This window comes from Pontibacter chitinilyticus (assembly GCF_039748935.1).
Lineage (GTDB): Bacteria > Bacteroidota > Bacteroidia > Cytophagales > Hymenobacteraceae > Pontibacter > Pontibacter chitinilyticus.
Genome location: NZ_JBDIZJ010000001.1, coordinates 749729 through 807399 on the forward strand (window position 1 = coordinate 749729; position 57671 = coordinate 807399).

At 49.1% G+C, this 57671-nt stretch carries 46 protein-coding genes and 1 tRNA gene (1 of these 47 cut by a window edge); 34 read left to right on the forward strand and 13 right to left on the reverse strand.

Annotation, left to right across the window (positions count from 1 at the left end; translation table 11 throughout):
- Positions 1 to 154: 154 nt before the first annotated feature.
- Both ABDW72_RS03225 and ABDW72_RS03230 read right to left on the reverse strand, forming a co-directional pair.
- A complete protein-coding gene (locus tag ABDW72_RS03225) occupies positions 155 to 3553 on the reverse strand; it encodes a UvrD-helicase domain-containing protein (RefSeq protein ID WP_347157018.1) in 3399 nt (1132 codons plus the stop codon).
- A 169-nt stretch (positions 3554 to 3722) separates the two neighbouring features.
- A complete protein-coding gene (locus ABDW72_RS03230; RefSeq protein ID WP_347157019.1) occupies positions 3723 to 4265 on the reverse strand; it encodes a hypothetical protein in 543 nt (180 codons plus the stop codon).
- A gap of 644 nt (positions 4266 to 4909) precedes the next feature.
- On the opposite strand from ABDW72_RS03230, the gene ABDW72_RS03235 reads away from it, so the two are divergent.
- Positions 4910 to 6733 (forward strand): DEAD/DEAH box helicase, encoded by a 1824-nt coding sequence (locus tag ABDW72_RS03235; protein WP_347157020.1) that lies wholly within the window; start codon positions 4910 to 4912, stop codon positions 6731 to 6733.
- A gap of 312 nt (positions 6734 to 7045) precedes the next feature.
- On the opposite strand, the gene ABDW72_RS03240 is transcribed toward ABDW72_RS03235, so the two are convergent.
- Complete coding sequence (locus ABDW72_RS03240; RefSeq protein WP_347157021.1) at positions 7046 to 7501, reverse strand: ferritin-like domain-containing protein; 456 nt, start codon at positions 7499 to 7501, stop codon at positions 7046 to 7048.
- Between the two features lie 81 nt (positions 7502 to 7582).
- Positions 7583 to 8818, reverse strand: coding sequence for a BaiN/RdsA family NAD(P)/FAD-dependent oxidoreductase (locus tag ABDW72_RS03245; protein WP_347157022.1), 1236 nt, complete (start codon positions 8816 to 8818; stop codon positions 7583 to 7585).
- Positions 8819 to 9175: 357 nt separating this feature from the next.
- Here ABDW72_RS03245 and ABDW72_RS03250 point away from each other — a divergent pair, with 357 nt between their 5' ends.
- Positions 9176 to 10942: an APC family permease gene (locus tag ABDW72_RS03250; protein WP_347157023.1), complete on the forward strand. Its 1767-nt coding sequence runs from the start codon at positions 9176 to 9178 to the stop codon at positions 10940 to 10942.
- Between the two features lie 141 nt (positions 10943 to 11083).
- On the opposite strand, the gene ABDW72_RS03255 is transcribed toward ABDW72_RS03250, so the two are convergent.
- Complete coding sequence (locus tag ABDW72_RS03255) at positions 11084 to 11914, reverse strand: SDR family oxidoreductase (protein WP_347157024.1); 831 nt, start codon at positions 11912 to 11914, stop codon at positions 11084 to 11086.
- Between the two features lie 70 nt (positions 11915 to 11984).
- Between ABDW72_RS03255 and ABDW72_RS03260 the strand changes: the two genes are divergently transcribed.
- Positions 11985 to 13478 carry a phytoene desaturase family protein gene (locus tag ABDW72_RS03260; protein WP_347157025.1) on the forward strand — a complete coding sequence of 498 codons (1494 nt, stop codon included), beginning with the start codon at positions 11985 to 11987 and terminating at the stop codon, positions 13476 to 13478.
- Here ABDW72_RS03260 and ABDW72_RS03265 read toward each other — a convergent pair.
- Positions 13475 to 13897 (reverse strand): nuclease A inhibitor family protein, encoded by a 423-nt coding sequence (locus ABDW72_RS03265; RefSeq protein ID WP_347157026.1) that lies wholly within the window; start codon positions 13895 to 13897, stop codon positions 13475 to 13477. The genes ABDW72_RS03260 and ABDW72_RS03265 overlap by 4 nt on opposite strands.
- Before the next feature lie 99 nt (positions 13898 to 13996).
- On the opposite strand from ABDW72_RS03265, the gene ABDW72_RS03270 reads away from it, so the two are divergent.
- The 4 genes from ABDW72_RS03270 to ABDW72_RS03285 all read left to right on the forward strand — a co-directional run bounded on the left by ABDW72_RS03270 (position 13997) and on the right by ABDW72_RS03285 (position 18587).
- The gene (locus ABDW72_RS03270) at positions 13997 to 14869 is read left to right on the forward strand and encodes an SDR family oxidoreductase (protein WP_347157027.1); all 873 of its coding nucleotides are present in this window, start codon (positions 13997 to 13999) and stop codon (positions 14867 to 14869) included.
- Between the two features lie 240 nt (positions 14870 to 15109).
- Entirely contained in the window at positions 15110 to 17137 is a 2028-nt protein-coding gene (locus ABDW72_RS03275) for a retaining alpha-galactosidase (protein WP_347157028.1), read from the forward strand.
- 327 nt (positions 17138 to 17464) lie between these two features.
- Positions 17465 to 17668: a hypothetical protein gene (locus ABDW72_RS03280; protein ID WP_347157029.1), complete on the forward strand. Its 204-nt coding sequence runs from the start codon at positions 17465 to 17467 to the stop codon at positions 17666 to 17668.
- 199 nt (positions 17669 to 17867) lie between these two features.
- On the forward strand, positions 17868 to 18587 hold the full coding sequence (locus tag ABDW72_RS03285) for a dienelactone hydrolase family protein (protein WP_347157030.1): 720 nt from the start codon (positions 17868 to 17870) through the stop codon (positions 18585 to 18587).
- A gap of 77 nt (positions 18588 to 18664) precedes the next feature.
- Here the strand turns inward: ABDW72_RS03285 and ABDW72_RS03290 are convergent, their stop codons facing one another.
- A complete protein-coding gene (locus tag ABDW72_RS03290) occupies positions 18665 to 19534 on the reverse strand; it encodes an ROK family protein (RefSeq protein ID WP_347157031.1) in 870 nt (289 codons plus the stop codon).
- 341 nt (positions 19535 to 19875) lie between these two features.
- Here ABDW72_RS03290 and glgP point away from each other — a divergent pair, with 341 nt between their 5' ends.
- Complete coding sequence (glgP, locus tag ABDW72_RS03295; RefSeq protein WP_347157032.1) at positions 19876 to 21528, forward strand: alpha-glucan family phosphorylase; 1653 nt, start codon at positions 19876 to 19878, stop codon at positions 21526 to 21528.
- Positions 21529 to 21819: 291 nt separating this feature from the next.
- Here the strand turns inward: glgP and ABDW72_RS03300 are convergent, their stop codons facing one another.
- Positions 21820 to 23103, reverse strand: coding sequence for a metal-dependent hydrolase family protein (locus ABDW72_RS03300; RefSeq protein WP_430438139.1), 1284 nt, complete (start codon positions 23101 to 23103; stop codon positions 21820 to 21822).
- Between the two features lie 246 nt (positions 23104 to 23349).
- Positions 23350 to 23423 (reverse strand) — tRNA-Met (locus ABDW72_RS03305).
- Between the two features lie 136 nt (positions 23424 to 23559).
- Between ABDW72_RS03305 and ABDW72_RS03310 the strand changes: the two genes are divergently transcribed.
- From ABDW72_RS03310 to bshB1, 8 genes are all read left to right on the forward strand, one after another.
- Positions 23560 to 23964, forward strand: coding sequence for an START-like domain-containing protein (locus ABDW72_RS03310; RefSeq protein ID WP_347157033.1), 405 nt, complete (start codon positions 23560 to 23562; stop codon positions 23962 to 23964).
- A gap of 105 nt (positions 23965 to 24069) precedes the next feature.
- Positions 24070 to 25485 (forward strand): LptF/LptG family permease, encoded by a 1416-nt coding sequence (locus ABDW72_RS03315; protein WP_347157034.1) that lies wholly within the window; start codon positions 24070 to 24072, stop codon positions 25483 to 25485.
- A 118-nt stretch (positions 25486 to 25603) separates the two neighbouring features.
- Positions 25604 to 25879, forward strand: coding sequence for a 30S ribosomal protein S15 (rpsO, locus tag ABDW72_RS03320; RefSeq protein ID WP_347157035.1), 276 nt, complete (start codon positions 25604 to 25606; stop codon positions 25877 to 25879).
- A 136-nt stretch (positions 25880 to 26015) separates the two neighbouring features.
- A complete protein-coding gene (gene pnp, locus ABDW72_RS03325) occupies positions 26016 to 28154 on the forward strand; it encodes a polyribonucleotide nucleotidyltransferase (RefSeq protein ID WP_347157036.1) in 2139 nt (712 codons plus the stop codon).
- Between the two features lie 183 nt (positions 28155 to 28337).
- Positions 28338 to 29201 carry a sigma-70 family RNA polymerase sigma factor gene (locus ABDW72_RS03330; protein ID WP_007656436.1) on the forward strand — a complete coding sequence of 288 codons (864 nt, stop codon included), beginning with the start codon at positions 28338 to 28340 and terminating at the stop codon, positions 29199 to 29201.
- Positions 29202 to 29351: 150 nt separating this feature from the next.
- A complete protein-coding gene (trxB, locus tag ABDW72_RS03335) occupies positions 29352 to 30290 on the forward strand; it encodes a thioredoxin-disulfide reductase (protein WP_347157037.1) in 939 nt (312 codons plus the stop codon).
- Positions 30291 to 30426: 136 nt separating this feature from the next.
- A complete protein-coding gene (locus tag ABDW72_RS03340) occupies positions 30427 to 31491 on the forward strand; it encodes a peptidoglycan DD-metalloendopeptidase family protein (protein WP_347157038.1) in 1065 nt (354 codons plus the stop codon).
- 14 nt (positions 31492 to 31505) lie between these two features.
- Positions 31506 to 32225, forward strand: coding sequence for a bacillithiol biosynthesis deacetylase BshB1 (gene bshB1 / locus ABDW72_RS03345; protein ID WP_347157039.1), 720 nt, complete (start codon positions 31506 to 31508; stop codon positions 32223 to 32225).
- 79 nt (positions 32226 to 32304) lie between these two features.
- Here the strand turns inward: bshB1 and accC are convergent, their stop codons facing one another.
- Positions 32305 to 33801, reverse strand: coding sequence for an acetyl-CoA carboxylase biotin carboxylase subunit (gene accC / locus ABDW72_RS03350; protein WP_347157040.1), 1497 nt, complete (start codon positions 33799 to 33801; stop codon positions 32305 to 32307).
- A gap of 211 nt (positions 33802 to 34012) precedes the next feature.
- On the opposite strand from accC, the gene ABDW72_RS03355 reads away from it, so the two are divergent.
- The gene (locus ABDW72_RS03355) at positions 34013 to 35251 is read left to right on the forward strand and encodes an aminotransferase class I/II-fold pyridoxal phosphate-dependent enzyme (RefSeq protein ID WP_347157041.1); all 1239 of its coding nucleotides are present in this window, start codon (positions 34013 to 34015) and stop codon (positions 35249 to 35251) included.
- 106 nt (positions 35252 to 35357) lie between these two features.
- Positions 35358 to 35549, forward strand: coding sequence for a histone H1 (locus tag ABDW72_RS03360; RefSeq protein ID WP_347157042.1), 192 nt, complete (start codon positions 35358 to 35360; stop codon positions 35547 to 35549).
- 76 nt (positions 35550 to 35625) lie between these two features.
- Here the strand turns inward: ABDW72_RS03360 and tyrS are convergent, their stop codons facing one another.
- The gene (gene tyrS, locus ABDW72_RS03365) at positions 35626 to 36930 is read right to left on the reverse strand and encodes a tyrosine--tRNA ligase (protein WP_347157076.1); all 1305 of its coding nucleotides are present in this window, start codon (positions 36928 to 36930) and stop codon (positions 35626 to 35628) included.
- A 162-nt stretch (positions 36931 to 37092) separates the two neighbouring features.
- Between tyrS and ABDW72_RS03370 the strand changes: the two genes are divergently transcribed.
- The 11 genes from ABDW72_RS03370 (at position 37093) to ABDW72_RS03420 (ending at position 50015) form a co-directional block, all read left to right on the forward strand.
- On the forward strand, positions 37093 to 37785 hold the full coding sequence (locus ABDW72_RS03370; protein ID WP_347157043.1) for a thioredoxin domain-containing protein: 693 nt from the start codon (positions 37093 to 37095) through the stop codon (positions 37783 to 37785).
- A gap of 278 nt (positions 37786 to 38063) precedes the next feature.
- Positions 38064 to 39110 (forward strand): DNA polymerase III subunit delta, encoded by a 1047-nt coding sequence (gene holA / locus ABDW72_RS03375; RefSeq protein ID WP_347157044.1) that lies wholly within the window; start codon positions 38064 to 38066, stop codon positions 39108 to 39110.
- A gap of 241 nt (positions 39111 to 39351) precedes the next feature.
- A complete protein-coding gene (locus tag ABDW72_RS03380; RefSeq protein ID WP_347157045.1) occupies positions 39352 to 42549 on the forward strand; it encodes a tetratricopeptide repeat protein in 3198 nt (1065 codons plus the stop codon).
- Between the two features lie 35 nt (positions 42550 to 42584).
- The gene (locus ABDW72_RS03385) at positions 42585 to 44273 is read left to right on the forward strand and encodes a TonB-dependent receptor (RefSeq protein WP_347157046.1); all 1689 of its coding nucleotides are present in this window, start codon (positions 42585 to 42587) and stop codon (positions 44271 to 44273) included.
- Positions 44274 to 44278: 5 nt separating this feature from the next.
- Positions 44279 to 45424: an HU domain-containing protein gene (locus ABDW72_RS03390; protein WP_347157047.1), complete on the forward strand. Its 1146-nt coding sequence runs from the start codon at positions 44279 to 44281 to the stop codon at positions 45422 to 45424.
- Position 45425: 1 nt separating this feature from the next.
- Positions 45426 to 46136: a MotA/TolQ/ExbB proton channel family protein gene (locus tag ABDW72_RS03395; protein WP_347157048.1), complete on the forward strand. Its 711-nt coding sequence runs from the start codon at positions 45426 to 45428 to the stop codon at positions 46134 to 46136.
- 2 nt (positions 46137 to 46138) lie between these two features.
- Positions 46139 to 46534: an ExbD/TolR family protein gene (locus tag ABDW72_RS03400; protein WP_347157049.1), complete on the forward strand. Its 396-nt coding sequence runs from the start codon at positions 46139 to 46141 to the stop codon at positions 46532 to 46534.
- Positions 46535 to 46543: 9 nt separating this feature from the next.
- On the forward strand, positions 46544 to 47467 hold the full coding sequence (locus ABDW72_RS03405) for a hypothetical protein (protein ID WP_347157050.1): 924 nt from the start codon (positions 46544 to 46546) through the stop codon (positions 47465 to 47467).
- A gap of 17 nt (positions 47468 to 47484) precedes the next feature.
- Positions 47485 to 48780, forward strand: coding sequence for a bifunctional folylpolyglutamate synthase/dihydrofolate synthase (locus ABDW72_RS03410; RefSeq protein WP_347157051.1), 1296 nt, complete (start codon positions 47485 to 47487; stop codon positions 48778 to 48780).
- Between the two features lies 1 nt (position 48781).
- On the forward strand, positions 48782 to 49435 hold the full coding sequence (gene trmB, locus ABDW72_RS03415) for a tRNA (guanosine(46)-N7)-methyltransferase TrmB (protein ID WP_347157052.1): 654 nt from the start codon (positions 48782 to 48784) through the stop codon (positions 49433 to 49435).
- Positions 49436 to 49541: 106 nt separating this feature from the next.
- The gene (locus ABDW72_RS03420; RefSeq protein WP_347157053.1) at positions 49542 to 50015 is read left to right on the forward strand and encodes a rhodanese-like domain-containing protein; all 474 of its coding nucleotides are present in this window, start codon (positions 49542 to 49544) and stop codon (positions 50013 to 50015) included.
- 173 nt (positions 50016 to 50188) lie between these two features.
- On the opposite strand, the gene ABDW72_RS03425 is transcribed toward ABDW72_RS03420, so the two are convergent.
- A complete protein-coding gene (locus ABDW72_RS03425) occupies positions 50189 to 51094 on the reverse strand; it encodes an alpha/beta hydrolase (RefSeq protein WP_347157054.1) in 906 nt (301 codons plus the stop codon).
- A gap of 140 nt (positions 51095 to 51234) precedes the next feature.
- Positions 51235 to 51858 carry a phosphoribosylanthranilate isomerase gene (gene trpF / locus ABDW72_RS03430; protein ID WP_347157055.1) on the reverse strand — a complete coding sequence of 208 codons (624 nt, stop codon included), beginning with the start codon at positions 51856 to 51858 and terminating at the stop codon, positions 51235 to 51237.
- A gap of 232 nt (positions 51859 to 52090) precedes the next feature.
- Between trpF and mnmA the strand changes: the two genes are divergently transcribed.
- From mnmA to ABDW72_RS03455, 5 genes are all read left to right on the forward strand, one after another.
- Positions 52091 to 53221, forward strand: coding sequence for a tRNA 2-thiouridine(34) synthase MnmA (gene mnmA, locus ABDW72_RS03435; RefSeq protein WP_347157056.1), 1131 nt, complete (start codon positions 52091 to 52093; stop codon positions 53219 to 53221).
- Complete coding sequence (locus tag ABDW72_RS03440) at positions 53218 to 53988, forward strand: hypothetical protein (protein ID WP_347157057.1); 771 nt, start codon at positions 53218 to 53220, stop codon at positions 53986 to 53988. The genes mnmA and ABDW72_RS03440 overlap by 4 nt, the downstream gene beginning before the upstream one ends.
- A gap of 5 nt (positions 53989 to 53993) precedes the next feature.
- Positions 53994 to 55643, forward strand: a complete 1650-nt coding sequence (locus ABDW72_RS03445; protein ID WP_347157058.1) for a S8 family serine peptidase — start codon at positions 53994 to 53996, stop codon at positions 55641 to 55643.
- 215 nt (positions 55644 to 55858) lie between these two features.
- Entirely contained in the window at positions 55859 to 56518 is a 660-nt protein-coding gene (gene rpe / locus ABDW72_RS03450; protein WP_347157059.1) for a ribulose-phosphate 3-epimerase, read from the forward strand.
- Positions 56519 to 56534: 16 nt separating this feature from the next.
- On the forward strand, positions 56535 to 57671 hold the start of the coding sequence (locus tag ABDW72_RS03455; RefSeq protein ID WP_347157060.1) for a TonB-dependent receptor. The gene runs 1296 nt beyond the window's last position; the window shows 1137 of its 2433 coding nt (coding positions 1-1137); the start codon lies at positions 56535 to 56537; its stop codon lies off the right edge, out of view.

Sequence of the window (57671 nt, forward strand, 5' to 3'; positions counted from 1 at the left end):
ATAAGCTCCAGGTAATACGGAAATATTGCCGTTTTAGAGAGCTTCGGATCGATTTTGTACGGGTGAATTATTCTGTTTTGCCAGCCTGTTTCGGTTTATACTTATACTTGCAGCAGGCTTTGATCTGAAGAAAAAATATTAGTGCTTTCGGAGCTCAAAGGGCTAGCCCCATTTGCATGCTTTTACTGCCATACTGCCATTCCACCACCTTTGCCGTATCGAAATAGTAAAGGATACACTTTACCTTTTCGTAACCGAGCTGTTTGAAGCGCACGGCATAATGATCCAGTTTATTGCGGTGCTCCGGCGCTGGCGGCGGAAGCTTAAATTCGAGCAGCACCACCTGTTCGCCATCAAACACCACCCGATCGGGTTTGTAGAGGTAGGCGCGGGCATCCAGCAGCTCTTTTTCGTGCTCCACCACGACCTTATCTGTAAAGTAATGGCATAGCTTAGGATGGTCGAGCACTTTTTGCAGGCGCAGGTGCAAGGCAGGCTTTTCACGTTCGCTAATGAGGCCTTGGTTTACCATCTGGCGCAATACAGCATCCAACTGCGACGCCACTACCACCCGCGACAAAGCATAGTGCAGCTTTTTATTTTCCTGCCGCTGCTTTGTCTGCGTTTCAAAGTCGAATACGTTGTTGGCATGCTGCTTCAGTTGCAATCGCTGCGCCCAATCGGAGGTTACCAAGTGCTCCAGGAAGTATGTTTTGTCAGTTGCGATACTGGCATGATGTTGCCGTAGCACTCCCTTATGCAACTGGTAACAAAACTGCCCCGGCTGCCACAACTGTTTGTGCACCAGGAAGCGGTAAAGCAGGTGGCTGACATTCTTTGCATTTCCCTCCAGCGCCTTTGCTGCCTTGCGGTCGTCCTGCAGGTCTTTGCTGTTGCCGATCAGGTAAAGCCTGTCGATGGGGCGGGTAACGGCCACATACAGCATGTTGAGGTTTTCTATGAACGTCTTCTCAATTTCAGTGCTGTACTGCTCGCCCAGAACAGTTGTCTCCAGTTTAGAACTTATATTAACGGCCACGCTGCGCAGCTTGCCCGTTACGGTTACCTCATCCGGTAGTTGGCTCCACATCAGCGCCCGCGACATTGGCTCCGTGCTCCAGTCGGCAAACGGAATGATGACGATGGGGTAGGCGAGGCCCTTTGATTTGTGAATGCTGGTGATGGTGATGGCGTTGCGATCTTTGGGCGTGTTGATGCTTAGTTTTTCTTTCTGCACCTCCCAATACCCCAGAAAATTATTCAGGTTGTTGCTGTTCTTCAGGCTATACTCCAGCACCAGGTCCAGGAAGCGGAACAGGTACTCACTCTCATTATTTTTATCCAGTAAATTGAAAATGCGGATCAGCTGCTCAGTGAGTTCATAGAGGGAAAGATTGCCTGTTTCCCGCTCTTTCAGATCAAAGCCAAACACCCGCAACTGATCGAAAAAAGGCTGCGGATCAGTCGTATTAGCGATCTCGGCAATGCGCTGCGTCATACTGGTATCAGGTATGGTTTCCAGCGTTACGGCGCACACCAGGTACAGGGCTTCTGACTTGGCCAAGGTGTCATTGGGCCTGTTAAATACCCTGAACAGCGCAATAATCAGGTTAATGACTTCGGCAAACTGCAGGGAAAGCGAGTCCTGGGAGATGATATCGAATTTACGCTCTTTCAGGAAATTTGCAATGAGCTTGCTTTTGACGTTCGTGCGGCAAAGTATGGCCATATCCTTTAACGTATAACCTTCTGCGAGGCCATGATTAACGAGTTGCAGCACCATGTTCAGCATACTTTCGTCGTAACTCAGGATCTCGGGGTGGGAGTAGCCATCGTATAGTTCTTCCGTAAGGGAGCAGCCCTCCAGGTTATACTTGTAATTGGAGTCCTCGGCATGCGTAAACATGATCTGGATGTGGCCGCCACTTTTATCGCTGCCGGCTGGCACCTGCTGCGCAAACTTGTCATCATAGATAGAAGCGAACATTCCGAACGCCCGGTGTTGCGCGCTGATGAACGTGAACAGCTCATTGTTAAAGCCGATGATCTCTGCGCGGCTGCGGTAATTGGTATTCAGGTCAGCGGGAGACAAGGTATGGTTAACTGATTCATACCGTTCCCGGATGATCTGCCCGTGGCGGCGGTGTTGGTATAGTTTTTCCGTGCTCTTTTTATAGAGGTGCAGTATCTGCTCCATTTCGCCGCCGCGCCACCTGTAAATAGCCTGTTTGGCATCGCCCACCACCATACTAAAATGGCCCGAAGCCAAGGCATTGTCCACCAGCGGCAACAGGTTGTTCCACTGCAGCACCGAGGTATCCTGAAACTCGTCGATTAGGATATGGTTATACTTCTCACCCAGCCGCTCATAAATAAAAGGCACCGGCTCCAGCAGCACAATATCGATGATGCGCTTGTTGAACTCCGAAATATGCACTGTATTCTTGTCGCGCTTGATCTCCTGCAGGCACTTTTCCAGCTCATTCAGCACCGACACTTTATAGAGGTGCGGCACGATGGCGTTAATCAGCGTGGCCGTAGCCGCATACTTCTCCTTAATATCTTCGATGTGAAAGTATAGCTCGGTGAGATGTGCACTGACACTGTCGATCTGGCTTTTGGTTGCAGTGTTGACTTTGCCCGCATACCACTTGTTATCGGCTATGGTTTGGGTTGCATAATTATTGCTGTAGGTCAGGTCAGCCTCCCGCGAGAACTTGGTAAAATAGCCGCAGATGCCGCGGGTACTCTGGTAAAAATCGGCAGGGGAGAGGCCAGCAGTTTCTATACGTACTAATGCCTGTTGAGCAGCCTCCTGCACCGCTTCTTCGATCTGTTTTTTTGTTGCAAGCAGCTGGCCTCGTATCCCTTTAAAGTCCTCCAGTGTAAGTGCCTGCAGGTCGGTAACGGCTTCGTATACCTGCTCGTTCAACAAGTTCCGGGCAAAGTCGGCCAGGTCGTCAGGAAGTGTGTTCCAACTGCGGCCTTCGCGTGCTTTTTCCAGGGCGTACTGCTCCAGCGTTTCAGAAAGCAAGTCGTCTTTGCTGCTGCTTATTTTGTCAAGTAACAGCTGTACAGCAGTGGTCACCAGCGTCTGCGAGTCCAGATCTACCTCGAAATTATGCGGGATGTTCAGTTCGCGCGTAAATGCCTGCACGATCTTGTTCACAAAGCTGTCAATGGTGCTGACCGAAAAATCACTGTAGTTGTAAAGCACCTGGCTAAACAACCTGGCTGCCCGTTGCCGGACTTCCTCCTTTTCCAGCTTCTCTTCGGGGTATTCCTCCTGTAAGTCTGCGGTTATACTATCCAGCAGTTGCTCACTTTTAGCTTTAGAACTTTCTGGCTGGTTCTGGTCGTTAAAGCCGCGCAGAGCACCCAGTATTCGCTCTTTCATTTCTGCGGCGGCATCATTGGTAAACGTAATGGCCAGAATCGAACGGTAATACCCGGCATCAGAGGTGTGCAGCGCCAGCTTCAGGTATTCTTTGGTCAGGTGGTAGGTTTTGCCGGACCCGGCAGAAGAAGAGTATATTTTAAAGGTAGCGGGCATAAGGGCGTATCTATACTTTAAAGATACTGCGAAGGAGGGACTGGAGGCAAATTTAATCTCAAAAGTTTGTTGCAGGCACAAGCTAGCAGCTTCCAAAGGCTACAAAGCACAAGCCCCGGCTACTGATGGTTGCCGGGGCTTGTGCATATGTTTATCGGATAGGCGGAGCTTACGCGTAGGCTGGCTCTGAGATGCGCTGATCCGGTTTGGCCAGGTTAGAAGCAAAATCGTTTACGCAAACATGGTACATGATCCGCGCCATCGATAGGGAATAATCCGTGATAATACACTGCTGCTGTTCGGCGTGGGAGAGGGCTTTGCTGCCGCCCAGATTGAACTTGCTTAATTCCATTACTTCATCAAACGTATGGCGCAGCATCTTTAATGCTTTAAAGGACGGTTCGTTATAGTACATCGGGATAACCTGGCAAACTGCATAACTGCCTTTCGCGCGTTCAGCTGCGATTGATTTGCAAAGCGCCTCCACATTTGTTCTATCCAGGTCCGAGATGATTACGAAGAATACCTTCTTTTGCTCTGAACGATCTTTCGGGAACGCGTTGCTGTTCAGCAGCATGTTCCGGCTGATCTTGGTGCCTTGTACAAAAGACTCGTCTTTCAGAATCTTGTTATGAATTTTGAAAGCTAACGCTCCTGAAGCGATCAGGTTAAAGTCTTTACCTTTTGATGAGATTTTGGAGAAGTGCAACATACATATGGGATTAAGGGGTTACAGTTACATTTAAACAGTTTCAGGCACTACCAAGGTAGTAAGGGTAAGTACGTAGCTGGGGCCAAGTACATTCTGGTCGTCAGAAGCAGGTAAAGGGAGCTGTGCTAATTTGTATTGAATTTCACTTTTAAATAGCCTTAGCGACAGTGCAATTCTGCAATGTGATACTACTATTTTGCGTGTCTACGATGCTGAGTATAAAATGATTGAATTTTACTTATAGAATAATGCTAACGTCTGTATTTCTCTTGTGAATGTATCTTAAATACGGGTAAAAGATTATGTAGTTGCTTTTTGCTAATATTTTTTTTAATTATATGGCTTAAGTTAAACATTCTAACTTATGATGTGTATAAATAATGGTAAAATAGCTGCAATAATTGGTAATAAAACATAAAAGAAAGGTGAAGGAGAACAGTACAATTCAGAAAAGAAATTTTTAGTTAGTTTGAGTATAAATGCCTACCTTTGCGGCTGATTTGGAATCAGTCTGATTTACTGCATAACCGGATACACCTTCTGTTGGCATACCCTGATTGTTTTTAGTTTTTGCGTCGCTCTTTCCCAAGGGGTCAAGCCAGGCTGTCTCCAGATGTGTCATAAATTGTTATCAAGTAAGTTAAATGAACAAAATCAGATTTGAAGAACTTCCGCTTTCGCAGGAAGTACAGCGTGCCATTGCAGACATGGGGTTCGAAGAAGCCTCTCCCATTCAGACTCAAGCTATTCCTGTTGTATTAGAAGGCCGGGATATTATTGGACAGGCACAAACAGGCACTGGCAAAACAGCTGCCTTCGGCATCCCTACCATTGAAACCATAGATGAAAGCAACCGCAGCGTGCAGGCCCTGATCCTGTGCCCTACCCGCGAGCTAGCCATCCAGGTTTCCGGTGAAATTCAGAAATTAGCTAAGTATAAGCCCGGCATCAGCGTGGTGCCTATCTATGGCGGACAGCCCTATGACCGGCAGCTGCGCGCGCTTAAGCAAGGCGTACAGATTGTGATTGGTACACCCGGCCGCGTGATGGACCACATCGAGCGCGGTACCCTCGTGCTGGACCATGTGAAAAAAATCATCTTAGATGAAGCGGACGAAATGCTGGACATGGGCTTCCGGGAAGATATCGAGTACGTGCTCGAGCGTATTCCTGAAGACCGCCAGACCATTTTCTTTTCAGCTACTATGTCGAAGCCGATCATGGAGTTGACTAAGCGTTATCAGACGGATCCGGTTATCGTGAAAGTGGTGCATCAGGAACTGACTGTTACCAATATTGACCAGGTATACTTTGAAGTGCGCAGCGGCGTGAAGCAGGAGGCAGTATCGCGCCTGCTGGACATGTATAACCTGAAGTCTGCCATTATCTTCTGTAATACCAAGCGTATGGTGGATGAACTGGTATCCGGATTGCAGGCCCGCGGCTATTTTGCCGATGCCCTGCATGGTGACCTGAACCAGAACCAGCGCTCCAATGTGATGGGTAAGTTCCGCAATGGTACCCTGGAAATACTGGTAGCGACTGATGTGGCGGCCCGTGGCTTAGACGTAGACAATGTGGAAGCAGTTATCAACTACGACCTGCCACAGGACGAAGAATCTTACGTACACCGCATCGGCCGTACTGGTCGTGCCGGCAAGTCTGGCAAGGCGTTCTCTTTTGTCGGAAACCGTACTGACGGGTATAAGATCAAAGATATCATGCGCTATACCAAGGCGAAGATCGTGCTGCAGCAGATCCCGTCCTTGGAAGATGTGAATGAGATCCGCACCAACCTGTTCTTTGACAAAGTGCGCGAAGTGCTGGAGAAAGGCCACCTGGCCAAGCAGGTGGCGCGTATCGAGCGGTTTGTAAATGAAACCGATGGCTATACGCCGCTTGATGTTGCCTCAGCTTTGCTGAAGATGAGCATGAAAGAGGCTAAAGTGAAAGAGAAAGGCGCGGAAGTGGAGAAGGGCCTGCATCCTACTAAAGATGGCATGGACCGACTCTTTATCACCATCGGTAAGAAAGACCAGGTGCACCCACGCGATATTATCGACTTATTAAGCCAGAACAGCGATATTCCCGCTGCACGAGTGGGTGATATTGACCTCTATGATAAGTTCAGCTTTGTGGAAGTGCCGAGCGAATATACAGCCAACATTCTGCAGCGCGTAGGCCGCGTGGAGGTTGACGGTCGTACTGTGATCATCGAGAAATCAGACAAGAAAGTTGGCGGCGGTGGCGAAAGAGACCGCGGTAGCCGTAGCGGGAATGATGATTTCGGGTTTAACCGCTCTGGCGGTGAGAGCCGTGGCGGTGGCAACCGGGGAGGCTCTTTCAGAGACCGACGTGGTGGTAACGACCGCTTTGGCGGCGATCGTGGTGACCGTGGCGACCGCTTCGGTGGTGGCGATAGGAACCGAGGCGGTGATCGCGGCGGCTTCCGTAAAAAAAGATTTTAGAGTTGCGGAATACCGGTAGCTGTTTGGCTGCTTTTATACGCATACTTATAACGTCCAAAAGGCCTGCCGTGGGGCAGGCCTTTTTGTTTAGCTCACCAGTTCAGATTTTGTCTGGAATATCAAACCTAAGCCTGACTGCACCCGTAAACAGAGCATCATAAAAGGTTGGAAAATTAAACTGGCTGTTTACGCAGTTAAATAGAACGAGGCTCTTATCAGACGGATATCAGCCTCGTTTTTTTATACCTGTTTTATACTTGGTAGGCACAAAAAAAGGGCCGAAGCCCTTTTTAGTAGTGATGTATACAAATGTTATGCATTTTTCTTGGCTGCATCGCGCAAAGAGCGGATGTGGTCATGCGCATTTTTAACATCGTTGTATTGCTGTTGTACAATAGCTTTAAGCTCGCCAGGCAACTCTTTCTTCTGCGCTTCCTGGTACGCTTTCACAGCGTAATCTTCTCCACGTTCGCATTCGTCCAGCACACGCGCTCTGTCTTTAGAGGTCAGTGCAGATTTAATGTCGATCCAAGCGCGGTGTACAGTACCTTCTATAGAGCTACTCTCGTCGTCTGCATGGCCCATCTTTGTCAGTTGGTCCTGCAATTCTGTGATCATGCTATCGCGTTGCACAGCATATTTTCTGAACAACTCTTTCAGATCGCTGTCTTCAATATCTTCTGACGCTGTTTTGTAGCCTTTAGCGCCATCTTTGCATCTTTCAATCAGATGATGTATGGTTGAATATAATTCTTTATTGATCGTCATAGTTTTATTTTTAAATGATCCAATATGCAGTAATACTGCTATGGCGCTACTTTTGTTGCCCAAGGCAGTTTTACCGGCTGCCTATGACAGTGTTTGCGCGATGGCATTTCCAGCCAGGTAACCGGTTGTCCAGGCGGCTTGAAAGTTGAAGCCGCCGGTAATGCCGTCTATATCGAGCACTTCGCCGGCAAAGTATACACCCGGTACAATGCGGCTTTGCAGGGAGCGCATGTTTACCTGCACCAGGTCGATGCCGCCGCAGGTTACAAACTCTTCTTTAAAGGTGGTTTTCCCTTTTACCTCGATGGGCATTCGGAGCAGCGCTTCTACCAATTTGTTAGTGTTTTTGCCAGGCAAAGCTGCCCACCGCGTTTCTACCGGAATTTCGGCCAACTGCGTAAGCCCTTTCCAAAGACGCTGCGGCAGACCGAACATGGGGTTGGTACTCACAACCTTGTTGGGGTGCGCCTGTCGGTATTGCTGCAGGTGCTCGCGCAGCGTTTCTTCCGTGTATTCCGGTATCCAGTTGAGTAGGGCTGTGAACGTATACTGCAAGTCGTGAAAAAGACGGGCGCCCCAGGCAGATAATTTAAGGACAGCCGGTCCACTGTAGCCCCAGTGCGTGATGAGCAGCGGCCCCTCGTACTCCAACTTCTGGCCAGCTACCCGCACGCGAGCTTTCGGCACCGATACTCCCTGCAGGTCCAGCAGCGGAGACCCCGGCACGTTAAACGTAAACAACGATGGCACCGGCACTTGTACAGCATGGCCCAGTGCCCGCAGCCAGTCGTACCCGGCGCTTTTGGGGTTACCGCCGGTGCAAATCAGGACTCTATCTGCAGAAATACTTTCGCCGGAGCTAAGGTGCAGTACAAATTGTGCAACTTCGGCAGAGCCAGTGCTTTCAATTTGGGCCACACCAGCGCCTGTCCTGATCTTTATTCCCAGCCGCTGCGCCTCCTGCAACAGGCAATTGGCAATAGTTTCGGAGTTATCCGTCACGGGGAACATACGGCCATCTGCTTCGGTCTTTAACTGAACTCCCCGCTGCTCAAACCAAGCAATCGTTTCGGTGGCGCCAAAGGTTTTAAAGGCTTCTTTCAGCTGTTTAGCCCCGCGCGGATAATGGCGGGCAAATACGGCAGGTACCGGGCAATTATGCGTTACATTACAGCGGCCACCTCCGGATACCCGCACTTTGGCCAGCAACTTATTTGACTTTTCCAGTAACAGCACCTGCGCTTCCGGCTTTGCCTGGGCACAGGCAATGGCACCGAAAAAGCCGGCAGCGCCGCCGCCAATTACTACAACCCGCATACTTGTGTAAGATGAATTTTAATGGACTACAAAGGTAAGGAATTCGCCATAACTAATTTGCCGCAGCCAGCAAAGTACGAGCGCCTTGCCTGCTTCAACCTGGTACGTGTCACTTGGTTTATACTTGTGTCTAGCTCGAAAAGAGCCTTATTTATAGTCGCTTTCGCTAAGCTTGGTAAAGAATTGCAGTATACTTCATCCGGAGCACTGCTATACTTGGGCAGTCTGTCTTTTGCGGCATGCTGCTGTGCTTTGATGTTGCCTTATACCGCAAAGAGATAAGATTTAGTGAAACTTTTGGCTATCATATACTTATACAGGTTCGGCAGAGGCGTTCATTCAACTTTGTCCTACAAAATGAAAGAGAACCTAAACAACGCTATTTCTCCCACACATGCGCCAAAGCTCAGCCAGTTATCCGCCACAGCTATATGTGGAAACGACATTACATCTTCCTGCCTGTATGTCTCGGCACTAGCTATCATCTATGCGGGGCAATATGCCTGGGTATCGCTATTGATGGTAGGTGGGGTATTGTACCTGTTCCGAAGCATCTATGGCGAAGTGGTAGGAGCGCTGCCGCTAAATGGTGGCGCTTACAATGCGCTGCTAAACACCACCAGCAAGCAAACCGCTTCGTTAGCTGCCTGCCTTACGCTGCTGTCTTATATGGCGACAGCCGTAATATCCGCAAATGAAGCCATGCATTATGTGCACGAACTATGGAGCGGCCTTCCCATCATCTATGCGACAGTCGGACTTTTAGCAGTTTTTATGGGACTCACCATACTTGGAATTGGCGAGTCTTCGATTGTAGCGGTCATCATCTTTATCACGCACATGTTCACGCTCACGCTGTTGATTCTAGTGGGCGTTTATTACCTGACTACGCACGGGCTCAATATAATGCACCTTAACTTTAGCCAACCGCTGAAGGGCAGTATCTGGCAGGCATTATACTTTGGCTTTGCTGCTGCCATGCTGGGCATTTCAGGCTTCGAGAGCTCGGCAAACTTTGTGGAAGAGCAGCAGCGCGGTGTATTCCCCAAAACACTGCGCAACATGTGGCTCGCTGTTACCATTTTTAACCCGCTCACAGCATTTTTGGTGCTGGCTATTATCCCGATGGTAGAGGTGCCGGGACAGCAAAATGCGCTATTGGCTTATTTGGGAGAAGTAGCCGGTGGCAACTGGCTGTCTACGCTTGTATCGGTGGATGCTGCTTTGGTATTGAGCGGCGCTGTTTTAACTTCTTATGTGGGTGTTACGGGCCTCGTACACCGCATGACGCTGGACCGCTGCCTGCCGCAATTTCTGCTGATCACCAACAAGCGCGGCTCTGCTTACCTGATCATGATCAGTTTTTTCCTGCTTTGCGTTTCTATACTTTTCATCACGGCTGGCGATTTGGGCGCACTGGCTGGGGTATATACCATCTCCTTTTTATCTGTAATGGCGCTGTTTGGTGTCGGTAACATTTTGCTTAAGATGCGGCGTGGCCGGCTGCCGCGCCCGGTTCGGGCTTCTCCGATTGCCTTGTTTATAGCCATTGCTGCTGTAGCCGCTGCCTTGTTGGGTAATGCCATTTTAAATCCGGCGTACCTCTTCGTTTTTCTCAAGTACTTTATCCCGACAGTATCCATTGTGCTGATCATGTTGTATCGCATCCGGATTCTTCGCCTGTTTACATACCTGTTGCAGGAACTGGGCAGCCCGGTAGAGAAAATACTACCTTTTAAATCGTACACTCTAAAGCGGCTGATCACAGAGATTAAGTCGCATGAATTTGTTTTTTTTACGAGGGGCGATAATATCTACAACATCAACCAGGTAATGCGCTACGTGGAGGAAAATGAGCATACCAACCGCATCAAAATTGTGAATGTGCTGGAAGATGGACAGGAACCTCCTCATAAACTGATGGAGGATGTAGAGGTACTTGATCGTGCTTTCCCGGAAATAGACGTAGAATTCGTTACCATTAGAGGGCATTTCGGGCCTGAGCTAATAGAGGAGCTTTCTGAAGCGTGGAATGTTCCCAAAAACTTCATGTTCATAGGCTCACCCGGCCATCACTTTGTGTATGGCCTGGAAGAACTTGGTGGCGTCAGGCTGGTTATCTGATGCTGTTCTGGCGGCGCTCAAACAAGAATACCTCAATCACAGGTGTTTAACAAGTATGGAGCAGCAAACTATACTTTAGGAAATTACTTTCATTCCTTCTTCATGTGCATTCCAACCTTTAAACCTGATGGTTTGCGGGCATCAGGAAAAGAAGTTCATCGGGTCGGGGTGGATGAAGGTATAGGCCAGGTCCTCCTGCAATTTCTGGCTTTTGATGAGTTTAAAAGCTGTTTTATCCATCGCTGCAAACTCCGGGGGAGCTAAACCGATAGCCACTGCCGCTTTTGTATAAAAATCCTTGCGCATCGGGTGCTCTAATGCGCAGGCATTATACACCTTGCCCCACTGTTGCTGCTCCAGAATGCGTTGCAGAATAGCCACACAATCGTCGAGGTGAATGAGGTTTACGGGAGCATCTCCATTTAGCACATCCTTCTTCCCGGCCAGAAACCGGCCGGGCTGCCGGGTGCCGCCCACCAAACCACTGAATCGCACAATCGTTGTAATCCACTCCTCCCGATCCTGAAACAGCCGCTCGGCCTGCAGCAGCATATTGCCGGGTTCCAGTTCATCAGTAAACACAACATCTTCTTCCGTTACCACGCGGTTCAGGTCAGGGTAGACAGAGGTGGAAGAGACAAACAACAGCCGGCTGACAGGTGAGCGAAGCAGAGCTTTCAGGAGCAGATGCATTTGGTTTATATAAGCTTCGCCGCCATCCGAACGCAGGTGAGGCGGGATGTTGAGGACCAGCACCTGCGCCTGCAGAAATTTTTGCAGGGCTTCCTGCGCCAGGCGTTCTTCCTGCAGGTTGATCAGGAAAGGCTGAATCCCTTTTTTAGCTAACAGCGGTAGCTTTTCGGCAGAGGTAGTGGAGCCGTTTACACGATAGCCTGCCTGCACCAACTGCGCTGCCAGCGGCAGTCCGAGCCAGCCGCAGCCCAGTATACTTATCGTTGTGGGTTCATTCATATTTAGATCTTATACTTTGTTTTTGCTGGTTGTAACAAATGAGTAGGTATGCTGTTACAGCACCAATAACATGAGACAGCAAAGTAACGCAAAAATGACATACGATGTGGTGATCGTTGGCTCCGGCTTCGGCTCTTTAACAGCAGCGGCCCTGCTGGCCAAACGCGGCCTGCACGTATGTGTGCTGGAGCAGGCGAAATACCCCGGCGGCTGTGCTACCTCCTACAAGCGCAAAGGCTATTTGTTTGAGACGGGTGCTACCACGCTGGTGGGGCTGGATGAGCACATGCCCTTGCGTTACCTGCTCGATGAGACCGGTATACAGGTTGATGCGCGTAAACTGGAAGTGCCCATGCAGGTGCATCTGCCGGATGGCCGCGTGCTGACGCGCTACCAGCAGCTCGATGCCTGGATCGCTGAGGCGGAGCGGGTGTTCGGCTCTTACCAGCAGCGGCCTTTCTGGGAACATTGTTACAAGGTCAGTAAACAGGTGTGGCGCACTTCGCTGCAACAGCAGAGTTTTCCTGTCTCCAAAGTCACGGACCTTTTGCATGCTGCTTTGCGGGCGCGCCCCTCGCAGCTAATGCTGGCGCGGGGAGCTTTTCGCACTATGGAGGACGTGCTGCGCAAGTATGACCTGCTACAAAACCAGCTCTTTGTGGATTTTGTGAACGAGCAGCTGCTAATAACAGCCCAAAATTATGTGGGGGAAGTGAGTGAGCCCTTTGGTGCCACGGCTTTGTGTTATACCCTCTACGGAAACTATTACGTGCCCGGAGGTCTGCTGCAGTTGGTTAAGCCGGTAGTAAAGTACCTGCAGGAAAAAGGAGGGGAGGTGAAGTATGGGCAGGACGTAAAAACAATCACACCCGTGGCAGGGGGGTACCAGACCGAAACAGTTAAAGCTACGTTCAGCAGCCGTTTTGTTATCAGTGGTATTCCACTTAACAACACCATAAAGCTTTTCCAGGATGCAGCCGTGCAGCAGAAGCTGCAACCGTATGTTTTGCCTTCGCCCTTGCTGAACGGCGCTTTTACCATGAGCCTGGTGCTGCAGCAGGACCCACCCGATGTGCTTCACCACCAGGTGCACGTGCCAGGCGGACTACCGCTCACAGGCAGCAAGAGCATTTTCATCAGCTTCAGCCCGAAAGATGATCAGCTGCGGGCGCCCGCAGGTGAGGTGGTGGCGTCCGTCAGCACCCATATTCCTGATCCGGCAGAAACTTACATTCAACAAAAAGAAGCGTTGGAGGAGGTGATACGGCAGGTTCTGGTAGAGCGCGGACTGATTCAGCCCGGCAACATTAAGTATAAACAAGGCGCCACACCCGGGGCCTGGCAGTTCTGGACGCGCCGTGCCTTTGGGGCAGTTGGCGGCTACCCGCAGTACCGCCACATCAGGCCCTGGCAGATGAAGGACGCCCGCCTGGACCACCGCGGAGCTTACGTTTGTGGTGATACCGTTTATCCCGGCCAGGGTATACCCGGGGTGTGTCTGAGCGGGATCATTGCTGCCAACAAGCTCCTGCAGGATCATCCCCGCGCAGGAAAGGGCAGCTAGTCTTCCGCTATAGTCGCCTCATCATGGATTACCATGGTTCGTAAGCCACAGAAGGAGCCGTCTTCTGCTTTGCCCAGCATGTATACTTCCGTCCCAATCTGCGTGATACAGTATACCTTCACGTTTTCCAGCAGCGCATGTAACTTGTCGGTCAGCAGTTGGTAACCAACAGCGCTGTTATTCCAGCGGGCATCGGTGCTGAGTCCTTTCATCTCTTGCATAAACTGCTCCAGCTCCTTTGTCTGCACCTTCATTCCGGAAGGTTTGCCGGCCCACTCGGCCACGGCTTCGGGGCCATACGACTGGTCCGGGCGAAGGCGGATGTAAACAAACTCAAAAGGTGCTTCAATCTCACTATGCATCAGCAGCCCGTCTACGGACTGCATCAACTCCTGCTGCAACTGTTCTTTCGTCTTCATAGCAAAAGCAATTAATTTAAGCCTTCATCAAATTGTATCTTTATCTTTAACCTGATCAGGCAGCAATATTACACTGCCAAAACCTTAAACACTATACTTATGAAAGCAGAACCCATGCTGAAAGAAGGGGCCTTAAAAGGTAAAACTATCATCGTAACTGGTGGAGGTACGGGATTAGGCCGTTCCATGGTTCAGTATTTTTTAGAACTGGGCGCCAATGCGGTGATCTGCAGCCGCAAGCAGGAGGTGCTGGAGCAGGCGGCCCAGGAACTGGAACAGGCTACAGGAGGGCAGGTGCTGCCGGTGGTTTGCGATGTGCGCAAGTATGCAGAGGTAGAAGCCATGCTACAGGCGACGCTCGACAGGTTCGGACAGGTGGATGTGCTGGTAAACAATGCAGCCGGTAACTTTGTAAGCCCCACGGAGCGCCTCAGCCATAAAGCGTTTGATGTGATCACCGACATCGTGCTGAAAGGCAGCTACAACTGCACCCTGGCGCTGGGCAAGCACTGGATAGCCCAAAAGCAGCAGGCCGCCATCCTGAACATTGTCACCACGTATGCCTGGACCGGTTCAGGGTATGTGGTGCCTTCTGCCTGTGCCAAAGCTGGTGTGCTGGCACTCACGCGCTCACTGGCTTCGGAGTGGGCTAAGTATGGCGTACGTTCTAATGCCATTGCGCCGGGCCCATTTCCCACAGAAGGTGCCTGGACGCGCCTTTTTCCAAAGCAACTGGCTGAGCAGCTGGATCCTATGAAACGCATTCCTGTAGGGCGATTTGGAGAGCATCAGGAACTGGCCAACCTGGCTGCTTACCTGGTTTCGGATTATGCGGCTTTTGTGAACGGGGAGGTAATCACCATCGATGGCGGCGAATGGCTCTACGGTGCAGGAGAGTTCAATAGCTTTGATAAGATTCCGCAAGAAATGTGGGATGCCATGGAAAAACAGATGCGGGGCAAAGGGCAGTAAGTTTTAATCAGAAGAAACACCTAAGCTATACTTGCGTGCGCTCGCAAGTATAACGGAGTGGTAAACTGGCAGCCACAAACCTGTGTGAGTAAAGGTGAGCTTAACTATTTGGCATAGCCACAGGCAAGATACAGGTTTGCTTTAAGCCAGAAGTGGAAACAGCAGGATAGGATGTTAGGCTTTTAACTACACGGCTTTTTTTGTAAGTTAGGCAACGTGAACCAGCTAATAATGTAAACGATGAAGCAAAAGCTCCTTTTATTGATCTTGCTGATTAGCAGCGGATATGTCGCTGCAGCGCAGCAGACAGGTAATGCGAAAAGTTATACACTACAGTCGCCGGATGGGAAGGTGAAAGTGAAGGTAATGTTGCAGGACACGATTATGTATACGGTGCAGCACGAAGGTGATGTGATGTTGGCTCCGTCTCCCATGGCGCTGCTCCTGCAAAACGGAGATGCACTGGGCGTTCAGCCGCATCTGAAAAGCATTAAAAATATAACCGTTAACGAGACGATCGCGCCTCCGATCTATAAAAGAGCAACTATTCAGGATAATTACAACCAAATGGTACTGCACTTCAAGGATGATTACAGCATTATTTTTCGCGCCTATAACGAGGGTGTAGCCTACCGCTTTGCTACTTCTAAAAAGAATGATTTTCAGGTGAAGAACGAAGTCGCCAGGTTTAACTTCACCTCGGATTACCCCGCCTTTGTGCCCTACGTAAAGCTGGGGGAAAAGACTCCTATTGAGGAGCAGTTCTTCAATTCCTTTGAGAATACCTATACTCACGCACCCATCTCCCAACTCGACCCGCAGCGCTTGGCTTTTTTGCCCTTGGTAGTAGAGGAGGCCAATGATAAAAAGCTTGCTATCACCGAAGCTGATCTGGAGGATTACCCGGGTATGTACCTGCTCCAGAAGCCGGGTAGCACGGCGCTGCAGGGCGTGTTTGCGCCTTATCCTAAAACAGTAGAACAGGGCGGCCACAACGAACTGCAGATGCTGGTTAAAGAAAGAGAAAACTATATTGCCAGAGCCGAGGGCACCCGTGTATTTCCGTGGCGCGTGTTGATTATTGCCTCAGATGCCAAAGAGCTACTTGACAGCGACATGGTTTACAAACTAGCCTCGCCATCGCGGTTGAAGGACACTTCATGGATCAAGCCGGGCAAAGTGGCCTGGGACTGGTGGAACGACTGGAATATCAGCGGAGTTGATTTCAAATCCGGCATCAACAACGACACCTATGAATATTACATCGATTTTGCTTCAGAGAACAAAATCCCCTATGTTATTCTGGATGAAGGCTGGGCGGTAAATAAAAAAGCAGACCTGATGCAGGTGGTACCTGAGATCGATCTGAAAGAACTGATCGACTATGGCAAAAAGAAAAATGTAGGCATCATCCTGTGGGCCGGCTATCACGCCTTCGACCGCGACATGGAAAAAGTGGCCAAGCATTATGCGGATATGGGGGTAAAAGGCTTTAAGGTTGATTTTATGGACCGCGATGACCAGCAGGTTGTAGACTTTTACTACCGGGCCGCAGCAACAGGGGCTAAGAACAAACTCCTGATGGATTTTCATGGGGCTTATAAGCCTACCGGTTTGCAGCGCACGTACCCGAACGTGATCAATTCTGAAGGTGTGCATGGCCTGGAACAGATGAAGTGGGCCACGCCCGATATCGGACAAACTTCGGTTGATCAGGTAACCTATGATGTAACAATCCCTTTCATACGTATGGTGGCTGGCCCGATGGACTACACACAGGGCGCCATGCGGAATGCAACTAAAAATAATTTTCGGGCTGTAAACTCAGAACCCATGAGCCAGGGCACCCGTGCCCGCCAGTTAGCCGAGTATGTGGTATTTGAATCGCCGGTAAACATGCTGGCAGACAGCCCGACGAACTATAAAAAGGAGATGGAAAGCACTGCCTTTATTGCTGCCGTACCGGAAACATGGGACGAGACAAAAGCTCTTTCTGGTAAAATAGGGGAGTACGTTGCCATCGCCCGCCGAAAAGGAAAGGAGTGGTATGTAGGAGCCATGACCAACTGGGATGCTCGCAAACTAGAGTTAGACCTTTCTTTTTTAGGAGATGGCGCTTATGAAGCGGAAGTGATGAAAGATGGAATAAACGCCGACAGAAAAGCTTCGGATTATAAACATGAAATAATTGCTGTGCCGCAGGATAGGAAACTGCATATAAGCATGGCCCCGGGTGGTGGGTATGTAGCCCGTATTTATAAAAAGTAGCAGGTAACAAAATATAAGTTTTAAATGCAGGATCATTTCAGGATATAAAAATCGGCGCTAGGCACAGCATCCACTTCTTCCTAAGGGGAGGACATAACGATTTACTTTTGCAGAGCTATTTTAAAAGAAGCTATAAAGCAGTTCTGTGCTCAACTTCTGTAATTCTTGCAAAACTGCACATTGAGCCGGTATTTAATTGCCGAATCAAGTAAGTTCTTATATCCTTTTTAAAATTAACTTCGTAGAGGGATAGCATAGAATAAATATATATTTAGTTAAATGATTCTAAATCGTATATTTGTTGATGTAAGACTTAAATTTATAATTATGAAAAAGCTATTTTTTGCAGGTGCTCTTGTTCTTGGAACATTAAGTATTTACTCGTGTGACAGTAATACTGGCACCGCTACAGGCGATAACGAAAAGGTCATCGACGCTGACACTACCGTTTCAGAAGTACAAGTTGAGAAGACTACCGTTGACATGGATACTTCCACTACTACGGAAACCATCGATACGGACAATCAATAACCCGTAACACGAGTTCAGAAACCTTATACGTAACAGGTAAGTGTGACAGGAATTATCGTGTAACACCTTCAGGAGCAGCCGTTCTATACTTGTAGAGCGGCTGTTCCGTTTTAAATCTTTTCGTTCTCATTATTTACTTTTGTCGGAGTTCTTGGCCTGCAGGAAGCTGTTAGGTGCTCCGATGCTTTTGCAGATATCTATGGAAATAAACCAGGCAAATGTAATTTTGGAAGTGCAGGACGGCACAGAAATGCAGGCTTATGTAGCCAGCCCTTTGCCCGGAACAGGTACTTATCCCGGGCTTATTGTTTTTCAGGAAGCTTTTGGTGTAAATCAACATATCCGAAGCGTATGTGATCGCTTTGCAGCTGAAGGATATGTTGTGATTGCACCAGAACTTTTTCACAGGTCCGGGGCACCCGGTGTCACAATAGACTACAACAATTTTGCAGCGGCCTTACCGCACATGCAGGCGCTAACAACAGCAGGATTGGAGGCCGATGCAAACGCCGCCTGGAAGTGGCTGCAGCAACAGCCAGGCATACGAAAAGACCTGATTGTCTGTACAGGGTATTGTATGGGCGGGCGCACATCCTTTCTGGCGAATACCATTCTGCCTTTTAAAGCGGCTGTTTCATACTATGGCGGCAGAATTCCCGACCTCCTTGGTAGGGCTGCAGCCATACAGGCGCCCATGCTGTTTTTCTGGGGTGGGCTGGATAAGCATATCCAACAGGAGCAGATACAGCAGGTTAAAGATGCGCTAACTGCTGCCGGTAAACAGTATGTAAACGTAGAGATTTCGGATGCGGATCACGGCTTCTTTTGCAACGAACGAGCCAGCTACAACGCTGAAGCTGCTGCTGAAGCTTGGGAGCTGACACTTTCCTTTTTAAGAACAAAGCTCTCTATAACTTAGGTATGGTATAATTTCTAAAGCCCGGCTCCTCCACCTGTAGTATAGCTTTCTTGGTATACTTTCAGGGTTGTACGTTATTAGTTAGTGCTCCAGCAACTGGCCGCTCCAATCAGGGCTGCCTCCTCTGCAAGGGTGGACTGGAACAGGGGCACGGTTAGTGCCCGGTCAGCCAGCACCTTTTCTGCGTGCGGCTGAAAAAGAGCCATCGCCCGGGCAATATTTCCCCCTATAACGACAGCTTCCGGTTTATCGATTGCAATAAAATTAGCCAGAAAGTTGCCCAAATTACGCCCGTACTCTTCAAAGAGAGCCCTTGTTTCCGTATTTGCAGCAGCATCAGCTACCAGTTCGCGCACCCCGGATACAGCAGTGCCTGTCCTCCTCTGGTAATGATTCACAAACCATCGTGTCACCAGGTATTCCTCCGCGATACTATCTAAAAAGGGAGAGCACCATAGCGCTGCGTCTTCAGCCATGTGGCCATGATAGCGTGCTGAACCAAGTCCTGTGCCAAGGGTGAGGCCGATCACGTGTTGGAAACCCTGGGCCGCACCTCCGAATACTTCGCCCTGCAAAAAACAAGCGGCATCATTCATAAAACGGATATGCTGGCGCTCCATGTCCAATCTTTCTGCCAGCAAATCCCGAACGTTCTGGTCGTAAAGCGCATCATACTTATCCTGCCCCTGCATTTTGCTAACGCCGTTCTCATAATCAAAAGGGCCAGGCATGGCAATACCGATAGAAAGAGAAGTGGTTGGTAACTGACCCGAGGCCATTTGCATGGTGGTAGCCCAGGCAGAAATGATGTCGTGGGCGGAACTGTGCGCATTAATGTATGTGCGGGTGAGTGTTTCGGGTAGAATAGCTCGCGCCTGAAGATTGACAAGGGCTGCCGTGATATGCGAGCCTCCGATATCAACGCCAAGCACCAATCCGTTATCCATATTAGTTTTCAAATATTCAGATGCTAAATGTACGAGTATGTTAGATAATCCGAAAGTTTCTGTATACTTATAGTAGCTTTGCACCAGCTTTGGCCTGGGTATTAAAACAGTAAACTGGTCTTTAGCAGGGTAGAGCACTCGTAAAAACAAAGGAGTTAGATTACCTTTTGCCGTACCGGCATAGCATGATACTGTCCGTTACAATTGGTAAATAAGTAAGTCGTTTAGGAGTGAAATTGTTTTTTTGTAATCAAATTGCTCTTTTTGCGTAAACTTTCTAATCTGTAGGTCGCCTGCTTATTTCAGGCGAAATAGTTAGTTATTAACAAAAGAATATTTTTATGACAGAGTACAACAGATGGTCACATTCGCACGATATCGATGAGCGATATAGTAAACGCGTCGCGTATTTCAGTATGGAGTTTGGTATTCACCAGGCCCTGAAGATCTATTCCGGAGGTTTAGGTTTTCTGGCGGGCTCCCATATGCGCAGCGCTTTTGATCTGCGGCAAAACATGATCGGAATTGGTATTCTGTGGGAATACGGCTACTACGATCAGGTGCGAAACGAAGATCAGACCATGCGGGTACAGTTTCTGAAGAAGTTTTATACTTACCTGGAGGATAGTGGCATTACGGTAACAGTGCAGGTAAACGGGCACCCCGTGCTGGTGAAAGCGATGGTGCTGAAGCCAGAGACCTTTGGTACAGTGCCTATGTATTTCCTCACAACGGAAGTACCAGGCAACGATTACCTGGCACGCACCATCACCCACATGCTTTACGATCCGGAAGCGTCTACCCGCATTGCGCAAGGCATAGTGCTGGGTATAGGCGGTGCAAAGGTGGTAGAAGCATTAGGAGGGGCCGAGATTTACCACATGAACGAAGGCCATGCGCTACCACTTACGTTTCACCTTTACAACAAATACCGCGACTTAAGCGAGTTACGCAAGCACGTGGTGTTTACCACGCATACACCAGAGAAAGCTGGTAACGAAGAGCACGATATCCTATTCCTGGATAGAATGGGCTTTTTTGATGGCGTTTCTTTGGATGAGGCCCGCAACATCACTGGCATGCACGGCCAGATGTTCAATCATACCCTGGCTGCCCTCCGCCTGGCGAAAGTAGCCAACGGTGTATCGCAGCTGCATGGCGAAGTGGCCCGGCAAATGTGGTACGAGAATGAAGGCGTATGCGAGATCAAAGCCATTACCAATGCCCAGAATGTACCGTATTGGATGGATCAGACCCTGAACCAAGCATTGAAAGATGATGATAATGCCGCGCTGGTACGGCGCAAGGCCGAAATGAAGCAGAGCTTATTTGAGGTGGTGGCCGACCAGACAGGGAAGCTCTTTCAGCCGGACGTACTCACAATAGTATGGGCCCGCCGATTTGCTGCTTATAAACGTGCCGACCTGTTGCTTCGTGATCTGGACCGCTTTTTTGCGCTTATCGGCCGTGAAGAGCAACCGGTGCAGGTTATCTGGGCAGGCAAGCCTTATCCGTTTGATTCAGGCGCAGTAAACACTTTCGATAAGTTGGTGAAACTATCGTACAAGCGCAAAAACTTTGCTGTCCTGACAGGGTATGAGCTGGACCTCTCCAGAAAACTGAAATATGGCGCTGATATTTGGCTAAACACGCCACGCCGGCCACGGGAAGCGTCTGGCACGAGTGGCATGACTGCTTCGATGAACGGAGCCATTAACTTTTCGATTCAGGATGGCTGGATTCCGGAATATGCCCGCCACGGGGAAAACAGCTTTATCATACCGGTGGCTGATACTACCCAACCGCCGGAAATGCAGGACGATGCAGATTACAACAACATGATGCAGATCCTCGAGAACGAAATTGTTCCGGCTTATTACCTGAACCGGGAAAAGTGGATGAAGATCATGAAACAAAGTATGCGTGATATCGTCCCTACTTTTACCGCAGAGCGCATGGCCCGCGACTACTATGACATCATGTATAATTATTAAGACCTAAGCGCCGCTACCAGGCTGCTTCTTGTATAATGCAGGAGCCTATCTTTTTAGCAATAAAATGGTGTATGAGCCACCTGCCACGAGGATAGAGGTATTTAAGCAGCCGGATAAACAAAAAGGCTTCAGAAGTTTCTGAAGCCTTTTTGTTTATCCGGCTGCGCTAATTTGATACTTGAATTAGCAGGAGTTACAGCAACTGCGGTGCCTTCATCAGTACCTTGGCATATGGACTAATTTGCAGCTGAGGAGTGCACTGCTCGCTTCTGTACTATACTGCTGCAAAGATCAAGGTTGTTTATAGATTGTTCCGTCTTTCATGACGAACTGCACCTGCCGTACCTGTTCTATCGTCGTGGCCGGATTGCCTTTCACGGCAATGATATCGGCCAGCAAGCCTGGTTTGATCTGGCCAACTTTATCTGCCAAACCAAAAACCCGGGCATTCACGGCTGTCGCAGCCTGCAGCACCTGCACCGGTTTCATACCATAAGCCACCATCATTTCCATTTCGCGGGCATTATCGCCGTGCGGGAAAACGCCCACGTCGCCGCCCATGCATATGGTAACCCCGGCTTTGAGGGCTTCAGCAAAGCTTTGCCGTTTCTCCTGCAGGTGAGTTGGTTCAGGCTGTATTCTTTTCTGCCAGCCGCTATATTGAGCAATAGCATCTCCGGCAGCCAGCGTAGGGCAGAAGGCGACACCTTTTTGTTTCATCAGCTTGAACAGCGCAGGAGTGCCGCCATCGCCATGCTCCACGGTGGCAACACCAGCCATAATCGCGCGGCGCATACCTTCGGCAGTAGCCGCATGCGCTACAACTGGGCGGCCGCTGCTATTTGCTACCGCCACGATGGTTTTAAGCTCCTCTTCTGTAAAGGTTGGTTCTGCCTCGCCATTTGCTCCCCAGCGATAGTCTGCGTAAACTTTTATGATATCCGCTCCCTTGCCGATCTGGGTGCGTACTTCTTTGATCAGGGCATCATAACCGTCGGCAGTGGCTGCTCCCAGGACGGGGGCTTCCAGTTCTGCACTGAAAGGTTTGGGGCCATAACTGCCAGTAGCGACAATAGCTTTAGTTGCCACTAGCATGCGCGGGCCAGGTATAACCCCTTTGCTGATAGCCTGCTTCAGTCCCACATCATCAAAGCCCGCACCTTCCGTTCCCAGATCACGCACCGTCGTAAAGCCGGCCAGTAAGGTATTGCGGGCATGCACCGTTGCCCGGGCCGTGCGCTCTGCCCTGGATTCTTTGAGTACCTGGTCGTTCCAACTTACTTCGTTGTAGGGGTGCAGAAACAAGTGGCTGTGGCCTTCGATAAGACCAGGCAGCAGGGTCATACCGGGCAAAAGGATTATTTGTGCTTCGGCAGGAGCCTGAAGTGCTGCTCCTGTTGCTTCGATAGTATGGCCATGCACCAGCACCTGCCAGTTTTCGTGCATCTGTTCGCCATCAAACACGCGGTCGGGTTTAAGGAGATAATATCCTTGCTCTGGTGTTGCAGCCTGAGCCAGCAGGTACTGCAGGGGCAACATAATCAGCAGGAGCAGGATGTAAAAGGTATGCTTCATAACAAGTGGTTAGTAGTATAACTGAAAAGCAAATTGGTAATAGTAAATGCCTGTCGTAAAGCTACGGCAGACCAGACAAAATATGGATCATAGGAAAACGTTTTATACTATAAGCCACGGCAAACTGTTGGTAGTAAGACGGATGCCAGCTAGCGGGGCATGATTATAGTGCTTGCTGATTGCACAAAGCAGAATTGTTTAAGCAAAAAGGCCACGCTGCTACAGCAGCGTGGCCTTTCAGAAAAGTAGCGGGGAGCAGAATCGAACTGCCGACCTCAGGGTTATGAATCCTGCGCTCTAACCATCTGAGCTACCCCGCCGAATTGTGGGTGCAAATATAGCAGATTGTTTTTTAATCAAACAAGTTTAGCGTTCAAAAAAAAATATTTTATTTTTTAAATATTCAAACAGTCAGAAATTAATGCTATACTTACTCAGACACTTACCATACCTCATATGACGAAGGCTACTAAAATAAAGTTTATCCGGGAGTACCCTATTAACGCATCTTCTAAATTGCTATACCCTTACCTGAGCACAGCAAGCGGCCTGGCCCAGTGGTTTTGCGATGATGTGGTGATAGATGAGGACAAACATTTTAACTTTATCTGGGATGGGCGCAACCATCGTGCTGAATTAACGGGGCTTCGTACCAACCGGTCTGTCCGGTTTATTTTTTTAGACGAGCATAAGCGGCAGCAGGTAGATGCCCCCTATATCGATTTTACCATCGAGTCGAGTGAGCTGACGCAGGAGCAATTCCTGAAAGTAGTAGACTATACCGGAGAGGACGACAAGGAAGAATTAGAGGAGTTGTGGGATAACCTGATGCAAAACCTGCGCGAAATAGTAGGAGGGTAGCACACCTTAAGCCCACACTGCATATCTTTGCACGATTTTTGGTTGCTTCTTGTTAACTATACCAGGTAACCAGAACCATACATTGCAACCGCCGCACAGGCCCACATGAAGAAATTAGACAAGCTTATTTTGCGGTCGTTCACCGGCCCTTTTATACTTACCTTTGCTGTGGTAGAGTTCATCCTGCTTACACAGTACATGCTCAAGTACCTGGATGAACTAGTGGGAAAAGGGCTTGGGGCAGAAGTTTTCGGAGAGCTCCTGTTCTACTTCAGCCTGAACATGGCCCCTGTCGCTTTGCCGCTGGCAGTGTTGCTTTCTTCCCTGATGACCTTTGGCACCCTGGGTGAGCACCACGAACTGACCGCCATCAAAACTTCCGGTATAGCGCTTCCCCGCATTCTGCGCCCCGTGTTTTTTGTGGTCGCAGCCCTCACCATTGGCGCCTTTTTCTTCAACAACCAGGTGGTGCCCAAAGCCAACCTCAAAGCCTATAGCCTTTTATGGGATATACGTCAGAAGAAGCCCACGATGAACTTTAAGGAAGGCGCCTTTTACAACGGTCTTCCCGGTTACAGTATCAAAATCAACAAAAAGCTGGCGGATGGTAAGTCGTTGCGTGATGTGATGATTTATGACCACTCGAAAGGGGGAGCCAGTACCAAAGTTATACTTGCCGACTCAGGGCAGATGTATACAGAGTATAATGATACCTACCTGGTACTAAAGTTATTTGACGGCAACATGTATGTAGACCAGGGAGGGGGAGCGGCTTTCCGGCGAAACAGCGACCAGTTTACGCGGCAGCAGTTTGACGAAAGTAAGATCGTGCTCAGCTTGGCTTCCTTTAACCTCGACCGTACCAAAGAGGAGCTGTTCTCGGATAATAAAATGATGAAGAACATCGGCCAACTGACGCACGTTACGGACTCATTGCGGCAGTATAGCCAGCGGGAGCAAAATCTATACGCCGCCAACATAGATCCTTATTATATGTACTTTAAGGCCGATACTGCACGTGTGAAGAACGGTATGCGGCTTACTGGTAAGAAGGTAGAGAAGAAGCTTGAAACGCCAAACATAAACGCGCTGCAGCAAGCTACCAACAAAGCACGCAATATAAAAAGCTATACTGCCAGTTACCTGGAGCGGGTGAATGGTACTGTTCGGGAGGCCAACAACTATGAGATTGAGATATGGCGCAAGTATACCCAATCTGCTGCCATTCTGGTTATGTTTCTGATCGGGGCACCATTAGGGGCGATCATCAAAAAAGGAGGATTAGGCGTGCCGGTGCTGATCTCCATTATTTTCTTTATTCTGATGTATGTGATAGCCATACTTGGCGAGAAATGGGCGCGCGAAGGTCTGGTGTCTGTTGGCGCCGGTATGTGGGGAGCGAACCTGATCCTGCTGCCGATAGGGCTTTTCTTCCTCTACCAGGCCCGTAACGACTCCAGTTTGCTGGAAGTGGACTTCTGGCGGAAGATGATGGCACGCTTGCGCCGAAGCAAAATATAATATTGCGCAAAAAAGATGTATGACGTAATTGTTTTTAAGTTTAATTAAATTCTATATCTTTGCGGCTTATACAGCATCTTTTTGCCAAAAAAAACAGATTGATATTTTTTTATACGCAATGAAATTAACTACTGAAGCGAAACAAGAAATTTTTGAAAAGCACGGCCAGGCAAAGTCTAAGACTGACACCGGTTCTGCGGAGTCTCAAATCGCCCTTTTTACAACGCGCATCGCGGACCTGACAGAGCACCTGAAGATCCATAAAAAAGACTTCAGCACGCGCCTGGGCCTTCTGAAGCTGGTTGGCAAGAGAAGAAGATTGCTGAACTACCTGCAGAAGACTGAAATTGAACGATACAGAGCCATTATTGCCGAGCTAGGTATCAGAAAATAAGTTATTTAGAGTTAAGGGAATTCTTACTAGGAATTCCCTTAACTTTTTTATGCCTTCCCCTCCTTCTTTTTGCCAGTATAGTGCCCGACGGCGAACGCAATGGGTGTTCCCGTTTCTGATGTAAAAACAATTGAAGATGTCTTATAACGCGATTAACAAAACAATCCTTCTTCCGGATGGCCGGGAGATAACCATTGAAACTGGTAAACTTGCCAAACAGGCTGACGGTTCGGTTGTAGTGAAAATGGGTAATACCATGTTGCTTGCTGCCGTTGTTTCAAACAAAGATGCCCGTGAAGGGGTCGACTTCCTGCCGCTTTCTGTGGACTACCAGGAAAAATTTGCTTCGTCCGGTAAAATACCCGGAGGCTTCCTGCGCCGCGAGGCAAGACTTTCTGACTATGAAGTATTAGTGTCCCGCCTGGTAGACCGTGTACTGCGCCCGCTGTTCCCGGACGATTACCATGCCGAAACACAAATGACGATAAACCTGATCTCCGCTGATACGGACATCATGCCGGATGCACTTGCCGGACTGGCTGCTTCTGCTGCCCTGGCCGTATCCGATATCCCGTTCAACGGACCTATTTCTGAGGTGCGTGTGGCTCGAATTGATGGCCAGTTGGTGATCAACCCAAGTGTAACAGACCTGCAGCGTGCCGATATCGAGCTGATGGTAGGCGCCTCCCTGGACAGTGTAGTGATGGTGGAAGGTGAAATGAACGAAGTTTCAGAAGCTGAAATGCTGGAAGCTATCGCATATGCCCACGAAGCTATCAAAGTGCAGTGCCAGGCGCAGCTTGAACTGGCCGAAATGGTTGGCAAGCAGCAGAAGCGCACGTACTCCCATGAAACGCATGACGAAGAACTTCGCCAGCGCGTGTATGATGCTACTTACGAGAAAGCTTACGAAGTTGCTAAAAGAGGCAGCGCCAGCAAATCTGACCGCAAAGAAGGCTTTGGCGCCGTGCTCGAAGAATTTATGGCTTCACTGCCGGAAGATCATACCTATGATACCGGCCTGATCAAAATATATTTCCATGATGTAGAGAAAGAGGCTGTGCGTAACATGGTGCTCAACGATCGTGTGCGCCTGGATGGTCGCCAGTTAGATCAGATACGTCCGATCTGGTCTGAGGTGAACTACCTGCCTGGTACACATGGCTCTGCTGTATTTACGCGCGGCGAAACACAGTCTCTCACTACTGTAACACTGGGTACTAAGCTGGACGAGCAAATGATCGACAGCGCAATGGTATCGGGTACGAACAAGTTCCTGTTGCATTACAACTTTCCTGCTTTTTCAACCGGTGAGGTAAAGCCCAACAGAGGCCCGGGCCGTCGTGAGATTGGTCATGGTAACCTGGCGCTGCGTGCGCTGAAAAAGGTGTTGCCTCCTGAAACGGAGAACCCTTATACAATCCGTATTGTATCTGATATCCTGGAGTCGAATGGCTCTTCGTCAATGGCAACGGTTTGTGCTGGTAGTCTGGCGCTAATGGATGCCGGCATACCTGTAAAAGGAGGTGTTTCCGGTATTGCCATGGGATTGATCACTGATGAGAAGAGCGGCAAATTTGCTGTGCTTTCTGATATTCTGGGGGATGAAGATCACCTGGGCGATATGGACTTCAAGGTAACCGGTACGCAGAATGGTATCACGGCTTGCCAGATGGACATTAAAGTGCAAGGTCTTTCTTACGAAGTTCTTGGCCAGGCGCTGGCACAGGCAAAAGAAGGCCGTGCCCACATCCTGAATGAGATGAACAAAACGCTTTCTGCTCCGAATCCGGATTACAAGCCACATACACCACGTTCGTTCAACATCATTATCGATAAAGAATTTATCGGTGCTGTGATCGGACCAGGCGGTAAAGTGATCCAGCAGATTCAGAAGGATACGGGTGCCACGATCATCATTGAAGAGAAAAATGAAAAAGGCCACGTAAACATTTTCGCCAGCAACCAGGATTCAATGGACAGTGCAGTTTCCAAGATCAGAGGTATTGTGGCGCAGCCTGAAATTGGCGAAGAATACATCGGCAAAGTAAAATCTATTCAGCCATACGGCGCCTTTGTAGAGTTCATGCCAGGCAAAGATGGTTTACTGCACATTTCCGAGATCAAGCACGAGCGCCTCGAAACCATGGATGGCGTGCTGGAAGTAGGAGAAGACGTGAAAGTGAAGCTGATTGACATCGATAAAAAGACGGGCAAATTCAAATTGTCACGTAAAGCTGTGTTGCCTAAACCTGAACAGAAGCAAGCACAATAACCCTTCTTATTACTCCTGACGCCGTTTCATTCCGGAAAGGGCGTCAGGAGCTTTTTTCTTTTTGCCGCGCGATTCTGCCTCCTTGACTTTATTTGGAAGATGCAAGAACTTTGCGCGGTTTTCGGGTGTTAAGAAACCGATACGAATAAAAGAATTTTACTTTTTGATTAACAAAATACTCTGATGAGACAACTCAAGATAAGCAAACAGATTACTAATCGCGAAAGCCAATCGCTCGACAAATATTTACAGGAGATTGGCAAAGTAGATTTGCTTACACCCGATGAAGAGGTATCGTTAGCTCAGAGGATAAAGGAAGGGGATCAGTTTGCGCTTGAGAAATTAACAAAAGCCAACCTGCGTTTCGTAGTGTCGGTGGCAAAGCAGTATCAGAACCAGGGCCTCTCGCTAGGTGACCTGATCAACGAGGGTAACCTCGGCCTGATAAAAGCAGCCAAACGTTTCGATGAGACAAGAGGTTTTAAGTTTATCTCTTATGCCGTTTGGTGGATCCGTCAGTCCATTCTGCAGGCTTTGGCCGAGCAGTCGCGTATTGTGCGCCTGCCCCTTAACCGTGTAGGATCACTGAACAAGATTTCTAAGTCCTTTTCGGAGCTGGAGCAGAAGTTCGAGCGGGAGCCCTCGCCGGAAGAGATCGCTGAAGTACTGGAACTGACTACCGCTGAAGTAGTGGATACGCTGAAAATATCCGGTCGCCATGTGTCAGTAGATGCGCCTTTTGTACAAGGGGAAGAAAACCGCCTGCTGGACGTGCTGGAGAATGAAGACGAAGAGTCGCCGGACACTGGCCTAATGAATGACTCACTGCGTAAGGAAGTGCAGCGTGCGCTCTCTACCTTAACCAAGCGCGAAGCTGATGTGATTACTCTATACTTCGGCCTGAATGGCGAACATTCATTGACGTTGGAAGAAATAGGCGAAAAGTTTAACCTGACCCGTGAGCGCGTGCGCCAGATTAAGGAGAAAGCGATCCGACGACTTCGCCATACATCCCGCAGCAAAGCACTGAAGCCTTATCTGGGTTAACTTGTAAGCTACTGATGCAAAGCCCCGGCCCGACAGCCGGGGCTTTGCATTTACAGCAGGTATCCAACAGGCAATTATCCGCTGCAAATGCAGGCGGAGGCATAGATTTTTTGTATACTTGCATCCGAATTTCGAATGTATCCAACCTATATGGAAATAGAAAGAGTAAAATGCCTGATCATTGGTTCCGGACCAGCAGGCTACACTGCAGCCATCTATGCTTCCAGAGCCGGGCTTCAACCGGTCTTATACCAGGGCCTGCAACCCGGTGGCCAGTTAACTATTACGAATGACGTAGAGAACTATCCTGGTTATCCTCAGGGTATTAACGGCCCGCAGATGATGGAAGACTTTAAGCAGCAGGCTGAGCGCTTCGGGACCGACGTGCGCTATGGTATTGCCACAGCTGTAGACTTTTCGTCGTTGCCACACAAAGTTACTATTGATGACCAAGTGGTAATTGAAGCCCATACAGTTATCATTTCTACCGGTGCCTCTGCCAAATGGCTTGGTCTGGAGTCGGAAGCCCGACTGAATGGAAGTGGTGTGTCGGCCTGTGCCGTTTGCGATGGCTTCTTTTACCGCGGGCAGGAAGTAGCCATAGTTGGCGCTGGCGATACAGCGGCAGAAGAGGCTACATATCTGGCAAACCTATGCAGCAAAGTATACATGATTGTGCGCCGCGAAGAGATGCGTGCCTCGCTCATTATGCAGGAGCGCGTAAAGAAAACCAAAAACATCGAGATACTTTGGAACTCTGTGACGGAAGAAATTCTGGGGCAGCATGCAGTAGAAGGTGTTCGGATAAAGAACGTGGTAACAGACGAACTGCGCGACATTCCGGTGAGTGGCTTTTTTGTAGCAATCGGACATAAGCCGAATTCGGATGTTTTTGCCGAATACCTGAACCTGGATGAGAACGGCTATATCAGAACCATACCCGGCACATCCAAAACAAATATTGATGGCGTGTTTGCCTGCGGCGATGTGCAGGACTTTACTTACCGCCAGGCTGTTACGGCGGCAGGTACCGGCTGTATGGCTGCGTTGGATGCCGAGCGTTACCTGGCCTCCCGTGATTTGCACTAAAGGGCTACGCCTGTTGCGGACTTCAACCGCCAGGCATTTCATTGCGCCAAGGGTCACAATAAAATGGCTGCTATCAAGTTAAAGGAGGATATAATTTACACCTCATTCCAGCTTTAGCAAGTCGAAATTAATGCTAATGTTATCAAAAAAAGCACCGCTTTCTGTTGTACTATTTTTACTGGGGCTGCTGCTCTTTTCACCAGATGCTTTTGCGCAAAACAAAGTAAAGGATCTGTTTAAAGTAAAGACACCCAAAATCCAGTATGTACGGCCGGATACCACTATTTTAATCAAGTATGAAGAGTTCCCTGAAGAGAATTCGGAAGCTGACCAATCCATTTACTTTAATCCTAAAAAAGAGCTTTCGATTGTAAGTGAGGATACTTCCGAACTGGATATGGGAGAGCAGCAGATCGTGGAAATGTCTGAAGAGGTTCTGGTGGATTCTTCCTGGATTAAAATTGCAGGTTATTATTCGATCTGGGACACGCACAACATCAATCCTTACCGGATAGACGGGCGCCAGTTAAAAGATTCTGTTGATATCAGGCTCTACGATGAGAAACTGCACAGAGCGTATAAAATGCCGCTAGAGGAAACACCAATCACCAGCCACTTTGGAGGGCGTTGGGGCCGCTGGCACTATGGCACTGACATTGACCTGAACACCGGAGATTCTGTTCGCGCTGCTTTTGATGGGGTGGTGCGGGTAAATAAATGGGATGGCGGTGGCTACGGCAACTACATTGTAGTACGCCACTACAATGGACTGGAAACCCTATACGGGCACATGAGCAAAGCCCTGGCGCAGCCCGGGTTGTTTGTAAAAGCAGGCGATGTAATAGGACTAGGCGGAAGCACGGGCCGCAGCACAGGTTCTCACCTGCATTATGAGGTCCGGTATGAGGGCAACCCGATTGATCCGGAGCTGATGTATGATTTCCCGGATTACCTGCTGAAAGGGCAAAACTTTGTGATCACCTCGGCCTTGTTCAACTATTACAATATTGCCAAAGGCGGCTCTAAAAGTGGAGGAGGCGTTAGTGCTGGCAGGCGCGTATCATACCATACCATACACAAGGGCGACACGCTGTCCGGAATCGCTAAGAAGTATGGCATATCCGTCAGCCAGTTGGCAAAGCTGAACAAGATGAGTGCCCGCTCTACTCTGAAGGTAGGCAGAAAGCTCCGTATCCATTAACCGACAACACACTTATGAAACTTGATATACTTGCCTTTGCTTCTCACCCGGATGATGTAGAGTTGGGCTGTTCGGGCACGCTGATCGCTCATATCGCGGCAGGTAAAAAAGTAGGCATTGTTGACCTTACCCGTGGGGAGCTTGGCACACGAGGCACAGCTGAATCGCGCATCAGCGAGGCCGAAGAATCAGCCCGAATCATGGAAATTTCCGTGCGGGATAATTTGGAGTTTGCCGATGGCTTTTTTGCGAATGACCGGGAGCATCAGCTTAAAATAGTGGAGAAGCTACGCCAGTACCAGCCCGAGATTGTACTAATGAACGCGATCTATGACCGTCACCCGGATCATGGCCGCGGCTCTGCGCTGGTGTCGGAAGCTTGTTTTAAAGCCGGACTGAAGATGATTCGGACAACCGATGCGCAAGGGCAGGAGCAGGCGGCTTGGCGCCCCAAAGTGGTCTACCATTATATTCAGGACCGGCTCATTACGCCTGATCTGGTGGTGGATGTTACACCTTACTGGGAGCAAAAAATGGAGTCCATCCGTGCTTTCAAAACGCAGTTTTATAACCCGGATGATACTTCTCCTAACACCTACATCTCTTCGCCGGAGTTTTTAGATTTTGTGGAAGCCCGCGCTATGGAACTGGGACACGCCATTGGCGTAAAGTATGGCGAAGGTTTTACGAAAGAGCGGTATATAGGAGTGCGGAACCTGTTCGATCTGCTATAAACGAGAGACAGGCAAGTCTATAAGTATAAAGGCGCTGCATCTATGCAGCGCCTTTATACTTATAGACTTATACTTATACTTAGCGCAGTCGATTTTTGCGCCAGTCAGAAGAAGCCGGAAGGGCAGTCTGTGCTGTGTCCGTTTTTGGTTTGTGCGTGTGGAGGAGTTCCGCTGTTAAAACAGCGGCTATTTCATTCATCCCTTCGCTTTCCTTGGCCTGGAGTGCTTCCGGCGTAAAGTACCGCTCAATAAACTTCGTGTCGAAGCTGCCGCTTACAAAAGCCTCATGCTGTAGCACATAGCTCCCGAATGGCAAAGTAGTTTCGATGCCTGTAATCTGGTATTCGTCAATTGCGCGCAGCATTTTGTCGATTGCTTCGCGACGGTCTTTGCCGAACGTAACGAGCTTAGCAATCATCGGATCATAATAGATCGGGATATCCATTCCCTGCTCAAAGCCATCATCTACCCGTACACCAAGTCCTTGCGGGCGTTTGTAGGTTTCAAGGCGGCCGATATCCGGCAAAAAGTTGTTAGCCGGATCTTCAGCGTATACCCGCAGCTCCAGGGCATGCCCTTTAATTTCCAGGTCTTCCTGCTTAAAACTTAAGGGCTGTCCTTCTGCAATCAGGATCTGCTCCTTTACCAGATCCAAGCCGGTGATCTGCTCCGTTACTGGATGTTCTACCTGCAGACGGGTATTCATCTCCAGAAAGTAGAAGTTCATATTTTCATCCAGCAGAAACTCGACTGTACCGGCTCCTACATAGTCGCAGGCTTTAGCCACATCAACGGCACATCGGCCCATTTCAGCCCGCAATTCCGGTGTAAGTATAGCCGATGGCGCTTCTTCGATCACCTTCTGGTGGCGGCGCTGGATGGAACACTCACGTTCGAACAGGTGCACAATATGGCCGTGCATATCACCAAGCACTTGTATCTCAATGTGCCGGGGCGAGCCGATATACTTCTCAATAAACACGGAGCCATCACCGAAAGCAGAAGTAGCTTCACTTACGGCCAGCTGCATCTGCTGTTCGAAGTCTTCTACGCGTTCCACCACCCGCATACCTTTGCCACCGCCGCCAGCGCTTGCTTTAATCAGGATAGGAAAGCCCACTTCTTGTGCAATTTTTTTGGCCGCCTCTACATCTGTAATAGCTTCTTCGGTGCCCGGCACCATCGGAATGTCATACTTCGCCACGGCCGCTTTAGCTGCCAGTTTGCTGCCCATTAGCTCGATGGCGGCAGGAGAGGGGCCTATGAAAATGATCCCGGCCGCGGTAACTTGTTGTGCAAAGGCAGCATTCTCGGATAAAAAGCCATAACCCGGATGAATGGCATCGACGCCCAGTTGTTTACATACCTCAATGATAACATCGCCACGCAGGTATGATTCAGAGGATTTTGGCCCGCCTACGCATACGGCCTCGTCGGCAAAACGCACGTGCAGTGCATTCCGGTCTGCCTCGCTGAAGATGGCTACCGTGCTGATACCCATTTCTTTGGCAGTACGCATCACACGCAAAGCAATTTCGCCCCGGTTAGCTACCAATAGCTTATTTATTTTTCTCATGCAGAAGCTGTCGTTGAATTCTTACCAAAGAAAAGGCTTTGAGATCAAACATAAAAATTGACGATGTAAAAAGGTTGTGCTGCCGGAGGGTTCGAATTGTTTATGAATCATATAAAACATAAATTTGCAGCGCTACCAAGGCTAAAATTCGTTTAAGCTTGTAAAGCAAACGTTAAAGAGAAATTATCCCGATAACTAAACATTACATAAAGTGGATTTATTTGAAAAGTTGTTGACCAACAGAGGTCCTTTAGGCAGCCACTCACACTACGCACATGGCTATTTTACGTTTCCGAAGCTGGAGGGTGATATTGCTCCCCGCATGAAGTTCCGGGGGAAAGAAGTGCTGACGTGGAGCCTGAACAACTATCTTGGCCTGGCAAACCACCCTGAAGTGCGCAAAGCAGATGCTGACGCTGCTGCTGCCTGGGGCATGGCGACCCCAATGGGTGCACGCATTATGTCTGGTAATTCTAACATGCACGAGCAGTTGGAGTCTGAGCTGGCAGATTTTGTGAAGAAGCCGGATGCCATGCTGCTTAACTTTGGCTATCAGGGAGTTGTGTCGATCATTGACGCTTTGGTAGACCGCCACGATGTGATCGTATATGATGCTGAGTCGCATGCCTGTATTATTGACGGGGTACGGCTGCACCAGGGCAAACGGTTCGTGTATACGCACAACGACATGGAGAGCCTGGAGAAGCAGCTGGAGCGTGCCACACGTTGGGCAGAAAACACTGGTGGTGCTATTCTGGTGATTACGGAAGGTGTGTTTGGCATGTCAGGCAATTTGGGCAAGCTGGATGAGATTGTAGCCCTAAAAGATAAATTTAGTTTCCGGTTGTTTGTGGATGATGCCCACGGGTTTGGTACGATGGGAACCACTGGTGCCGGTACAGGTGAGTATTTAGGCGCTCAGGACGGCATTGATATCTACTTCTCTACCTTTGCCAAGTCTATGGCCAGCATTGGTGCTTTTGTAGCCTCAAATGAGCAGGTAGTAGAATACCTGCGCTATAACATGCGTTCGCAGATCTTTGCCAAGTCGCTGCCTATGCCGCTGGTGGTTGGTGCGCTAAAGCGCCTGGAACTGCTGCGTTCCAAACCAGAACTGAAAGACAAGCTGTGGGAAGTAGTAAATGCCCTACAAAGCGGCCTCCGCGAGAAAGGCTTTAACATTGGCACCACAGAGTCGCCGGTAACACCGGTGTTCCTGAACGGCCAGATATCAGATGCCACCCAGTTAACACTGGATCTACGCGAAAACTACAGCATCTTCTGTTCCATTGTGGTATACCCGGTTGTACCGAAAGATGTGATCATGTTGCGCTTGATTCCAACGGCTGCCCATACCCAAGAGGACGTACAGGAGACGATCGCAGCATTCGAAAAAATATCACAAAAGCTAGATAAGGGATTATATTCAAGTCCGGCAGTAACGGCCTAGGTTGCTTCAGAGGCATATATTAAATATCCTTAATTTTTGCGTGTTATCATTAAATGTGTATATTAGAGCGATTAAACTAAATGTTTCACATTAATAAGTAGCACAAATGAACAACAACTTTAGCAAACTCAAGGATCTTGTAATGTCTTTAGAATCTGACTTCGAGAAGTTCTACGACAAAGGCAATGCAGCAGCCGGTACTCGCGTACGTAAAGGTATGCAGGACCTGAAGAACATGGCCCAGGACATCCGTAAGGAAGTTCAGGATGCAAAAAACAGCACTGCTGATAAAAAGTAAGGGAAACCTTATCAGTGTAAACATAAAAAAGGCGACTAATTTTAGTCGCCTTTTTTGCTATTGGCCTGTAAAATAGCTAGTTAACAGTTATAAGGTAGTAGTTCTTCTTGCCTTTTTGTACTACCAGGTATTTCTGCTGCAGCAGCTCATATTGTACAGGTTCCTCTGGGCTTTGCACCTTTTCGCGGTTGATGCTCACGCCTCCATTTTTGATCATGCGCTTGGCTTCCCCTTTCGATTCAAAGATCTGGCCACCGGACAGGTCGGCCAGAAGGTCACTCACGGTTGTAGCCTGCTGGTAGTCGGCTGCTGCAATTTCTATCTGAGGCACTCCATCGAACACGGCCAATAGAATATCCTCTTTCAGAGCTCTGAGTGTTGCTAAATCACCCTTTCCAAATAAAATTTCTGAAGCTTCTACCGCTGCTAAATAGTCTTCTTCGGAGTGTACCCGAATTGTAACATCTTTAGCCAGGGCTTTCTGTAACACGCGCAGGTGAGGGGCTTGTTTGTGCTCTTCAATGAGGTGATGGATCTCCTCCTGCAAAAGCAACGTGTATACTTTTATCAGCTTTTCTGTCTCCTCGTCTGAAAGATTGAGCCAGAACTGGTAAAACTTATAGGGTGAGGTCAGATTTGGGTCGAGCCAGACGTTGCCACCTTCCGACTTGCCAAATTTGGTGCCGTCGGATTTCGTTACCAGCTTGCCTACCAAAGCAAATGCTTTACCGCCATCCATTCGACGGATTAACTCGGTGCCAGTCGTGATGTTGCCCCATTGATCAGAAGCACCCATCTGCAGCCGTACATTCTTATTTTTATACAGGTGGTAAAAGTCATAGCCCTGGATGAGCTGGTACGAGAACTCTGTGAAGGACAACCCCTCGGCACGATCGCCCTCTTCGTCGGCGCTGATGCGTTTCTTTACAGAGTCTTTCGCCATCATATAGTTCACGGTCAGATGCTTGCCTACTTCACGCAGAAAGCCCAGAAAGCTGAACTCCTTAAACCAATCATAATTATTTACGATCTCAGCGGAGTTGGCGCCGCAGTTAAAGTCCAGAAACTTCTCCAGCTGTGCTTTTATACCTGCCTGGTTCGCCTGTAGCGTTTCTTCTTCCAGCAGGTTTCGCTCTGCCGATTTGCCAGACGGATCCCCGATCATACCGGTAGCACCGCCAACCAGCGCTATGGGTTTGTGGCCGGCGCGTTGCAGGTGTACCAGCAGCATGATGGTAGCCAGATTGCCAATGTGCAGCGAGTTGGCCGTAGGATCAAAGCCAATGTAGCCGCTTGTCATGCCTGCGGCGAGTTGTTCTTCTGTGCCCGGCATGAAATCATGGAGCATGCCTCTCCATCTCAGTTCTTCAATAAGGTTCATGTACGCCTGTGTCATCTGTTTGAGGCAAAGATAGAAAAGAGTTGGGAGAATGGGGCGGACATGCGCAGTGAACTATAGCTTATATTTATTTTGCTATATTGCCTTATACTATTATCATTGTGAATGATCCTTACTAACTCTCTACCCCAAAGCTTCCCTTTCATGAAAAAGTACCTGCTTATACTTGCATTTTCGGCTCTTTCATCTGCGGGCTTTGCTCAGCTTACCAGCGATACCCATTCTTTTCAAATAGATGAAAAGAGTATAATCTATGATAAACTAACAGGAGAACAGATCAGCTATGAAGCGTTTCAAAAACTACAACAGCAGAATCCTCATCCATCACTTCAGTTTAACATAGATAAGTATGGGCAGATCAGCTCGTTTGTTTATGATCCAGTTAACAAAGAAAATCGATCCTATAGGGATGAATCGCGACGTACGAAACCAGGAGAAGTTTTCCCGCCTTTTGTGATGAAATCTTTAGAGGGTGATACTTTGAGTTCGGAAGCCATGCTTGGGAAAGTTATTGTACTCAACTTTCAGCTTTTTATGCGTGCACCCATCAGCAACCCAGAAGACTTGTTAAGTTTCGATAAGGCTGTAAGTAACTACCACAAAAATGGAAAAGCTGTTCCTGTTATTGTAACACAAAGTGCTTCCGAAGAGGCCACTGCCTTTCTACGCGCCTTAAACATTAGCTCTCAGGTAGTGCCAAACGGCGGCATGTTCCCTGAGAAATACATTATCACCGGATTTCCGACTTATGTGGTGGTAGATAGAAAAGGTAACCTGGCTGGCTATACTGATAACCTGATTGAGGTTAAACGGCTTCTATCCAGCCTTACTAAATAATTTACTGAAGAGGATTTCACAAATTCCAGTGTGGATGAATTGATTTACCTGCCCTTCAAGTATAATATTTTTGCCATAACACAAGCTATTGCCTTTGTATAAGTTATGCCTTTCTACATCTTTCAGTGGTTTAGCTTCTGTTCGGTAGCCCTTTAAAAAATTCCTTTGACTTTGCCGCTGATAGGTTAAATTTGTAAAAGAGGCGCAGCGGCACGTATAGCCATCAAGGTATAATTTACGGGAGTATCGCTGCCCTTTATTGTTACAGCTTATTACCTATGGCGCACACACCTGAAGGCATTCTGGAGCAGCTCACAAACGGGCAGTTTGCCCCTGTCTATTTTCTGCAGGGAGAGGAGCCCTATTACATCGATCTGATCTCGGATTACATTGAGCAGCACGCCTTGCAGGAGCACGAAAAGGGCTTTAACCAGGTGGTGCTGTATGGGAAGGATGTAGACGTGGCTACCATTTTGCTGCAGGCGAAGCGCTTCCCGATGATGGCTGACCGTTCGGTGGTTATTGTAAAGGAAGCCCAAAGTATAGCCGACCTGGAGAAGGAGGAAGGCATGCGCCAACTTGACGCTTACCTGCAACGCCCGCTGACTTCGACAGTGCTGGTATTTTGCCACAAGCACAAATCATTGGATGGCCGTAAGGCGCTGGGCAAGGCCATCAGTAAACAGGCGGTACTCCTCACCACAAAAAAGCTGTATGAAAACCAGGTGCCGGCCTGGGTAAACCAATACCTGAAGCAAAAAGGCATAAAAGCCACACAGCAAGCAGTATTGCTACTGAGCGAGTATATCGGAGCCGACCTGTCGCGGCTTGCAAATGAGATAGATAAGTTGCTGCTGAACTTGCGGCCGGGTACTACGCTGGACGAACAGGTAGTGCAGGAGAATGTAGGCATTAGCAAGGAATATAATATTTTTGAACTGCAGTCGGCGCTGATTGCCCGGGATGCCCTGAAGGCGAATCGCATCATCCATTATTTTGAAGCAAATCCAAAGAATAACCCACTGATTCCTAACCTGTCGCTACTCTTTTCTTTTTTTACCAAACTGTTGAGCCTGCACCAGGCCGCTGACAAGTCGGAAGCAGGTATACGCAAAGGGCTGGGCAACCGGGGCTTTCTGGTAAAGGAGTATATGCAGGCGCTCCGGGTATTTCCGCTGCAGCGCTGCATAGATATCATCCACTTCGTGCGGGTGGCGGACCTGCAGGTAAAGGGCATTACTGGCGGCGATATGAGTGAGGCTGATATATTGCGGGAGCTCGTTTTTAAAATGCTGCATCCGGTGCCGCGCGCCCTGGCAGTATAAAGGCGCAGTATTTATCCACAACATACAATATTTGAGGTAATCAGACATTATATAGTTAATGTACCATATTTAAAGCCGCTGGTCTGAAAGATATTGTCGTGAAAGAGCGGAGGCGCGCGTTAAATTTTACTAACTTTGAACACAACCGGTCTTGGCTCAAAACCGGTCCGATGGCTGAAAAGGGGAAGTATACTTCCTGTGAAACGATACAATTTTGCCCACTGGGCAGGTGAGGAAATATATGAACATAGCTTATAAAGTAGCGCTTGCATCTGTTTTGGCTGGCGGCTCGCACGTGGTGGCAGCCCAGCAAACGCAGGTATTCGCCTCTAATGAAACGTACTACCACGAAGGCGTGGAGTTATTTGACCGGGCCAAGTATGGCGCGGCACAGGAGGCATTTAGAAAATACATCGAGCTGATTGGGGACGATGCTAAAACAGCGGATGCCCAGTATTACTACGCTTTAAGCGGCTTGTACTTGCTGCACCCCGATGCGGAACAGCTTGTGCTCAACTTCGTGCATAAGTACCCTACGCACCCGAAAACTGCTTTGGCCAACTATGAGCTGGGCTTATACTATTTTGAGCAGAAAGATTATAAAAAAGCATTAGAGCTGCTCAAAGATGCCCCGCTGCACCTGCTCAGCATCAAGCAAACCAAAGAACTGGAGTTCAAACTCGGCTATTCTTACTTTGCCACCAAGGATTTCGACAATGCCAAGATCTGGTTCGATAAGAACAAGACAACTGGTTTCCGGGAAGATGAGCACCGTTTTGCCTATGCTTCCAATTACTACGCTGGCTATATCTCGTACCGCAAAGGCGATTACGCTGCCGCGAAGGCTGACCTCAAAATAGCAGAGAAAAACGAAGCGTACGCCAACATTGTGCCTTACATGATTACGGAGATCCTGTACAAGGAGAATGATATTTATGAAGTGATCCGCTATGGAGAAGCTGCGCTGGCCCGCACACCTGCCGTGCAGCAGGCGGATGAAATAGCGCTGCTGGTGGGGGATGCTTACTATCAGAAAGCAGATTACAAAACAGCTGAAAAGTACTTTGGCCAGTATGCCGAAGGCAAGCGCTCGCTGGATCCGGTGGTGCAGTATAAAATTGCATTCACTGACTACAAGAACAACAACTACAAGAACGCGATCGCTAATTTCAAGGAAGTTGCGCTGAAAAAAGATGCGCTGGGCCAGAATGCCGCTTATTACCTGGGCCTGAGCTACCTGAAAGAAAACAACAAGCAATTTGCCCTCACCGCTTTCGACCAGGCCCGCAAAAGCGATCAGGATAAGGACATTACCGAAGCCGCAACGTTGAAGTATGCGCAAGTAAGTTATGAGCTTGGCAACTTTCGCGAGGTGATCAACTCGCTGGCCAACTTTACGAAAGACTACCCGGACTCGGAGCAGGCGGAAGAAGCAGACAAGTTGTTGAGCGAAGCTTATTTTGGTTCTAATGATTATGCTGCGGCCATCCGCCACATCGAGAGCCTGCCGAAGAAGAGCTGGCGCATCCTGCAGACCTACCAGCGCGTGGCCTACTACTATGCTGTGGATTTGTTTAACAATGCTAAATTCCCGCAGGCAGTGCAGATGCTGGACAAGTCGCTGCAGTACCCGTACGACAAGGAAGTTACCTCAGCCAGCCATTTTGTGAAAGGCGAAGCGTATTCTATTGGGCAGCGGTACGATGATGCCATCAACAGTTATGCCGCCGTGTTCCGTACCGCTCCCAACAACAAAGAGGATTATTATATCAAGTCGCGCTACGGTATTGGTTACGCGTATTTCAATACCAAACAATACGATAAAGCGCTCACGCATTTTAAGGCCTACCTTGATGCGATCAAGCCGAGTAATCCGAACTACAACGATGCGACCTTACGCCTGGCCGATACATATTATGTGAATAAGAACTATAATGAAGCATTGAACCTGTATGAGCGGGTAATTGCCTCAAGTTCAGCTGACAGGGACTATGCGCTCTTTCAGAAAGGCGTGGTACTGAGTATCGTCAACAAAAATGAGAAAGCTAAAAATGCTTTGCAGGAGTTGCTTGCCAAATATCCTAAGTCGCGCTACCAGGATGATGCCCAGTACCAGCTGGCGGTAATTGATTACGAGTCGGGTAACTATGAGGCGGCCGTATCGTCTTTCACAACGCTCATCAACAACATGCCGGATAGCAAACTGGTGCCGAATGCGCTGCAGAAACGGGGCACCGCCTATGCTAACCTGCACCAGTACGACAAAGCGATTGCTGATCAGAAGCGGGTACTCGATGAATTCCCGGCTTCGAAAGTGGCAAGCGGCTCCCTGTATAGCTTGCAGGAAGTATTGGGTACCGAGAACCGCAGCAATGAGTTCGACACCTATGTTGATAAGTATAAAGCAGCCAACCCGGAAAGCACGGCGTTAGAAACCATTGAGTTTGAAGCAGCTAAGACCTTATACTTCAACGAGAAATATGCGCTGGCTGCTCCTAAATTCGAAGCGTATATCAAGCAATATCCTAATAGCTCGTATGTGCCGGATGCCCGCTACTTTTTGGCGGACTCTTACCTGCGCCAGAATAATACAGAAGAAGGAAAAGCACGCCTGAAAGAGGTAATTGCTGAGAACCGCTCCGGCTATGTGAACCGCGCTATTCAGAAAGTAGCAGATATGGAGTTTGAAGCTAAGAACTATCCCGAGGCAATCAAATACTACTCCCGCTTACGTGACTTGGCAACGAACCGGAAAGAGCAGCAGACGGCCCTTACCGGCCTGATGCAAAGTTACTACCGCACCAATGATTATGCCGGTACCCGCCGCATCGCCAACGAACTCATTAGCCAAGGCAACGCCTCGCTTAATGCTTACAATTCTGCTTTACTCTTTAAAGCGAAAGCCTCTTATGCTGAGGGTAATATGAACCAGGCGCTCACCGAACTGCAGGAAACAGCCAAGCAAGCTTCCGACGTGAATGGTGCAGAGGCGCAGTACCTGGTGGCAGAGCTATACTACAACCAGAAGAAATACAAAGAGTCGTTGGATGCCGCTTATGCCTTCAACAACAAATTCTCCAACTATGACTACTGGCTGGGCAAGTCGTTCCTGATCATCGCTGATAACTATTCGGCACAGAATGAGCAGTTCCAGGCCCGCGCTACGCTGAACTCCATCATTGAGAACTCGCCAGACCAGACAATTGTAGCTGAGGCGAAGCAGAAACTGGCAAAGCTGGATAATAAACAGCCGCAGGGAGCAACGCAGCAACAGCAGCAACTGATGCCAAAGCGGGACACCATGATGACAGCACCGGACACCACTGGGAAAAAGGACACGGTACCTGCCATAGACTCCACGGAGCAGGAGTTGCCGATAGATTCCACCCAGCAGCTCAACGTGCCGCCCAGCGATTCGACACAACTCGGAAACCAGTAGTTTATCGTCAGATTTAGCAGAACAGAAGCATCACCATGAAGAATAAATTAAGGATCACTTCGCTGGCCATTGTCCTGAGTGTTGGCTACAGTTACCTGAACAGTGCGCAGGCGCAGCAGAACAGCCCAGGCTGGAATGAAGGCGCCAAGCTGCAGGACGCAGAAGTTGTGGTAGAGAAGAACCGCGTGATTGAACTGCCACAGGCGGCCCGCAACTTTGAGAAATTCCACATAGAACCCCCTAAGTTAGCAGACCGTACCGTTTTATACCGTTTCAACGATTACAAGCTGCCCTCGCAGGACATTGACATGCAGCTAAAAGTGCTCACCATCAAGCAGGACGAGTTCACAAAGCTGTATGGTAACTACCTGAAGGCAGGTATCGGTAACTACGCTACCTTATACCTGAAAGGCTACTTCCATAATAAGCGCAGCAATGTGGCTGATTATGGGGCCGAAGTGAGCCACATTGCCTCTGCAAAAGGGCCGGTGGACAAAGGGAATTCTGCCGTTGCCAACAGCGACATCAGCCTGCATGGCGAGCGTTACCTGCAAGGACTGACGGTAGGCGGCAAACTGAAGTATGGCCGCGACAAGTATTATTTTTATGGAGTCACTCCTTCAAATCTAGAGGATTATGAGATTCAGAAGCAGGTGTTCAACCGTTTTGCCGCAGAGGCTTTCCTCGACAACAAGTCCTCGGGTACGCCTTACCTGTACAAAGCAGACGTAAAGTTTAACTACCTGAACGACAGCTACAACATGAGCGAGAGCAACGTGGCCCTGCGCCTGCGCAGCGAGTACGCCATTGATGAGGTATCCGCATTTAAGGTTGATGGCGATCTCTCATTTGTATCGCACCAGGATTCTGCTACCACCACGCGCACGCTTTTCAAACTGAACCCGACGTATGAGCGGCAGTTCAGTGCGCTTCGCCTGGCTATTGGCGCGAACGTAGCCTATACAGGCGATGAGGTGAATGACGCCCGTAAGTTTAACATCTACCCGACAGTGCGTGTGTCAGTAGAGCCGGTGAAAGGTAATATGTTGATATACGCCGGTTTAGGGGGCGATTTGCAAAGAGTTACTTTATACCAGCTGACGCAGGAGAACCCTTGGCTGGCTCCTAACGTGCAGGTGGCCGACATTAACAAGGGGATGGAGATTTACGGCGGCTTTGATGCGAATATCTACAACTATGTGCACTTAGTAGGGCGTGTTGCTTACCAGAATTTCCGTAATTTATACTTCTACAATAACTCCCAGGCCGATTCCGCCAAGTTTGATCTGGTGTATGATGATGGCGTAACAAATGTACTTAACTTTTTTGCAGATGCCTCTTTCAATTATTCTGATGAGGTGCGCTTAGGTTTAAAGCTTGATTATAACAAGTATAACACCGCCAGCTTAGAGAAACCATTTCACCGGCCTGCCATGACAGCAAGCGTTTACGGCACCTATAACTTCTTCGGCAAGATTCTCTTTAATTCAGAACTTTATTATATTGGGAGTTCTTACGGCAAGATATACCGCCCGGACGGAACAGCAGTGCTGCGCCAGACAGATACGATTGTGGACTTGAACCTGAAAGCGGATTACAGATTCACGAATAACTTTACGATTTTCGTAATGGCGAATAACCTGCTCGGTAGCAAGTACGAACGATTTGTGAATTACCCGCGCAAAGGTATAAACCTGATAGGAGGTATCACTTACTCATTTTAAAGCCTATGGTTGAACAACATATCAAATCGCTGCTCTATGAGCAAGATTGTGTCATCATTCCTGATTTTGGGGGACTGATAACGCGTTATGTTTCGGCCCGTATTAATCCGGTGAAACATACGTTCTCGCCGCCATCTAAAAAGATCGCCTTTAATGAGAAACTGACGCTGAATGATGGGCTGCTGATCAGCACTATTGCCTACCAGCAGGGGATTTCCCTGGAGGAGGCGCAGCGCATCGTAGCCGATTTCGTGTTTCAGGCAAGGCGCCAGTTGGATGTGGCGCAGCGTTTCGAACTGCAGGATATTGGGGTGTTCCGCTACAATGCTGAGCGTCGCCTGGAGTTTGAATACGTGGAAGGTGACAACATGCTGGAGGATAGTTTCGGATTGCCGGAGATCATGGCCAGGCCAATACGACTGGAGGAGCCAGCTATACTTCGTACGCTGCTAAAAGAGCGGGAGCCGGTGCAGGTAAACAGCAGCATGCCTTTCAGAAGAAAGCTGAAGCGGTTTTACAATGTAGCCGCCGGCCTTGCCCTGGCGGGACTTACGGGAACCGGCTTATACTATCTATCGCTGCAGACAGACTATAACGTGAGCAGTCTGAACCCAATTGCCTCTCTCATAGGAAATTATACTTTTGCTAATGTGGGGCCAGGTATGCGCTATACTTCCGACTATGTGCCTTTTACAGCTGATGAACGGCAGCAGGCGTACGCGGCCATACTTCCAGTTATCCCTGTTACAGAAGTAGCAGCTGAACAGGAGGACTGGCAGGCAACCGCTGATTCCGCTTCTACTACAACTATAACTTTAAATAAGGAGGTTGAGCAATCTGTAAATGAAGAAGTTAACCCGGTTGAAACAGTAGTAAGTACGGGTAAAGCAGAGGAGCCGGAACTGACAATTAGCCATAAAACAGGACGTTATTATATTATTACGGGCGGCTTTTCTACCCTGGCCAATGCAGAGGTGAGCCGCGAGGCGCTGCGCAAAGGCGGGCAGGAAGCTAAAGTGTTGCTGCCCGGGCCGGGCAGCAAATTATACCGGGTATCGGTAGGAGATTATGAAGATCAAACCGAAGCACAAACAGCGCTATTAACTTTTAGAAAAAAATACGGAGAAACACTTTGGGTACTTACTTACTAACATGACATCACTCTTATTACAAATTACGACTACGGCTACGGCCGATACGGCTGCAACCCTGGCAGACGGAACACAAACTGCCTCTGGTAATACTGTTTCCCTGATCGACCTTGCCCTCGCTGGGGGCTGGGCCATGATTCCGCTAGCGATCCTGTCTCTGGCTGCGGTTTATATTTTCGTGGAGCGTTACCTGACTTTAAAAAAAGCGTCCAAAAATCCTGAAGGCTTTAATGACCGTATTAAGAGCTTAGTATTAGCAGGTGACATCAGCGGTGCCAAAATGCTTTGTGCGCAAACTAACACACCTATTTCCAACATGATCGGCAAAGGCCTTACCCGCATCGGGCATCCCCTTAAAAACATTGAGACTTCTATCGAGAACCAGGGCAAGATCGAGATCAGCCGCCTGGAGCGCTACCTTTCCGGTCTGGCAACCATTGCTGGTGCCGCCCCAATGCTGGGCTTCCTGGGTACTGTAACAGGTATGATCGGCGCCTTTATCGCGATTGCACAGGCAGAGGGCACCGTTAGCCCGAAGCTGCTTTCCAGCGGTATTTATGAAGCGATGGTAACAACAGCTACCGGTCTGATCATTGGCCTGCCAGCCTATGTAGGTTACAACTACCTGGTTTCCAAGATCGACAGCATTGTGCATTCGATGGAATATTCGTCTATTGAGTTCCTTGATTTGTTACAAGAACCACAACTGTAAGCATGAATTTACGCTCTAAAAACAGGATCAACGCCGAGTTCAGTATGTCCTCTATGACGGACATCATCTTCCTGTTGCTCATCTTCTTTATGCTTACCTCCAACTTTGTTACCCCTTCGGGGCTACCGGTAAGCCTGCCGAGCAGCAAAAGCTCTGATATCGTGATGCAGAAGATCAGCGTGACGATCACCTCGGACTTAAAGTATTACATGAACGACAAGCAGGTAGCAGAAGAGGAGATAGAGCCTCAACTGACAGCACTGCTGCAGGGAACAGAAGACGGTGCTGTGGTATTACACGTAGACAAGAGTGTGCCTGTGGAGTACCTGGTGAAAGTGGCAGGCATTGCCAAAAACCTGAATGCAAGTGTTACGCTGGCTACCGTGCCGACAGAATAAAGATGTACTATGGCAACAATTGCCCAATTGCAGGATGAAGAGAAGAATAAGAAGATTGCCGCTGGTGTCAGCGTGGCAATTCATATTCTTATTCTGCTTTTCCTGATCTATATGTTTGCCTGGCGCGCGCCCGACCCACCAGCCGAAGTAAATGGCATTGAGCTGAACTTCGGACTTGATGCAGCAGGAAGCGGCGATGTGCAAACAATGGCGACGCCGAATGTGTCGAAGAATACCAGGGACAGCAAACCGGCACCTACACAGCCCAAGCCTGAACCTAAACCAGACCCGCAGCCTATAGCGAAGGCAACACCGCCGCAGCCCACGGATGCTCCGAAAGTAGTAACTACGACGGCAGAAGCACCGGTGTCGGTTAAAGAGGAGGTAAAACCGCAGCCACAACCCAAGCCTCAACCAAAAGAAGAGGTAAAGACGCCTGTGAAAGCGGAGCCGAAAGAGGAAGTGGTAAAGAAAGAGCCGGAGAAACCCCGTTCTTTGTACCCAGGCAAGCCTACAAACAGCACCGGAAACGGCAAAGCTGGTAGCTCAGATGAAGCAACGGGAAACAACAACGGCGACGACAACGGAGCCGTTGGCGACAAAGGCAGCCCGGAAGGGAAACTGGATGCCAAAGCCATGATGGGCAAACCCGGCGGCGGTGCCGGCGGCTCACTCGACTTGCCCGGCTGGCGCTACGACATAGAGCCAAAGCGGGACCCTTACAATAACGAGACCGGTATTATCAGGTTCCGTATCAAAATTGATGGTGACGGCAACATGACCAGTGTCGATGTGCTGGAAAGTAACGTATCGCCGCAGGTACTAGCATGGTACCGCAACCAACTGCAGAAAACGACCTTCAGCCGCACCGGCGGAAGTGGCAACTCGTCGGGGGCCAGCGGAACAGTTACAATTCGCATCACCTCCCGCTAAATTTTATACTTGACTAGATGACCTACCAGGAGTGTCTTGATTACCTATACCAGCAATTGCCGATGTTTCACCGCATCGGCAATGCTGCTTTTAAGAAGAGCCTCGACAATATCATAGCCTTGTGCGAAGCTTTAGAGCAACCGCAGAAGCAGTTCAAAAGCATTCATGTAGCGGGGACTAACGGCAAAGGCAGCAGCTCGCACATGTTGGCTGCCGTATTACAGCAGGCTGGCTATAAAACCGGACTTTATACTTCGCCACACCTTAAATCTTTTACGGAACGAGTGCGCGTAAACGGGCTGGAGTTGCCGCAGGAGTACCTGATCCAATTTGTGTCGCAACACAAGGCTTTGTTTGAAGCCATTCAGCCGTCCTTTTTCGAGATGACAGTGGCGTTGGCCTTTCGATATTTCGCCGATGAGCAGGTGGAGGTGGCTGTAGTTGAAGTTGGCCTCGGTGGCCGCCTGGATTCTACGAACATCATCACCCCGCAAGTAGCACTTATCACCAACATTGGCTACGATCACCAGGCTTTACTTGGCGATACCCTTCCTGCGATTGCCGCAGAGAAAGCCGGAATCATAAAGCCGGGCGTTCCCGCAGTGATCAGCACCAAACAGCAGGAGGTTGAGGAAGTGTTCCAACGAAAAGTAGCGGAAATGGGAGCTCCGCTTTACTTTGCCACAGACCAGTTCACAGTAGAGCAGACAGCGTCTAGTCTGGAGCGGCAGGTGTTTCAGGTAAACCGCAACGGTCATTTATACTTGCAGGATTTGGAGCTGGATTTGGCAGGAAACTACCAGCAGTATAACCTGCCTGGCGTGTTACAAACTCTAGCCATCCTGCAAGAGGAGCAAGGCTATACAATACCGGAAGCTGCTTTACGTGCGGGTCTAAAAGCGACGAAACAGTTAACCGGCCTAAAAGGGCGCTGGCAGGTGCTGCACCAACAGCCGCTCACAATTTGCGATACCGGACATAATGAGGATGGCATTCGGCAGGTAGTTGCACAACTGGCTTCGCTAAAACCCAGGCAGGTGCACTTTGTATTTGGGGCTGTTAACGACAAAGATGTGACAAAAATCCTGCAGTTGCTGCCGCCAACCTATACGTATTACTTCTGTCAGGCTACTATTCCGCGGGCATTACCGGTCGCTGAACTGGCTGCAAAAGCCGCTGCTGCAGGGTTAAACGGGCAAACGTATACCTCTGTAGCAGAAGCAATAGCGGCAGCAAAGGCAAATGCAGCGCCAGATGAGGTTATTTTTATCGGAGGTAGTACCTTTGTGGTTGCAGAAATAGAAGAACTATAGCATGGCACGATCAAAAATGGCCAAATTCGCTACCATTGCGGAGCGGGACAATGTACTACAGAATGGAGATGAACTCTACGGACGGTTAACTGGCAGATGGCGGGAAGTACAGTTTGGAAATAGCTACCCGCTGGTGCTGGAGATTGGCTGCGGTCGTGGCGAATACACCATCGGTATGGCAAAGCTCTTTCCAAATAGGAATTTTGTTGGGGTGGATATTAAAGGCGAACGGCTTTGGAAGGGGAGCACCAGAGCGCTGGAGGAGGAACTCTACAATGTTGCTTTCCTGCGTACATTTGTGGAGCAGATCGGGGAGCAATTTGCAGCAGGGGAAGTAGATGAGATCTGGGTAACTTTTCCGGACCCGCGTCCCCGCGACCGCGATATCAAACGCCGCCTCACTTCGCCCCGCTTCCTGGACATCTACCAGCAAATTCTGAAGCCAGGTGGCACCATTCACCTGAAGACCGATAATTTGCCTTTATACGAATATACACTAGAGGTGCTGCAGGAGCGCACGCCAAAGGACTTGCTGCACACGGCAGATTTGTATCATTCGGACCTGCAGCAGTATACTATGGGCATTTATACGACTTATGAAAAGCGCTATATGGCTGAAGGCATTCCAATCAAATACCTGCAGTTTAAAGTATAAATGGAACTGCTAAGCTATGGCCCTTCGTTAGCTATACTTGGAAAGCTTCAGAGTAATAGTTGACTAGAACTATACTTTACACTTTTGCTTAACCGTAAATCAGACGATGATGAAAGTAATCAAGCATACATTTATTTCCTGCCTAACCGCACTGCTCTTCGTGCTGGCTGCTCCCGCTTCTGAAGCACAGACGCTGCCAAAGCCACAGCAGCCAAACCCCTGGACCGCTGCCGAACTGCTGGAGCCAGCCATACTTGCCAGGAATTTACAGGATGCAAACCAGAAAAATGATCCGCTGATCCTCAATATCGGCTTTGTCAATAACATCAAAGGTGCCGTTGCAATTGGAGCGGCAAGCACGGAAGAAGGTCGTCAGGCACTGAAAGATTACCTGAAAAAGGTCCCTGCTGATCAGGAAGTCGTGATCTACTGCGGCTGTTGTCCATTCGAAAAATGCCCGAATGTGCGGCCGGCCTTCGCTTATTTAAAGGAGCTGGGTTATACACATGCCCGGTTGCTGAACCTGAAAGATAACCTGAAAACGAATTGGATCAGTAAAGGCTATCCGATGGCGGAGTAAGCTAGCGGCTACTGTACTGTAAAATTCTATAGAGTATTAAAAGAGGCCATCCGGCAGAACTGATCATGTGTTAGCTCTGCCGGATGGCCTTGTGTTTTTATCTTTATACTTTGGAATGCTTGATCTTTATGCCTATAGCACTTGTGCCGTTTGCAAGCTTTAAAGTTCTAGTTTTACTGTTGCTTCTGGGGTATAAAGTCATTACTGCGTAACCAGTTAAGGCAGCGTTCAAACCATTCGTCAGTGGTGGTACTGTTGTTAAGGCCGAATCCATGCCCGCCATGCTCATACAGGTGCATCTCTACCGGAATTTTATTTTCCAGCAGCGCCTCGTAAAATCTGATGCTATTTTCTACCGGCACCACATCATCGTCGGAGGCGTGTACCAGAAACGTGGGTGGTGTTTGCGGCGTTACCTGCAGCTCATTAGAGAAGTTTTTCAGCTGCTCCGCACTAGGATTATCGCCCAGCAGGCGCTGAAAGGAGCCCTTGTGCCAGATAGAAGAATCACTGCTGATTACTGGGTATAGCAGCAGCATGAAATCAGGGCGCAGGTTGGCAGTGCTTTTATTGCCGGGAAGATACGACTGCTGAAAATGAGTGCCTGCGGTGGAGGCCAGGTGTCCGCCAGCTGAAAAGCCCATGATACCCACCTTCGCCGGATTGATATGCCATTTCTGTGCATTTGCACGGATAAGGGTGAGTGCCTGTTGCGTATCTTGTAAGGGTGCCACAGCAGGTTCCGAAGAAACTTTGGCATCCGGCAACCTATACTTCAGGACGAAGGCGGCCACTCCCTGCTGATTAAACCGCTTGGCAACTTCATACCCTTCGTGCCCGGCAGCCTCCATGGCATACCCGCCACCTGGGCAGATGAGCACTGCTGTGCCATTGGCCTTGTCTTGTGACGGTAAGAATACCGTAAGCGTGGGCTTCCGGATGTTACTCAGGCGCACATCTTCAAACTTATACTTGTCATTCCAGCTCTTATCTACTTTTTCCTGGTTTGCGCCAGGTACTTCGTTAGGAATTTTGCCTGTATACAGCGGCAGTTCCTGTCTGCTTTGCTGGGCCTGCACAGGGAGGAGGCTAATAAACCAAAGAGGAAAAGAGAGGAGGACGCATTTGGATGCCGAGCAGTACGCCATAAAGTTTAAGGTTATCAGGTTAGTTCTAATGCAAGTATAAGTTTGAATAGTTGAAGATTAGCCTTAAGAAGTTAAAGCTCTTCTATTTCTTCAAAGATCTCCTGCAGCTCATCAAAATCTTTCAGGCCAGGTTTTATCTCATGGCCACCCTGCAGGCCAATACCTTCAGGTTTGATTTTTTTCAGCGCCATGCTTATGTTAGATTTATCCAGGCCAAACCCTAGGTAGATGGGAAACTGCGACGCCAGTTGCCGTAAAAATTTAATGTTGGTCTCATCAATCGCTTCAAAATCAGAAGAAAAAATAATAAAGGCCTGTACCACAGGGCTATACAATTCCATCATCTCCAGCAGCTCGCTCTCTACCGTATCTTTATTGATAAATACCTTTTGGATGACAGGGCATTTGATCTCTTCAATTTCATCGATCAGGTAAGGAGTATCTAACTGGATTAGGTCCAGGCCAAATTCCTCAGCCATGTCGTTGATCACCTCCGGTTTTGCCCGCTCAAACTCACCAGCCAGTTTTACACCCGACACCCAACCGGCAATTTCTTTCAAGGTATCAGGTTGCACGCGCTCCGGATCGTCCAGTTTCAGATTAAAACCAATTACATCAACTCCCATTCCGGCACAATACCGCGCATCGCTTAAGTTATTTATGCCATTCACTATCACTGAGGTACGTAAGCCCATTATAATTTATACTTTTAAAGTAATCACTAAATAAAAAAATAAGGTTTCTGATAACCAAAGTAAGCGTCTTACACCGTACTATGCCACTTTTTTATGCTTTTTTTTCTTCTTTACAGCCTTCTGTTGCTACATTCCTTTACTGCAATATTTAGGGCTGAATCTTTATAACTGCGGAGTTGTTGCTATATTTGTAACAAAGTTTAAGGGATTTGCACTTACATTTTTTATATAGATGAGTAAGTTAGGAAGGGTTTTAGTTGCCATGAGCGGCGGCATAGACAGCTCAGTAGCAGCTGTGATGTTACACGAGCAAGGATATGAAGTTGTGGGCATGACCATGAAAACATGGGATTATGCTTCCAGCGGTGGCAATAAAAAAGAAACGGGCTGCTGCAGCCTGGATTCGATAAACGATGCCCGCAATATTGCCGTGCAGTTGGGTTTCCCGCATTATATCATAGACATACGCGAAGAGTTCGGGGACTTCGTGATCAATCATTTTACGGACGAGTACCTGGCCGGGCGCACGCCTAACCCTTGTGTGCTGTGCAATACGCATATAAAATGGGATGCACTGCTTCGCCGTGCCGATCAGTTGGGCTGTGAGTTTATTGCAACAGGTCACTATGCTAACATACGGCAGGAAAATGGCCGTTATGTCATTTCCAAAGGACTTGATGAGCACAAAGATCAGTCGTATGCTTTGTGGGGCATCTCACAGAAAAGCTTGGCGCGCACTATTTTCCCGCTTGGCAACCTGCGGAAGTCTGAAATCCGGCAAATGGCGCTGGAGCGCGGCTTTACAGAACTGGTAAACAAACCCGAATCATACGAGATCTGCTTTATTCCGGATAATGATTACCGTAGTTTCCTGAAGCGCCGTGTAGAAGGGCTGGAAGAGCAGGTAGCTGGTGGCGAGTTTGTACTGGAAGATGGCACGGTAGTAGGTAAGCACGAAGGCTATCCATTTTATACCATCGGTCAGCGTAAGGGGCTGGGCATCGCACTGGGCTTCCCGGCTTACGTAACGCGTATTGAGAAAGAACAAAACCGCGTGGTGCTGGGCAACTACGAAGAGCTCTCGAAAAACGCGATGACAGTAGGCAAGCTGAACATGGGCAAGTATGCCGACCTGCTTGATCAGCCTATACCTACTATCACGAAAGTGCGTTACAATGATGCCGGCACAGATGCCATTGTGGAGCAGGTGGGTGATAAAATGAAGGTGCATTTTCTGCATGGGGTACATGCTATTGCTCCTGGTCAGGCCGCTGTTTTTTATGAAGGCAATGATGTAGTAGGCGGCGGTTGGATTGAATCGAACTATAACTTAGAGTATACCCTGGATGTGCTGCCTTCATGAAAAAGAATAAGCTGTTGCTATTGGTGCTACTGGCCGGATTTGCTTTTAGCTGCAAAGACACTTTCATAGATCCTGCTACCTACGACCAGGGCTTTGATTACTACCCGCTGGCCAAAGGCGATTACCGTATCTACAGTGTTACTGACATTAATTTTAAGAACAACATTGGCGACACCTCCCGTTTTCAGATGCGAGAGGTAGTGGATACTTCCTTTACTGACCAGACCAGCACGCTCAAGTATAAAATCATACGCGCCACCCGCAAGGATGAAGAGTCTGATTGGGTAGAAGATTCTGTGCTGGTGGTGTCCAAATCTGAAGAAGCCGTGCTGCTTACCAAAAATAACACCACGTATGTATCGCTGGTGTTTCCGGTAAAAGAGGGGAAAGCATGGCTGGGAGATGCCTATAACAACCGCAACAGGGATGACTTGGAAAGCAGCCCGTATGACCGGAAGGAATTCTATACTTATACTCGCGTCGGAGAGCCTTTCCGGTTTGATCCGAAGGAGCTGGTGGAAGTACCTGATGGCGGCGTTCAGTTTGACCAGACTGCTACCGTTGTACAAGGCACACCGCAGGATAACTTCACGCAACTGGATGATCGCAAGGAAGTATATGCCAGGGGAATCGGGCGCGTATACCGCCGCTTTAATCGTGTGGTGTATTGCAACGAATCGGACTCCAAGACCTGCCCGTATGGAGTAGGATACAAGCTGAACGGCAATGAGCGCCACGAAATACTAGTATCATACGGCCACAACTAAGTGCGATGCGACAGCTGCTTCTCTTCATCGTCCTCCTGCTTTCTGCTTCGGCTGTCAGGGCACAGCAGGGCGCAGCAGTGCAGCAGCATTTGATCTACTTTACGGATAAGGAAGGTTCTCCTTTTTCTATTTCACAGCCGCTGGCTTTTTTATCGCCAAAGGCCCTGGAGCGCCGCCAGCACCAGCGCATTCAACTGACGCACCGCGACCTGCCTGTGAACCCGGCCTATGTAACAGGGCTAAAGCAGCAGGGTGTGGAGGTTCGGTATACTTCGCGCTGGTTTAATGCCGCCCTTGTGCAATGCAATGATGCAGAACTGGCCCAACTGGCGAACTTGCCTTTTGTAAAAAGAACCTATACGCTTCACCGCGAAACGCCCCGCACACAACTGCAGGCCGTAACCCGTCAGGAAGAAAAGATGGCCCTGACGCTGCAAGCGCCTGCACCAGTCAGTGCCGAAGCGTATGGAGCAGCCTTTCACCAGGCGAACATGCTGGGCGCTGTGGAGTTGCACCAGGCAGGCTTCCGCGGCGAGGGCATGACAATCGCCGTGCTGGATGCCGGTTTCCCGGGTGTTGATACAATAGCAGCTTTCTCGCACCTGTTTCAAGACCAGCAATTGAAAGGCACCTATGATTTTGTTCAGAAAGACTCTCATGTATTTGGGGCCAATGCACACGGCACTGCCGTGCTGAGCACTATTGCAGCTTATGCTCCTGGTAAAATGATCGGCACCGCCTATGCGGCGAATTTCCTGTTGCTACGTACCGAAGATGCCGCGACAGAGCATCATATTGAAGAAATAAACTGGCTGCTGGCGGCGGAATATGCCGACAGTGCAGGTGCAGATGTGATCAGTTCCTCCCTGGGGTATACTGTTTTTGATGCTCCAGCTGCCAGCTATACTTACAGCGACATGGATGGCAACACGGCCCTTGTCAGTAAAGCGGCGGACATGGCTGCGGCTACCGGCATGCTGGTGGTGGTAAGTGCCGGCAACGAGGGGAGTAGTAGCTGGCATTATATTTCGGCGCCTGCAGATGCTGATTCCGTGCTGACAGTGGGTGCTGTAGATTCCTTGGGTGCGAAAGCGGCCTTTAGTTCTTTTGGCCCTACTGCCGATGGCCGGACCAAACCAGATGTGGTGGCACTTGGCGCCAAGGCCTATGTACTGAACACTGCGGGTCAGGTGCGGCAAGGCAGTGGCACTTCTTTTGCAGGCCCGATCATGGCAGGTTTTGCCACATGCCTGTGGCAGGTGCGGCCTGCTATTACAAATTACCGGCTGATCCAGCTGCTACATGAACTGGGCAGCAATGCGGCCTCCCCGGACAGTGCCATCGGGTATGGAATTCCCACTTATGCGCACCTTATAACGGCGCTACCCGAACTCAATAGCCTGGGAACAGCCGCTATCACCAACCCCGTTCTTCAAGACGAGATCGTGCTTTCCCTTGGCACGGCATGGGGGCAACAGCCTGTGGTGTTGCATGTGTATGATACGACAGGCAAAATAGTGCATCAGGAGCAGCTGGAACCTAACCGCTCGCGGCATGAACTACGGTTGCAGGGAAGCCAACTGAAGCGGGGCGTATACATCTGCCGTTTGCAATCTGCTAAACAGAGTGCAACACTGCGATTTGTGAAATTGTAAATTCACCTACCTCCAAGCAGATCTGGTTACAGTAAAATGTCTAGTATGCATAGAGTTTATATACTATACATTTTGGCACCTTGCATCAATCCAGGTGCTTAACGCCAGAGGAGGCGATGACTCTTTCCTGAAGTCTCCTAAACAACCTGTCTCGTGTACTTGCACCAGAATATTACAGGTTTCTAATTTGTCATTAAAAACCTACCTTTGCAGGTATGACACCACTTATTGCTCCTTCTGTACTCGCCTCCGATTTTGCCAACCTGCAACAAGAGGTAGAGATGCTTAACCGCAGCCAGGCTGACTGGCTCCACATCGATATCATGGACGGCCGCTTTGTGCCAAACATTTCTTTCGGATTCCCGGTGATGGAAGCCATTAAGCGGCATGCGCAGAAGCCTATGGATGTACACCTGATGATCGTGGAACCGGAGCAGTACATCGAGCAGTTCCGGGAGGCGGGAGCATACTCTATTACAGTACACCTGGAAGCTTGTAAGCACTTGCACCGCACCATTCAGCAGATTAAAGCAACAGGCGCCAAAGCCAGTGTGGCACTGAACCCGCACTCGCCGGTGCTCCTGCTCGAAGATATTATCCAGGACCTAGACATGGTGCTGATCATGTCGGTAAATCCGGGCTTTGGTGGGCAGAAGTTCATTGCGCATACTTATCGTAAGATTGAGCAGCTGAAAAACTTAATTATTCAGCGTAATTCCGACGCATTGATTGAAGTAGATGGCGGTGTGAATGAACAAAACGCGCCATTGCTGCTGGCGAGCGGGGCCGATGTGCTGGTAGCGGGCAGCTTTGTTTTCTCCTCCGCCGACCCTATGCAAACGATTGCCGGTTTAAAGCAGACATCCTTTAAATAAAAATTTATACTTCCTGATGCTGAAATACCTGCCTTTGTGCCTGCTTCTGCTTTTGCCATGGCTTGTGTCAGCGCAGCAGGCCACCGTAGCAGGGCGTGTGCTGAGTCAGGAGCGGCAGCCACTGGAATTGGCGACAGTAGGCATTAAAGGCTCCACTATCGGCACGCATACCAAGGCAGATGGGACATTTGAGTTAGCCGTTCCCGCCGGGCAGCTGCTGGTACTGCAGGTGCGCTACGTTGGATACAAAGTGCAGGAGAAGCCGGTTACATTAACTGCCGGAGAAACCCTAAAGCTGGAATTCATACTTGCGCCCGACCCGCGGCAGTTGCAAACAGTAGATGTGCGGGGCAAGCGCGAAGATGATACACGCGAACAGGCAAGTATGACCAAGCTCGACCCACGGCAGATCAAGAACCTGCCTTCTGCCTACGGCGATTTTAACAAGGTGCTGGTTACGCTGCCCGGCGTCAGCAGCAACAACGAGCTTTCTTCCACCTACTCCGTCCGGGGCGGCAATTACGACGAAAACCTGGTATACGTGAATGGCATCGAGATCTACCGGCCATTTCTGGTAACGGCAGCACAGCAGGAAGGGCTCAGCTTCGTAAACCCCGACCTGGTTGGCAGCATTGAGTTTTCATCAGGAGGCTGGCAGCCCAAGTATGGCGATAAACTCTCGTCGGTGCTGGATATCAGGTATAAACAACCTGAAAAGTTTGCCGCTTCTGTTACGGGTAGCCTCACCGGCGGGGCCCTGCACCTAGAGTCAGCTTCCAGGAACAAACGCATTTCTTATCTGTTTGGCACCCGCTACAAAAACAGCCAATACATTTTACAGGGGCTGCAGGATAAAGGCGAGTACCGCCCTGCTTTTGCCGATGCCCAGGGCTATGTGCATATTGATTTGTCAAAAGATCCCTCACAACCCGGCCGGACGACGTTGGGACTGCTGGGGAGCTATGCGCAGAACAAGTATATCGTAGAGCCTAAAAGCCGCGAAACTACTTTTGGAACCAGTTCAACACCCCTCCGGCTGTACGTGGGCTTTGATGGGCATGAGTTAATGGAGTACCGTACGTACCAGTTTGGTGTTAACCTGGAGCACCATTTCACCAATAACCTGACGTCCACGATCATACTTTCCGGCATT

Bases quoted from the DNA above. Each gene is read 5' to 3' on its own strand.
- ABDW72_RS03225 (WP_347157018.1), bottom strand. From the start codon at position 3,553: ATGCCCGCTACCTTTAAAATATACTCTTCTTCTGCCGGGTCCGGCAAA.
- ABDW72_RS03230 (WP_347157019.1), bottom strand. From the start codon at position 4,265: ATGTTGCACTTCTCCAAAATCTCATCAAAAGGTAAAGACTTTAACCTG.
- ABDW72_RS03235 (WP_347157020.1), top strand. From the start codon at position 4,910: ATGAACAAAATCAGATTTGAAGAACTTCCGCTTTCGCAGGAAGTACAG.
- ABDW72_RS03240 (WP_347157021.1), bottom strand. From the start codon at position 7,501: ATGACGATCAATAAAGAATTATATTCAACCATACATCATCTGATTGAA.
- ABDW72_RS03245 (WP_347157022.1), bottom strand. From the start codon at position 8,818: ATGCGGGTTGTAGTAATTGGCGGCGGCGCTGCCGGCTTTTTCGGTGCC.
- ABDW72_RS03250 (WP_347157023.1), top strand. From the start codon at position 9,176: ATGAAAGAGAACCTAAACAACGCTATTTCTCCCACACATGCGCCAAAG.
- ABDW72_RS03255 (WP_347157024.1), bottom strand. From the start codon at position 11,914: ATGAATGAACCCACAACGATAAGTATACTGGGCTGCGGCTGGCTCGGA.
- ABDW72_RS03260 (WP_347157025.1), top strand. From the start codon at position 11,985: ATGAGACAGCAAAGTAACGCAAAAATGACATACGATGTGGTGATCGTT.
- ABDW72_RS03265 (WP_347157026.1), bottom strand. From the start codon at position 13,897: ATGAAGACGAAAGAACAGTTGCAGCAGGAGTTGATGCAGTCCGTAGAC.
- ABDW72_RS03270 (WP_347157027.1), top strand. From the start codon at position 13,997: ATGAAAGCAGAACCCATGCTGAAAGAAGGGGCCTTAAAAGGTAAAACT.
- ABDW72_RS03275 (WP_347157028.1), top strand. From the start codon at position 15,110: ATGAAGCAAAAGCTCCTTTTATTGATCTTGCTGATTAGCAGCGGATAT.
- ABDW72_RS03280 (WP_347157029.1), top strand. From the start codon at position 17,465: ATGAAAAAGCTATTTTTTGCAGGTGCTCTTGTTCTTGGAACATTAAGT.
- ABDW72_RS03285 (WP_347157030.1), top strand. From the start codon at position 17,868: ATGGAAATAAACCAGGCAAATGTAATTTTGGAAGTGCAGGACGGCACA.
- ABDW72_RS03290 (WP_347157031.1), bottom strand. From the start codon at position 19,534: ATGGATAACGGATTGGTGCTTGGCGTTGATATCGGAGGCTCGCATATC.
- glgP (WP_347157032.1), top strand. From the start codon at position 19,876: ATGACAGAGTACAACAGATGGTCACATTCGCACGATATCGATGAGCGA.
- ABDW72_RS03300 (WP_430438139.1), bottom strand. From the start codon at position 23,103: ATGAAGCATACCTTTTACATCCTGCTCCTGCTGATTATGTTGCCCCTG.
- ABDW72_RS03310 (WP_347157033.1), top strand. From the start codon at position 23,560: ATGACGAAGGCTACTAAAATAAAGTTTATCCGGGAGTACCCTATTAAC.
- ABDW72_RS03315 (WP_347157034.1), top strand. From the start codon at position 24,070: ATGAAGAAATTAGACAAGCTTATTTTGCGGTCGTTCACCGGCCCTTTT.
- rpsO (WP_347157035.1), top strand. From the start codon at position 25,604: ATGAAATTAACTACTGAAGCGAAACAAGAAATTTTTGAAAAGCACGGC.
- pnp (WP_347157036.1), top strand. From the start codon at position 26,016: ATGTCTTATAACGCGATTAACAAAACAATCCTTCTTCCGGATGGCCGG.
- ABDW72_RS03330 (WP_007656436.1), top strand. From the start codon at position 28,338: ATGAGACAACTCAAGATAAGCAAACAGATTACTAATCGCGAAAGCCAA.
- trxB (WP_347157037.1), top strand. From the start codon at position 29,352: ATGGAAATAGAAAGAGTAAAATGCCTGATCATTGGTTCCGGACCAGCA.
- ABDW72_RS03340 (WP_347157038.1), top strand. From the start codon at position 30,427: ATGTTATCAAAAAAAGCACCGCTTTCTGTTGTACTATTTTTACTGGGG.
- bshB1 (WP_347157039.1), top strand. From the start codon at position 31,506: ATGAAACTTGATATACTTGCCTTTGCTTCTCACCCGGATGATGTAGAG.
- accC (WP_347157040.1), bottom strand. From the start codon at position 33,801: ATGAGAAAAATAAATAAGCTATTGGTAGCTAACCGGGGCGAAATTGCT.
- ABDW72_RS03360 (WP_347157042.1), top strand. From the start codon at position 35,358: ATGAACAACAACTTTAGCAAACTCAAGGATCTTGTAATGTCTTTAGAA.
- tyrS (WP_347157076.1), bottom strand. From the start codon at position 36,930: ATGAACCTTATTGAAGAACTGAGATGGAGAGGCATGCTCCATGATTTC.
- ABDW72_RS03370 (WP_347157043.1), top strand. From the start codon at position 37,093: ATGAAAAAGTACCTGCTTATACTTGCATTTTCGGCTCTTTCATCTGCG.
- holA (WP_347157044.1), top strand. From the start codon at position 38,064: ATGGCGCACACACCTGAAGGCATTCTGGAGCAGCTCACAAACGGGCAG.
- ABDW72_RS03380 (WP_347157045.1), top strand. From the start codon at position 39,352: ATGAACATAGCTTATAAAGTAGCGCTTGCATCTGTTTTGGCTGGCGGC.
- ABDW72_RS03385 (WP_347157046.1), top strand. From the start codon at position 42,585: ATGAAGAATAAATTAAGGATCACTTCGCTGGCCATTGTCCTGAGTGTT.
- ABDW72_RS03390 (WP_347157047.1), top strand. From the start codon at position 44,279: ATGGTTGAACAACATATCAAATCGCTGCTCTATGAGCAAGATTGTGTC.
- ABDW72_RS03395 (WP_347157048.1), top strand. From the start codon at position 45,426: ATGACATCACTCTTATTACAAATTACGACTACGGCTACGGCCGATACG.
- ABDW72_RS03400 (WP_347157049.1), top strand. From the start codon at position 46,139: ATGAATTTACGCTCTAAAAACAGGATCAACGCCGAGTTCAGTATGTCC.
- ABDW72_RS03405 (WP_347157050.1), top strand. From the start codon at position 46,544: ATGGCAACAATTGCCCAATTGCAGGATGAAGAGAAGAATAAGAAGATT.
- ABDW72_RS03410 (WP_347157051.1), top strand. From the start codon at position 47,485: ATGACCTACCAGGAGTGTCTTGATTACCTATACCAGCAATTGCCGATG.
- trmB (WP_347157052.1), top strand. From the start codon at position 48,782: ATGGCACGATCAAAAATGGCCAAATTCGCTACCATTGCGGAGCGGGAC.
- ABDW72_RS03420 (WP_347157053.1), top strand. From the start codon at position 49,542: ATGATGAAAGTAATCAAGCATACATTTATTTCCTGCCTAACCGCACTG.
- trpF (WP_347157055.1), bottom strand. From the start codon at position 51,858: ATGGGCTTACGTACCTCAGTGATAGTGAATGGCATAAATAACTTAAGC.
- mnmA (WP_347157056.1), top strand. From the start codon at position 52,091: ATGAGTAAGTTAGGAAGGGTTTTAGTTGCCATGAGCGGCGGCATAGAC.
- ABDW72_RS03440 (WP_347157057.1), top strand. From the start codon at position 53,218: ATGAAAAAGAATAAGCTGTTGCTATTGGTGCTACTGGCCGGATTTGCT.
- ABDW72_RS03445 (WP_347157058.1), top strand. From the start codon at position 53,994: ATGCGACAGCTGCTTCTCTTCATCGTCCTCCTGCTTTCTGCTTCGGCT.
- rpe (WP_347157059.1), top strand. From the start codon at position 55,859: ATGACACCACTTATTGCTCCTTCTGTACTCGCCTCCGATTTTGCCAAC.